Source organism: Haloarcula sp. HT12, assembly GCF_055271655.1.
This window is the reverse complement of record NZ_JBUXKW010000002.1, coordinates 109,359-162,333: the sequence shown is the minus strand read 5'-3', so window position 1 is coordinate 162,333 and position 52,975 is coordinate 109,359. Positions and strand designations below refer to the sequence as shown.

Genomic DNA, 52,975 nt, shown 5'->3' with positions numbered 1-52,975 from the left:
TCACCTAATCTCTGACGGGGCGGCGGCCGTTACCGGAGCCGCTGCTGACCATGTCCGGCAGATGTGTACAATCGGACGCTGTGGGCCCGTTACTCCTCGCTCTCGTCGCTGTCTTCAGCTTCCGCTTCCTCGTCGGTCTCGGCGTCCGCTTCGTCCATCTCTTCCTCGGCAGCCTCGTCTTCGTCGTCGTGCTCGGCGAACTCGACCTCCGCTTCTAGTTCGATTTCGATACCCTTCCCTTCCAGTTCCGCTTCGAACTCCGCCATATCCTCGACTTCGGCTTCCAGTTCCGCTGTGTCTACCTCGACCTCGACCTCCACTTCGACGGAAACGTCTTCTCGGTCCATACCGACGTTCCGCAGGGCTGACATAACTCCGTTTTGCAACCGGCATGTCGCGGACGACTTCGACATCGCTATGTGTGTCAACCGACGACCAGTTGCTATGAGTGATCCCGTGGACGTGACCGTCGACACCGACGACGAGTCGGAATCGGTTCGCATCCACGACGACGACGGCGAAGTCGAAGCCGGCGACACGACCGTCCGGTTCAGTTTTTCCGGCACTGGCGACGACCGGGCGGCTGACGACGAAGCGCCGACTGACGGCAACGACGGACAGCCGACCGGCGACGATCCGCGCCACATCGTCGAACTCGATTCGGTGCCCACCGACAGCACGCTCGTGTTCGAGGCTCGTGACGGCCGACGCGGTGTCAACTGTATCTTGCACCGCGCGGGCGACGCCGTCGTCGCCTGGCGCAACTCCTGTCCCCACCAGCCCGAAGTCCCCCTCGATCCGGGCCGGGGCGCGATTGTGCGGGGCGACCGGCTGGTGTGTCACAAGCACGGCGCGCAGTTCGAACGCGAGGACGGCGTCTGCACGCACGGCCCCTGTGCCGGCGACGTGCTGGACGGTATCGAGGTCGAAACCAGGGACGGCGACGTGTATCTCACCGACGAGCGCTTCGAGCGGGCCGAACGGCGCTGACACGCGCCATCAGAGCGTTTTGCGGTTCTTTCTCAGCAACCAGCGCCGTCAGTCGTCCGCGACAGCCGGATCGCTACCGGTCCGCGGATCGGCCTCGCGCCACGTTCCCCGGAGGAACCAGGCCGCTGCGAGGCCGGCCGCGAGAACGTTCGAGACGGCGAAGGCCAGCCAGATGCCTTGTTCGGCCAGCGAGTACGCGAAGAGGTCGACGACCTGCGGACCGAGCCAGGCCGGGACCGCAACCGGGCGGGAGGCGACCCAGGCGACCGGCAGGCGGATGATTCCCAGCATGGTGACCGCCAGCGCCGCCGAGGTGAGCGTCTTGCCGGCCCCGCGGAACCCGCCGGAGTAGGCCCGCACGATGCCGATGAACCCGAAGGTCGGGGCGACCCACTGGAGGAACTCCGCCCCGATACGGACGACCTCGGGGTCGTCGCTGAACACGCTGACGACCGTTGGTGCGGCGAAGATAGTAATCGCACCGAGGACGGTGAGGATGGCGAACGAGACTTTCGCGGCGAAGTGGTTGGCCGTCGCCGCGCGGTCCGGCCGCTCCGCGCCGAGGTTCTGGCCGGTCATCGTCTCGACGCCCCGATCCATCGCGATGGCCGGCATGAACACCAGCGAGAACACGCGGATGCCGACGCCGAAGGCCGCCACGACAGTAACGGAAAACGTCCCGACGATGAACAGCATGGCGTTGACCGACAGCGCCCGCCCGGTCCCCTCGACGGAGGCCGGGACGCCCAGCCTGAGCAGTTTCCGGAGGTACTCCAGGTCCGGTGCCATGTCACCGAGGTGAATCCGCACGCCCCGCCGGCCCGACAGCAGGATACCGATACCGACGACTAACGCCACACCCCGGGAGAAGATGGTCGCGACGGCCGCGCCGACGACGCCCATCTCGGGGAACACCCACCAGCCGAAGATGAGGAACGGATCGATGACGATGTTCAGCACGACGGTCCCGAACATCACCAGCATCGGCGTGATGGTGTCCCCGGCCCCGCGCATCAGCGAGATGAACACGAAGAAGCCGAACATCGCCGTCAGCCCGAGCGAGACGACCTGCAGGTACCCCGTCGCGCCCGGCAGCACCTCGCTGGAGGCACCCAACAGTGACAGGAAGTCCTCGACGAAGAAGTAGCCGGTCACGCCGAGCAGCACGGAGGCCAGCAGCGCGAACGTCACGGTCTGGGAGGCAGCGTACTCGGCCTCGCGGAGCTCTTCGGCACCCGTGTGCTGGGCGACCAGCACGCTTCCCGCCACGGACAGCCCCATCCCGAGCGAGATGAGCAGGAAGATCATCGGGAAGGCAAAGGAGATGGCCGCAAGCGCCGTCGTGGAGTACTGGCCCAGCCAGAACGTATCGGCCAGGTTGTACGCCACCTGTAGCAGGTTCGTGATGACGATGGGGAAGGAGAGAAAGAGAAGCGGCTTGCCGATGTCGCCGCTGGTCAGGTCCAGCTCCTCCTGGCCCTTGAATAGCCCGCCGAGCCGCGCACCGAGACGGCCCAGTTTCTGCCGGACGCTCACGCTGTGACCTCCTCCTGTCCGTCCAGGAGATGTGTTTCAACGTACTCGGCGAGCATTTTCCGGGTGCATTCGACCGGGCGGCCGGTCGTGACGCGCTCGGTCGCGGCCCCGGTCAGCACGGTGACGATGAACCGGGCGGTCTCCTCGGCGTCGAGGTCGGATTTGAACGTCCCGTCGGCGATGCCGTCTTCGAGGATCACTTCGAGCTCGTCGACGAGATAGTCGTCGAACTTCGTGAGCCGCTCGCGAAAGCCGGGTTCGTAGGGCGCGTGGGCGCGGATTTCGAGAATCGCGGTCCCGAACTCCTCGCTCCCGTCGTCCGGTTTGTCCAGCACCGAGTCGATGAGCGCCAGCAGCCGCTCGTGTGGGGTCTCGCCGTCGGGGTCTTCGGTCCGGTCGACGAACCCGTCATAGAGGTATTCGAGGAACGCACAGAGAAGGTCGTGCTTGCTGTCGTAGTGGTAGTGGAGGGAGGCTTTGCTCTTGTCCGACTCGTCAGCGATATCCTGCATCGTCAGGTCCGCGTAGCCGTGCGTACACAGCGCACGGTAGGTCGCATCCATAATATCGTCGGCCGTGTCGCCGTCGTTCATTACGTGTAACTAACTGACTGGTCAGTCAAGTATGCGTCGGTACTGGCTTCCGCCACCCCGAGACCTGCCGGTCCGGGAGCGGTCGGAACGACTGCAGAAGGGCGGCCGCTACTCCTTCAGGTCGAGGTCGAACTGCTCGTGTTCGCTGGCTGCGTTGAGCACGACGGAGGTGTTCGACTCCCTGATGTCAGGATCCGTGAGCAGCTCCTTGATCTGGGCGTTCATGCCGTCGGTGTCGGTGAACTTCCCGACCGCGATGATGTCGTAGTCGCCGGTGACCTCGTACACCGAGATCATCTGCTTGTGCTCTCTGAGGTCCTCCGTGACCGCCGGCAGCGACGACCCCTCCACCTTGAGCTGGATAATGGCCGTCACGTCGTAGCCGAGCTTGTCGTAGTCGACTTTGGGCGTGTACCCGTTGATGATCCCCTCGTCCTCCAGATCGGAGAGGTGGTTCGAGACGGTCGTTACCGACACGTCGAGGTCTTCTCCGAGGCTTCGGAGGCTGGCGCGGCCATCCCCCAGCAGGGCATTCACTAACTCACGGTCGAGATTTTCGTACGTCATTACATTGGGGGACGCCCCCCAGGGATTAGAATTTTACGAATGTCCAAATGTAAGCGAAAGCGTCGAAACCTTTGCGCAAATCAGCAGGGTTTTAGTAGTAGCACCGTTCCTATCTGGTGTCCAAAGATGACAAGCGAACTTTCAGAGGCGGCAGAGGAGGTACTTGAGGAGATCGAAGAGAAGAACGTCGACTTCCTGCGACTCCAGTTTACCGACATCCTCGGCACAATCAAAAACGTCTCGATCACAGCCGATCAGGCGGAGAAAGCGTTCACAGAGGGCATCTACTTCGACGGGTCCTCGATCAACGGCTTCGTCCGGATTCAGGAGTCCGACATGCGCCTGGACCCGGACCCCTCGACGTTCTCCGTGCTTCCGTGGAGAGAGAACGTAGAAGGCGGCTCCAGCGCCCGCCTCATCTGTGACGTCATCGACACCTCGACCGGCGAACCGTTCGCTGGCGACCCACGCGGCGTTCTGAAGCGTGCGATCAAGCGCGCAAACGACATGGGCTATACGGTCAACGCCGCACCCGAGCCCGAGTTCTTCCTGTTCGAGGAAGACGAAGAGGGCCGTGCGACGACCAAGACCAACGACGCCGGCGGCTACTTCGACCTCGCGCCGAAGGACCTCGCCTCCGACGTGCGCCGTGACATCATCTACGGCCTCGAAGACATGGGCTTCGACATCGAAGCCTCCCACCACGAGGTCGCCCAGGGCCAGCACGAGATCAACTTCACCTACGACGACGCGCTCTCGACGGCTGACAACGTCGCCACCTTCCGCTCTGTCGTCCGCGCCATCGCGGCCGAACACGACCTGCACGCGACGTTCATGCCGAAGCCGATCCCGAAGATCAACGGCTCCGGGATGCACACGCACCTCTCGCTGTTCACCGAGGACGGCGAGAACGCGTTCCACGACGAGGACGACGAGTTCAACCTCTCCGAGACGGCAAAGAGCTTCACCGCTGGGATCCTCGAACACGCACCGGCCATTGCGGCCGTGGCGAACCCGACCGTCAATTCCTACAAGCGTCTGGTCCCGGGCTACGAGGCCCCCGTCTACGTCGCCTGGTCCGACCGCAACCGCTCGGCACTCATCCGCAAGCCGGCCGCCCGCACGCCGGCCGCAAGCCGGATCGAGGCTCGCTTCCCCGACCCGTCGTGTAACCCGTACCTCGCCTTCGCCGCGCTCATCCACGCCGGTCTCGACGGTGTCGAGCGCGACCTCGAATGCGACGACCCGGTCCGCGAGAACATCTACGAGTTCGACGAGGCCAAACGCGAGGAGTACGGCATCACCACGCTGCCGGAGAACCTCGGCGAAGCCGTCGACGAACTCGAACAGGACGAGGTCATCAGCGACGCCCTCGGCGAGCACGTCTACGAGAACTTCGTCGAGGCCAAGCGCCAGGAACACAAGGAGTACCTGGTCGACGTCTCCCAGTGGGAACTCGACCGCTACCTCGAGAAGTTCTAAGCGGCGTCCGTCTCAGTATTTTTCTGCGAGGCGCTCACCGGCCAGCGGCAGCACCAGCAACAGTCCCGTCCCGAGTGCCGCAAGCAGCGTGACCACGGCCGGCGTCGGGTGCAGGCCGAACGTCACCCCGAGAAGGAGGCCAACCGAGCCCACGCCAAGCAGTGCCGTGACCGTGACGCCGGTCCGGGTCGGCTCCGGAACCGACCCACCCAGCAGCGACCAGACAACACCGCCCGCGACTGCGATTCCCAGCGCGCCGGCCGTATCCCGGGAAACGTCGGCGACGAGCAGCCCCGCCAGGGCGATGCCGGCGGCCAGTCCGAACACCCGCTCGGGCGTCCTGAGCACGCCAAGCGCCAGCGCGAGCGCTGCGCCGGCGATGGCGAAGCCCGCAAGAATGTCGACGAGGTAGTGGACGCCAAGCACCAGTCTGGAGAGGCCGACGAGGGCGATGACGGTGCCGGCGACGGCAGCCCGTTGCCGACGCGTGCCGACCCGGAGCGCCCAGGCGATACCGCCCCAGACAAGCAGGGAGAGCGTGGCGTGGCCGCTGGGGAAGCCAAAGCCCTCGCCGGTGGCCATCGACTCGTAGATGCCCCGGACTGGCGACGGCAGCAGTCCGGCGTGGGTGGCCGTCCCAGCACCCGGCGGCCGGGGCAGGACGAACACCCCTTTCAGTGAGACGACGAGGGCAACGCCGACGGCGAGCAGCGCCACCAGCATCGCCGTCCGGTCCCGAGTGAGGCCACGGCCGAGCGTCGGCGTCCAGGGACCCAGCCAGTACAGCAGGCCACAGGCCAGAAAGGTAAACCAGAAATCGCCCAGTTGGGTGATGAGGGCGAACAGTACGACGATTGCGCCGGGCAGCGCTGACAGGACCTCAGTGACCCCGATAGTCCGTATCACTGTCGCCAGTCGCGCACGCGGTCGATGAGCCGTCCGGGCATGCCGGTCGCAGTCAGGGTCACACCGACCGCAATCATGATCGTGTAAAGGCCCAGCACCGACAGCCAGATGACCAGCATCGCCAGGACGGCGTAGATCCCCTTCAGATAGTAGAACGCACCGAGGGTCATGATCGTGCCGTACAGCAAGACGATGTAGGGGCCCCACTGTCGGGCGTGGCCGCGGCGCATCCGGCGGCGGACGTACTGCTTGAGGTCCGATTTCACTTCGTCGCGGTGCAGCGTCCGGCCCTCGATCTCCTCGCGGAACGACTCGAACTCCTCGCGGAGCTCCCTGAGTTCCTCGTCTGTCAGGTCGTCGGGTGTCCGTGACGTGTCAGCGCCGGCTGGTGGCGGCGTGTCGGTTTCGTCAGCGTCCTCACTCATCGCTTTGCCGGACCGTCGGCGCGGTACCTGTTGTAGTTGCCGGTCCGCGAGCGCCGCGTTGACCGCTGCGCCCACGAGCAGCACCTGTCCGGCGAAGTAGAACCACGTCACGAGCAGGAGGACCCCGCCGATGACGCCGTACACCTGGTAACTGTCGGCCTGCGAGGCGTACACGTTGAACCCTGTCCCGAGCAGCGTCCACCCGAGGCCGGCGAACACCGCGCCGGGGACGGCTTCCCGTATCGTCATCTCCTGGTCGGGGAACAGATAGTACAGCGGGAGGAAGGCGACCGCCAGCACGGGAACGAGCGCGAGGCCACCGAGCGCGACCTGCACGCCGAGCACCGTTCCGAGCGCCCCGATGACGCCGAGCCCGACCAGTGCGATACTGATCCCGCCCAGCGCGGCCAGCCCATCGACGAGTTCCCCGAGTATCGAATCGGGGCCATCGGTTCCGTAGACGCGACTGAAGGCCGTATCCAGCCCGCGGAACACCTTGAGCGCGCTCCACAGCGTGACGCCGACACCGAGGACGGTCGCGCCGCCGCGGCCGGCCCCGCTGGTCAGCGCGTCTTCGAGCAGTGTCGATGCGGTCGGCGAGAGCACGTCCCCCGCAGCCGCCACGATTCGCTCGGCAAAGGCCTCCCCGCCCGCCAGTGTCCCGACGACCAGCGTCAGCAACAACAGCGGCAGGAGCGAGACGAACATGTAGTAGGCGATGCCGGCCGCGAGAAAGGAGACCTCCTCCTCTCGGACAGTGCGGACGACATCCCGACCGACGGAGACAGCGCGTGTGCGATCCACGCGAGCACATCAGAGTGGCGTCACAAATATACTGTCGACTGGCTGATGTCACCCCCCGTCGACGCCACGCGTCAATCGTCCAGCGCCGCGTCGGGCCGGTAGGACCGACTGACGACTCGCCACGTCCCCGAGCGGAAGCGATAGTAGGTCACCGCCGCGGGAACCGCGGTCTCGACCACTAGCGAGGCATATAGCGCGAGTTCGCCCAGCGGCGTGACGTAGCCGAGATACGCAAGCGGGAGGGCGAACAGGTACATCCCGGCCAGTTGGGAGTAAAACGGCCAGCGCGTGTCGCCGCTGGCACGGAGCGGCCCCGTCGAGCCGCCGTCGACGCCACGGAACACGACGCTTGCACACGCGACGGCGACGAACACCGTCACCAGCGGGAGCACTGTGGGATCCGAGACGAACAGGCGGGCGATGCCCCGCGAGAACGGAAGCAGCGTCGCCGCGACGACGAGGTACACGCCGATGCTCAGTCGGAGCACCGTCTGCGCCCAGACGGTCGCCTCGGCCTCGTCGTCGTCGCCCAGCGCCTGCCCGACGAGGCTGCTCGACGCCAGGCTCAGCCCCCAGTTCGGCGTGTCAAGCAGCGCCCGGACCCGAAGCGCCACGACGTAGGCCGACACGACGCCCGGCCCGAACAGCCCGACGATGAACAACCGGGGAAACTGCGCCCCGGTCCGCGCGAGGTTGGCCCCCACTAGCGGTGCCCCGGTCTCTGCGAGGTCCCGCCCCAGCCCCCGGTCGAGGAACGGCCGCGACACCGGCACCCGGACCGGGAACGTACCGATGATCGGCAAGCCACCGCGAGCTAGCCCGACGGCGAATCCGGCCGTGACCAGGACGTTCGCAATGACCGTCCCCAGGGCCGCACCGACGACGCCGAGGCCGAACCCGAAGATGAAGACGGCGTTCAACGCGATGTTGACGACCGCACCGCCGGCCCGCAACAGCATCGGCGTCCAGGCGTCGTCGGCTCCCACGAGCGTCCGACTCCCGATGAGGTTCAGTGCGGCGAAGGGGACGCCGAGCGCGGCGACGCGCAGGTATCGCGTCCCGTAGTCGACGGCCTCCGACCCCGTTCCGACGAGATCGACGAGCAGCCCGGGGACGATCCAGTACGCCGCCATCAGCGGGAGCGTCAGCCCCAGCACGACGGCGGCGCTGGTCGTGACGGTGACCGCCAGTTCCTCGTCGGCGTCGGCCCCGTAGCGCTGGGACACCATGCCGATTGTCCCCCCGGCGACCCCGCCGCCCAGCGCGAACACGAGTTCCCAGAACGGGGCGGCGAAGCCGACGCCGGCGATGGCGGTCGGCCCGAGCGCCAGTCCGACCATCGCCACGTCGACCGTCGACTTCGACATCCGAGCGACCCCGGTGACGATGCGGGGCCAGGAGAGATCCGTCGCTCGGCGGACCCGCTCGCGCTCGACGAGGCCGAACCGCGCGAGCAGGCTGCCGATGAACAGCAGGACGCCACGGACCGGATTGTACGTGGAGGGCACGTGTTCGCCACCGCTTTGCGGCCGAGGCAAAAAGGGGTTAAGAAAGCGGCGCCGCCCTCACAGGCTTTATACAGCATCGCCGCAACGACCGGATATGGATACGGAAGCGGCCATCCGGCACGGGACGATGCGGGTGACGGTCCTGTTGCTCGTCGCGGCCGCACTGGCTATCGGCCTCGGCGTCGCCGGCCTCGGCGCGTCCCTGCCGATTGTCGTGGGCCTGCTGGTACTGACGGCTGTTCTGTACGCCGGCCGTCCGGACGACGGTCGGTTCGGTTCCGTCGCCGGTGTCGACGCGGACGGCATCGTCCAGTCGCTGTGGGTCGCGCCGCTCGTTACGGCCCTGCCGCTGCTCGTCCGCCTGTCGGCCACGCCCGGCGAGATGCAGGCCATCGGCGGGCTGCTCGGCCTCGCGGGGATGGCGAACTACTTCCTGCGGCCGGTGTATCTGCTGGGCTACGACCTCGCCGCTGCTGTTCGGGAGAGCATCGGTCGGGCGAACGGCCGGTGACACGGCGGCCACCGCCGGGCGCTGACAAACGAACTCCGGCGCGGGATTTACCCGTTCGCGATATGTGATATCACTCGTCGCACTATGCTGTGGCCACAGCCCCCACGCCGTCGGAGGCGGTCGGTGTGATCGCTGCCCGGCTCCGGATTCGCCTTCCCGACGACATCTGGATCGCCGATGTCTCACAGGCGAACCCACAGGCCACGTTCAGGCTGCTCTCCGGGATTCGGGCAGGCGCGACGGCGGTCGAACTCGGCGAGGTAACGACGGACGACCCCGCGACCGCCGGGGACGCTATCGCGACCCACCCGTCAGTCACCGCATACGAGGAGTTGGAACGCACTGCCGACCGCGTGCTCGCGAAGTACGAGACGACAGATACGGCACTATACGAGTTCGTCGCCGAGTCGGGGCTCCCGATCGAGTACCCGGTCACCGCCGAGAACGGCTGGTACGAGTTCGACCTCACCGGGTCGCGCGCGGAGTTCGACCGCTTCCAGGCGGCCATTGAGGACGCGGGCAGGCAGTACGAACTGCTGTCGCTCGTCCACAGTACCGACCCGGCCGGGCTCCTGACAGACCGTCAGCGGGACGTCCTCACGGCTGCGCTCCGAGCGGGCTACTTCGAACTGCCGCGTGAGTGTACGCTCGCTGACCTGGCAGCCGCGCTCGATATCGACAAATCGACCGCGAGCCGCGTCCTCAGACGCGGCCAGACGCGAATTGTCAAGTGGTTTCTCACGACGGCGATCTCGCAGTCGCCGGAGCGCCGCTGACCGTGCGCCGCGACTACTGGTCCCCCAGTCTAGGCGGCGCTCCACTGCCGTTCTCATCGGCCGGGCGTCCCGTCTCACGCGTATCTGCCGATGACACGGACCCTGTTTCGAGGAGCCGTTCGAGCCGCCGCTCGAACTCGACGTCAGAGAGCTCTCCCTGCGCGTACCGCTGGTGGAGCGTGGCCAGTGCGGCTTCGGTCTCGCCGTCCCGGTCGGTGGTCGCCGGGCGACTGTCGCTGCGCCGGTCGTACTCTACCAGCCCCACTGCCGCCGGGAGCACCACGCCGAAGCCGACGACGAACGCCAGCCAGAACCAGTCCACGTCCAGCGCCAGCAGCCCGAACGCGACGCCCAGCGTGACCGCCGTTACGACTGCTGAGACGACCGCACTCAGGGGATCGGGACGGATCGAGTGGGATAGGGTCGCGCTCATTGTCCACCTCGGATGGAGAGCACCGCGGTGTACGCTGCCCCGATGGCGACGGCGGCGATGAGCGCGAGCAGGACGCCGAAGGCCCCGTATCCGAGCATCGGGTCGCTGTACGGCGCGATGATGTCCGACGGCGGTTCGATAGCCCAGGGACCGAGGTGGACGGCCGCGAGCAGCACGCTGTTTGCCGTCAGAAACCCGAGCCAGTACCGCAGGCCCACCCGACCGGTTACCGTGAGGACGAGACCGAACGCCAGCAGTGGGTAGACGGCGAGACTGAGCGTGAACGCGTTCACCTCTGGCGTCAGCGGCCAGCCCACGTGGTTGCCCCGGACGATGTGGTCGACGTGATGTACCATTCCGAACAGCGTCGGCACGAGCACGACGAGGTATACCTGTCTCGGAACGCTACGCATACGTGCTACGCTACTGTTCGAACGGTGGTCGGTCCGTTCCATGTGTAGACAGAACGGATGCAGTACACTGACGCTTACAGCAACATGTTGCATTCCCAGCGGCGCGGGTACGTCGGCAGCCGCGAGTAGTCGCGAACATTCGGCGTTGTCAGTGTGCCGTCGCCTCGCGGATCTCCACCACGTCGGCGTTCGTCTTGAACGTCGTCCCGCCGTAGTGCGTACGAGAGGCCTCGTAACCAGCGTCGCGGAGCTTTCCGATGAACTCGTCCATGGCTTCCGCGCCGCGCCCCCAGCGCTTGCAGAGCCGGTGCTGGTCGTAGTGGGTCGGCGTGTCGATCTCTTCTCTGAGCGTCGCCAGCAGTTCTGTCGCTTCCTCGGCGGTGCCCATCTCCTCGGTCACGTGCTCGGAAACGGCGTCGACGAATTCGGGGTCGCAAGTCCGGCCCAGCCAGATGGGACCGGCCGTCTGGAGGTGCTCGTCACAGACCGGACACTCCTCCGGCGGGTCGGCGATGAGGCCGTAGTCGTGGTCGCGCCAGAGGCAGTGCTGGCAGTGGTGGACGTAGCCCAGTTCGTCGATACAGTCGTTGGCGACTTTCGCGCCGTGGTCGAACTCCAGGTAGGTCCGGGCGTAGTGTTTCGTCGCGTGGCTGAGGATCGGCCGGGCGGCGATGTCGTAGCGGGCCGCGGTGCGGACCATCGCCGACAGGAGGACGCGCATCCCCATCTCGGCGTGGAACTCGGTGTTGCGCGGGACCGCGCCGTAGGACCTGACCCCGCTCTCGAAGTGCGCCCCGCATAGGGGTGCCGTGTCGGTGGCTGTCACACAGAGGAGGTGTTTGGTCCCCTGGATAGCCGCGTCGGCGAAGGGAATCGGGGTGCCAAACGGGTCCACGTCCACCACGTCGAAGGCCTCGGAGTGCATGAGTACGTTCGCGTCCGACCGCCGGACCGAAGCGGCGAGGTCGTTGCGTTCGAGGTTCTGCTCACACAGCGCCGTCGCGTCGTCGTCGATGTCACACAGCGTCGTCTCCCAGTCGTTGGCCGCGGCGCGGACGCCCCGGATGCCACTGGCGGCGGTGGCGTCCAGATACGTCGACACGCGGGGGGTTCGCTCTCGGTAGGCCCGCAGCGCCGCCACGGTGATGTCGCGGTTCAGCTCCTGGACGGGGTTGAAGAACACGTCCGCGCCCTTCCCCGCCTCCGGCTGTTCCGGCACCGTGACCGTCACTCGGCCCTCACTGACGCGCATACTCCCCGGTCCGTGTCTGCGCCGTTAAGTCGTTCGAACCTGCCTGTCGATGTTTCTGTACTCAGTGTTGGCGTGACCTGCCCGAAAGCCCCCGACCGCTCGACTACTACGACTCGTTGCGCCCTTCACTCGCTACGCTCGTTCCAGTGCTTACGCCGTCTCGCACATCGAGCGGCTGGCCCCTTTCAGTCCCACCCGATGTTGATCGTGTCATCGCACTGGGACTGCCGGCTGTGCAATCGCACTTAGCACGGTCAGCGGACCATCTCCGCGAGTACCACTCACACCGCTTCGGCGGCCGTCCGCTCTCGGGGCAGTCGAACAGTCACCGTCGTCCCGTCGCTCGTGTCGAACGCGAGGTCCCCCTCCAGCGTCGTCGTGGTCCAGCGGACGAGCCAGAGACCGATACCGCTGCCGTGGTTCAGGTCCGTCTCGCGGCCCCGCTCCAGCACGCCGAGTTCGTGCTCCGGGATGCCCGGGCCGTTGTCGGTGACCGTCAGCACAACGTCGTCGCCATCGACTGTTGCGCCGACGGTAACGACGGCGTCCGGGACGTGCTGGAGCGCGTTCTCGACGAGGTTCGTCAGCAGAATCTCAAGCAAGGCGGGTTGGGTCGTCAGCCGGAGGCCATCGGGTATCTCGGCTGTCACGATCCCGCCGTACTCGTCGCGGGCGGCTCCCACGATCTCGCCGGCGAGGTCGGACAGTACGACGGATTCGAGGGTCGTGTCACCCCCGCCCGCTTCGGCGAGGGTCCGGGCCTTCTGGCCGGAGTCGACCAGGCGACTGACCGACCGCTCGATGGTCGCCGCGTGGTCGGCCTGCTCGCCGCCGAGCTCCCCCGCCAGCAGTTCCGCCCGGGCCTGAATGACGACGCTCTCGTTGCGGACGTTGTGCCTGAGGAAGCGATTGAGAACTTCGAGGCGGCGCTCCCGACGGATCTCGTCGGTGATGTCCTGAAAGACGACCGTGTACCCCAGTTGTGTGCCCGCCTCGTCACGGAGCGCCGTCTGTCGGACTTTGAACTCGCGGTGTCGGCCCCTGGTCTCGATGGACACCCGCGAACTCTCGCCATCGGTTTCGATGGAATCGCCCGTCAGAAAGTCGTTCAGTGGCCTTGTCAGCGCTTCGTGTTTGCCGACGGCGAGCATCCGTTCGGCGGCGGGGTTGAGGTTCACGACCCGCCCTTGCTCGTCGACGATGGCGACCGGGGTGGCGATGTCGTGGATTGCCGCCCGCTCGCCGGCCCGTCGGGTCGCCGGGTGGAACTCGAACATGTCGCTCCGGACGAACGCGTACAGGTCAAGCGCGACGTGGGGCAGGAACAGGAGCGGTGTCAGATTGACTGTCGGAACCGGCCCGATGCCGCCGGCCCACACCAACACCGCGGCACCGGGCGGTATCGGGCTCAGTCCGACCGCCAGCGCCTCACGCCGGTACAGCGGGCCGTAGCTGACGACCGTATCGAACACCAGCAACGTCCCGAAACTGACGAACAACATCGCGACGATGATCGTGAGCAGCCCCGTCGGCAAGACGGCGTAGTCGGCTCCCGCGCTGCCGACGGTCGGCACGACCCGGAACCCCTCCCAGACGACTGTGTGGAGCGGGTTCGTGACGACGAGGGCCGTTCCAGCGAGCGGGAGCACCGCCACACCCCGGTACCAGCCACTTTCGAGGACGTTCGTCCGGCCGGTGTATCCAAGCGCAAAGGAGAGGAAACAGAACCCGATCCAGATGATTCCCAGCCAGGACACCATCTCCAGGGCGAGGCGCAGTGTCCGGTCGAACATCAGCAGCGCCACGCCGTAGCTGAAACACCAGATCGTCTGCGTGACGATGGTCGCGACGAACCACCGCGCGCCGGGCTTGTCCCAGTGCGCCCGGAGCTGGGCCAGCAGATACAGCGAGCCGAGTCCCGAAGCGAACGAGCCCAGCGCCAGCCACGGGAGGTCCATGCCGGAAGAAATCCCTATTCCGTGTTTATCCTTCTGGGCACAGTACAAGCATTGATAACTCCCCTGCCTCCGACGGAATTCGGCTGCTGAAGCCGACGCCGTTTTGTCACCCCTTTCCGTAGCATGGATGTGACCGCAGTCGAGGAGTGGGTGGCCGACCTCGAAGCCGCCGGGGAGTTGACCCCCGACGCAGTGTCGGCTATCGTCGATATCCACGGTGACCGCGGCCACCAGGCCATCGAGGCTGTCGGCGAGAGCCGCGTCAAGCAGTACCGCGATTTCACCGTCGTCGTCGGCCACGACGACGAGTACATCGTCGAGGACGGCGGCTGTACCTGCGCCGACAGCGAGTACAACCTCGACGCCGACGACCCCGACCAGCTCTGTTGGCACGCCATCGCCGTCCGCGTCGCCGAGGCTATCGACGCCGTCGACGAGCACGATATGTGGTACTCTGAGGTCCGGGAGTTCCTCTAGTACCTTTTTACTGCGTCGGGTGTCCTCGCGCGCTCTTCGAGCGCGCTGCGGGCACCACTCCTTGCAAAAATCTACGCTAAAAACGACCTCCGAGTCGCGGCCTGCGGCCGCGCTCGGAGTGAAACCGCGCCGCAGGCGCGGTATGCTGGGACGGGTTCCGTACTTCTTAGCCCCGCTACAGCGATTGCACTGCTTCGCTACAACGACTGCACCGCTCTGCCCCGCTACCGCTCCACCGGCCGCCCAGCGCCGTACGCAATTCGCCCCTCCAGCGAGAGCCGAAGGACGGAGCGGGAGCCGAGTTCGAGCGAACGGAGCGTATCGGCTCGCTCGTGGTCGCCCGGGTCCACGTCGACGCGACCGCTCAGCGGTGCGGCCCCCAGTTTCCCCCGGAACTCGATAGGGGTCCGTTCGAGTCGGCCCGCCCGAACTGCGTAGCTCTCGGTTCGGTCTCGACGCTCCCAGGTCCGGGGCCAGTCGATACTGACGGTCGCCACGCGGTCGCCGTCCTCGACAACTGTCGTCTCGCGGCGGGTCGCGTCGTCGCGGTGGGTGATGTCGGCGACCGTCTTCGGATAGCCCCAGATTTCCTCGCCGAGGGCGCGAGCAGGCTCGGTCGTCACCGGGAGCGACCAGACGTAGCTCCCAGCCGTGCGGGTCAGCAGCGGAACCAGCGGCGGCTGCCATCCCTCCGGCGTCGCTACGATCATCACCGCGAACTCGTCGTAGGGTGCCATCGCGTCGTCGCCGATACGATGGTACTCGACACAGAGGAGCACGACCGCGGCTCGCCGGGCCGTCGTTCGGACCGGTGTGAGTCCAGCGGGCAGCAGCGACTCGGCAACGTCGTAGCGCGCTGGGAGCACTGCTCCGGCGACCGTCGCCTCAGTGACCAACGGCAGCGTCACCTCGTGGCCGGTCGACAGCCGAACCCGGTCGCCATCGGTCAGTTGCGTCATCCCAGCCACCGCCCCAGAAACGCGCTCGCTCGACCGAACCCGCGGTGAATCGGGTCCTGGAGTCGCGCCGGCAGCCAGTGGGTCCACCGGACGAACGTGGCGAAGGCGCCGACGGGGTAGCGGGCCTTCGGCGGGTCGTCGGTCGCCGCCAAGAGGACCGTCGCGGCGATGGCTTCTGGTGTCGTCGCCAGCGGGCCGCCGGTGAGAACCCAGCCGGTTTCGAGCGCGTCGTACGTCCGCTCGTAGGTCGGTGTTCGGTCCTCGTCGGTCAGGCCTTCCAGCGCGCTGTCGGCGAACCCGGTGTCGACCCACGCCGGTTCGACGAGCGAGACGTGGATATCGTCCGCTCCGGTGACTTCGATCCGCAGCGCGTCAGTCAGGGACTCGACGGCGGCCTTGCCGGCCGAATACGCGCCGAGTCCGGGCGACGCGGTGTGGCCCAGCACGCTGGAGACGGTGATGATGCGCCCGCCGTGCTCGCGCATCTGGGGTAAAACTGCCTGGACGAGCCGGTGTGGCCCGTGGACCAGCACGTCGAACTGCTCGCGAACGTCGTCGCTGGATACGTCCTCGATTGGACCGGCAACCCCGTAGCCCGCGTTGTTCACCAGGCAGTCAAGCCGGCCGGTCTCGGCGATGATTCGGTCGACGACGGCCTCGATCTGTGCGTCGTCGGTCACGTCGAGTTCGAGACAGCGACAGCGCTCGCGGATGTCGTCCGGAAACTCGCTCTCGATGTCCGTCGCGTAGACGGTCCAGCCCTCGTCGGCGAATGCCCGCGCCGTCGCCGCACCGATGCCCGACGCTGCGCCGGTGAGCAGGACCACAGAATCTCCTGTCGACATGAAATACCCCCGTGCCGGAACTCAGTGGTCGAGGCAGTAGTCGACGTAGTTCCGGAGGATACGCAGCCCCGTCTCGCCCGATTTCTCCGGGTGGAACTGCGTGCCGAAGACGTTGCCGGCGTCGTTGGCGACAATCGAGGCGAAGTCCGTCCCGTAGTCCGTCGTCGCCACCGTCGCGCGCTCGTCGTCGGGGACGGCGTAGTAGGAGTGGACGAAGTAGGCGTATTCGCCGTCCACGCCCTCGACGAGCGGGTGGTCCCGCGTCACGTCGAGTTCGTTCCAGCCCATGTGTGGCACGGTCTGGTCGCGGCTGAACCGGACGTTCTTCCCGGGAATGAGGTCCAGCCCTTCGGCATCGCCTTGGCCGGCGTGGTCGGCCTCCTCGCTCGTCGTCAGGAGCATCTGCATCCCGAGGCAGATACCGAACAGCGGCGTGCCGGCCTCGGCCTGTTCGACCAGCGCCTCGCGGAACGGGCCGGCGTTGTCCATCCCCTCGGAGAAGGCCCCGACGCCGGGCAGGACGATGCCGTCGGCCGCGTCGAACTCCGCGGGGTCCTCCGAGAGGGTGACGTCCGCGCCGGCGCGTTCGAGCCCGCGCGTGACGCTCCGGAGGTTCCCCAGTCCGTAATCGACGACGACCACGTCGGCGGTCGTCTGTCTCACACTCATACGCTCCTGTAGACGCACAGGGGCTAAGTGACTTCCTGTTCGAACAAGCCTTCGGCACAACCACTGCCCGGCGGGAGATACCGACTACGACCATCTATTCGGCCCCGATGAGGATATCAACTATGAAAATAAGCTAGCCCAGTTTTATTCACCTACCGCATACGGCCGTTGATGGTTGATATTACAGAGATCTTGTATGTCGACGGTAACGTTCTCATCGCTGAATTCCCTGAAGAGATGGAGATGACGGACGAGACGTTCGCGAAAGTCAACGAGCGGTTCGAGGAACTCGCCTCACAGTCGGCGGTCGACACACATATCTCGAATCTCCAGATGGAGGGGTCGCTGAACAACGACGTGTTCTCACGGGCCCAGGAGGCCGCCGAAGCGGGCAAGGAGTTCGGTATCACGGACTGGATCATCGTCTCCGAGGGGATCAAGAAGATGGCGCTCAAGAGCCAGGTCGGCGAGATCCCGGACGTTGATATTTCGCTCGTCGACACGAAGGCAGCGGCGATGGATATCGCAGCGAAGTAGCGGTTCCGCGCCGCACTCCCCGACGTTTTAAAATTCGCCGAGTCGCGACTGTCCGCTCTGGGCGTCGGTAAACTCCGCGGCACTCGTCAGCGCCGACTCGAACGTCTCTTTCTGGCTCGGGTCGTACAGCGTCGCCGCCGGGTGGACCGAAACGAGCACGCGGCGCGGCTGGCCGGCGATAGCCACGTCGAACACGTCGCCCGCTTCGCCGGTGACCGCCACGTCGCGCTCCAGCAAGTGTTCGGCCGGGACTTTTCCGAGCGTCACCACGACTTCGGGGTCGACGCGGTCGATCTCCGTCTCCAGATAGTCCCGACAGTTCGCGAGTTCGCCTTGTCGCGGGTCACGGTTGTCCGGCGGACGACAGCGCACGCAGTTGGTGATGCGCACGTCGCCCCGGTCGAGGCCGGCCTCGCGCAGCGCCTCGTCGAGCACGTCGCCGCTCCGGCCGACGAACGGCTCGCCCTGTTCGTCCTCGTTCGCGCCGGGGGCCTCCCCGACGAACAGCAGGTCCGCGTCCGCGGGGCCGACGCCGTTGACGATTCGCGAGCGCGAGCGACAGAGCTCATCACAGCGCTCACAGCCGACGACGTCGAGGCCGTCCATCTGCTCCATGCCCCGCCGTTCGTACCGGGGGCTCTCAAACGCAGCGGTCCGCCGCCGGAGTTTTGCGCGGCACACGGTTCCGTCCGTCTCAGCGAGAACGGCCGTCCGGAGTCGACAGCGATTACCGCTTTACACCCGTCGCTTCGATCTGTACGGCCGCGTCGTTCGGCAGGCTTGTCACGCCGACGACGGTCCGTGACGGTCGCTGCCCGTCGAAAAACGCCGCGTATGCTTGCTTGACCGCTGTCAGCTGATCCATCTCTGTGAGATACACCGTCGTCCGCATCAGATCACGCGATTCGAGACCGGATTCGGCAGCCATCGCACGGATCTGGTCAAGCGCGGCCAGCGTCTGCTCCCGGACGCCGCCGCTCCGGACCGTTTCCACGTCGGGGACCTGCCCGTCGAAGAACACGAGCTGGCTGTCCTGCTGGCGCGTACCGTACACGCTGTGTTCTGTCGGCTGATCGCCCTCGTACCGGGTGACGCTACTGTTGATGTTCGTCTGCTCGTTCGTTTCTGCGGGCTCTACAGCATTCCTCGTCTGTGTTCTGCTTTCTGCCATTGTATCTCTACAAACACAGTGTCGGGCAATCAGACTATCTTTAGCTATTGCTAACCACTGGCGGGAAAATGCTATTGATGCCTTTCAGTCGGTCTAGGAATTCTAATCATATTTTGGCTATAGACCACCTGTCGAAGCGGAAGCTAAAATACGTGAATCCGAGCTGAATCGTTGCTCTGCGGTCACTGTCACACCATATCCGGCTGACCCTACCGTTCGAGTCACTCCATCTCGACCAGCCCTCGCGCCGCCAGTCTGGCGACACGGAGTGGTTCCGGACGGCCGCCCTCCGGCGTGAACGCACGAACGACGTCCGCGGCGGCGCTGTCGTCGAGGCCGACGCTCCGGACGTACACCGACTCCTCGTTCACCGTCACTGGTCGCCGCTCCGGTTGGGCGCGGTAGGTCGCCAGCCGGTCCTGCACGACATCGGGGTCGTCGAACGCCTCGCGGATGGCCCCCGCAAGCCCCGGCGAGGAATCGAAGGTGACCGAGATGACCGGCAGGTCGGTGTGTTCGTGAATCCGCCGGAGGTCGAGGACGTTGAACCACGCCGGCGCGATACCCGCCACCAGCAGGTAGCGGATGTCCTCGCGGTCCAGTCGGTCGACCATCCCACACACCGTCTCGGTCGCGTCGCTCCCGCCGACCGTGGCAGTAGTAAAAACAAAGCCGTCGGCCACTCTACTGGCGCGAACGACAGCGCCGGCGAACTGACTGGTTGCTCCCCGATACGACTCCGCGACGCCAAGGGCCCGTGCCCCGGATTTCACGTGTTCTGGTTGTCTTTGATGTCTTCCAGTCTGTCGAGTAGTTCGTCGTTCGACGCGGTGAACTCGTATTCGATGTCGCCCTCGTGGGCGTTTTCTTCAGCATCGAGGCCGTCCTCGTCCTCGAAGTCTGTGTCGTACTCCTGATTGTCTTGTTCCGATTCGTCGTAGCTCCCGAACCCCATGGTACGTGTACAACTATGACGTTCCGATTGAAAAATCACTCGGCACCCCTCCTGTGTTTATTAGACGACAGAACGCCCTGTTTCCCGGTTGTCTGCCCGTTCCGATAGCCGGACAGTACACTCAAGCGGGCCGCGCCACAGAGGTCGTGTATGGACGTTCACAACGTCACTGCCGAGGCCGAGACGTTCACCTGCAACGCCTACCTCGCGACCGGCGAACAGACGACGCTGGTCGACGCTGGCGCGATGCGCGGCGTCGTCGACGTGATCCGCGAGCACGCCGACGCGCTCGATGCCGTCGTGTTGACCCACCAGCACGGCGACCACGTCCAGCAACTCGACGCCGTTCTCGACGCCTTCGACGCGCCGCTGTACGCCTACGGGACCCATCCACGCCGGGATCACGAACTCGCCGATGGCGACACCCTTCTGGTCGGCGACGAGGAATGCGAGGTCGTCTACACGCCCGGCCACGCCGACGACCACGTCTCGCTGGTCTCCGAGGCGTCGCTGTTCTCCGGCGACGTAGTCGTCCACGACGACGGCGCGTTCGACGACGGCTCCTTCGGCCGCACCGACCGCCCCGGCCAGTCCCGTGAGCGCCTCATCGAGAGCATCGAAGATATCCTCGCCCGCATGCCCGATGGCGTCGAACACATGTACTCGGGTCACGGCGGCGTCTTCCACGGCGACGTTCGCGAGGTCGTCGAACGCGCCCTCGAACGGGCCGAGCGCCGCGAGCCGAAGTACCCAGACGAGTGAGCGCCCAGCGCGGCGTAACGCTCTACTTCTCGGGGCAATATTCGAGCGCATGAACCAACGACTCGTGACCGGGGCGGCGCTGGCGCTGTCCGGCGTCGTGCTGGCCGGTATTCAGGTTCTGCACGCGGTCCAGCAGACCCGGATTCCGGTGGCGGTCGCGGTCGATGCGCTCCCCTTCGTGGCGATGGCGCTCGCGATAGCGTACGCGGGCGTCTGGCTCGCTCGGGACACGACGGAGGAGGAAGCCGCGTCCCGCGTGGCCGCGTGGGCCGCCGGCGGGACGGTGGCCTTCGCCGCCGTGGCGGCGCTGCTGTTGTTCAGTCAGCGTGTGACGACCGGCTCCCTCGCCCGGGCATCGTTTCTGACCGTGGACCTCGTCACCGTCGGCGCGCTGGCGGGCGTTCTCGTCGGGCTGTACGACGCCCGGAGCCGGAGCCGGCTCCGCGAACTGGAAGCCGAGCGCGACCGCATCGAAGCCTTCGCCGGGAAGGCCGCGGACGTGAACAACTACGGGCGAGCCATCGCCAGCGCGCCCAGCGCCGACGGCGTCGCCGCCTACGTCGTCGAGGCCGTTAGCACGATGACCGGCATGGAGGAGACGGCTGTCGTCCGGCTCAGCGACGGCGACCCGGTGGTGCTCGCCAACACAATTCGAACCGTGCCGGTCGATGTCGTCGGCTCGTTCGCACAAACAGTCCGAACACGGCAAGCCGGCGAGGTTACTGTTCACGACCGGCCGTTCCCCGTTGCTCTCTCCGAGGCCGTCACCGACTGCGTGTCGGCAGTGGTTCTGGACGACGACGGCGCGACGACGGTCGTTGTCTCGGTGACGACGGCGGACACGACTGTCGGCAAAGAAGATCAAAAGCTGCTGGAACTCATCGTCTCGCACGCGTCGGTCCGCCTGGCGACGCTCGACCGCCGTTCGGTCGACGAGGACTACACCAACCGGTAGCGGAGTGGCGACGAACTGCCACCGGTAACCGGTGGTCGATCCGCGAAACGGCCCCGAAAATCAGGCGCTGCGGGTCTCTTTCGCCTTCGGGCGCAGGTTGCCGTAGCCGCATTTCCGGCACTGCTGGGCGCGCTGTGGGTTCCGAGCGTTACACCGCATGCAGATCTGCTTGTTGAGGAGTCGGTCGGACGCAGTCTCGAAGCTAGCCATGCGCGGTTGTTCCCGGTGCGCGCGTTTAAGCTTTGAGTTTCGAATCCAGCACCAACCGTCGCTGGCTTTAGACGTTCGAAGCGCGAGGATAGCGTATGTACGAGCAAGTCGCAGACCTGTCGGTCACCGTCCAGCGGTGCGAGTTCGAACGCCGAGAACGGGCCACCTCCAGCGGGTTCGACCGGGTAACGACCGTTATCCACCTCTCGGGGGCGGACGAAACCGGACGCGGCGAGGACGTGACGTACACGACCGAAGCCCACGACGCGCTGCAGGACGCCGACTCGTTGCAGGGTGAGAACCCGCCGCTGGCCGGTGAATACACGCTCGACTCGTTTTCGACGGCGCTGGAGGCGGCCGACCTGTGGCCGGACCCTCCAGAGGAGGACCGGTTCCGTCACTACCGCCGCTGGGGGTTCGAAAGCGCGGCGCTAGACCTGGCGCTGAAACAGGCCGACACGGACCTCGGGACGGCGCTCGGCCGACAGTACGACCCGGTGAACTTCGTCGTCTCGACGCGGCTGTCGAACCCGGACGACGACGCGCCGCCGACAGCGGACCGGCTGGCGAGACTGTGTGAGCGCTACGGCGACCTGGCGTTCAAGCTCGATCCCACGCCGTCCTGGAACGATGCGCTCGTCGACGACCTGACCGACTATGACGTTCGCGTGCTGGACCTGAAGGGACTATACGAGGGGACCGATGTCGATGTGGAGGCTGACCCAGAGTTCTACCGCCGCGTCGTCGACGGACTCCCGGACGCGCTGGTCGAGGACCCCGACCTGACCGACGCGACGCGGTCGGTGTTCGACGGGCAGGAGGAACGCGTCACGTGGGACGTGCCCATTACCGGCGTGGAGAGCATCGAGGCGCTACCGTTCGAACCGGCCTGGCTCAACATGAAACCCTCGCGGTGTGGGACTGTCGAGTCGGTCCTGGCAACTATTGACTATTGCGAGGAACACGACATCGACCTCTACGGTGGCGGCCAGTTCGAACTCGGCGTCGGCCGCGACCACATTCAAGCACTGGCGTCGCTGTGCTACCCCGACGGTCCGAACGACGTTGCGCCCGGCGGCTACAACGACCCCGAGCCGGACATGGACCTGCCGACGAGTCCGTTGACCCCGCCAGCGGCCCCGAGCGGCATCGGAACGGGCTTTTCGTAGGCACCCTTAGAAGTGAAGGCAAACCTACAATATTGTTCGAATACTAACTAGTAGTATGCGGTGCCAAGCCTGCGGAGAACGCATCGACGACGTGTTAGAGGCACACGCGCGGCGGGCCTGTCCACACTGTGATGCGCCGCTCCACGAGAAGCCAGCAGCGCCCCGGTGACTACTCCTCGGCGAGGTAGTCGTCCTGTACGTCGATGACGTCGCTCGAATCCTCGCAGTTCGCGTACCGTTCCAGCGGTTCCTCGTTCAGTTCCAGAAAGGTGTGGCCCCAGGAGAACGTCGAGAGGATTCGCTCGGCGTGGTCGCGCTCGCCCAGAATGACGAGCGCGCCGGCGAAGGCTTCGACGGTGTTGAGCTGGAACGCCGTTCCGTAGTTGACCGGATTGCCGGCGACGAGAAAGGGGAGCGACCGGTGAATCCCTTCGAGGTCGAACGCCTCTCGCTCGGCGGTTTCCCAGGAGCAATCGAGCGCGACCAGGCGGCTGTGGCGAGCGCCGTCGCCGACGGTCGGTCGATCCGCCGGAGACAGCGCCTGCTCGGCGAAGGGGTTGAGCACGATGCCGGGCGGCGTCGACCGCGTCGCGCGGTGGAGTTCGGCCTCGTCCATGCGGGCCAGTTTCCGCGCGCTACATTTGTCGGGGTCGTCGTCGCCCTCGTACCGGACGTGCAGTTCCACACGAGAGCTATCACCGTGGCGGATAAAAGCGACTCGCTCCGTGATAGCGTGCAAACACTGTTATAGCCGGCCTCGGTTGTACAACGTGTGCTTTCAGAGGGGACGGCGGCACCGCGGTTCGAACTGCCGGCGCTAGTCGACGGCGAGCGAAAGCGGGTCGGACTGTCAGAGTATCTCGGCGAGGACGTGGTCATCCTCGCGTTCTACCCGGCGGATTTCAACCCGGCCTGTGACGAAACGTCCTGTGACTTAGACGAACTCGATCTCTTTACGATGCAGAAGGACGTGACCATTCTCGGCATCAGCCCGGATTCCGTGTACAGCCACCGGGCCTTCGCCGACCGCTACGACCTGAAAATCCCGCTTTTGTCCGACACCGACCACGATGTCGCCCGCGAGTACGGCATCGACTTCGTGGACGACATCGGCCAGCAACTCATCGAACGCGCCGTCGTCGTCATCGACCACGACGGCGACGTGCAGTACGCCTGGAGTACCGACGACCTCCAACAGCTCCCCCACGTGGGCGAAATAAAGGACGCCATCGCGGACACTGGCGGCGACGACACCGCCTTCGCTCGCTACCGCGTCGGCCACGCCCACTACACGGAGGGTCGGCGGGCCTTTACTGCGGCGATGGACGGGTTCCGCGACTCGGAGTGGATGGTCGCCCAGGGCGACTTCCAGCAGGCCCGCGAAGAGTTCGACGCCGCCGAGGACCACTTCGACACCGCGGTTCGGTTCGTCGACGACGAGTCCCTGAAACCGATCTACGAGGACGCAAAGACCAAGGCGAACACGCTGTGGCAGGCCAGCGACTGGCTCGCCCAGGCCGCCCGCGCCTACTCCAGCGGGGACGGAGCGGAGGGTCAACAACTCCGGGACGATGCCGAGCGACCGCTAGAAACGGCCCGTGGTTACGAGGAGCCGCCCGACCCCGACGGTCCGTGGCCGCCGGACGTGGCGACGCTCGAAACGGACGGGGACGACGACCGGCCGGCTTTCCTCACACAGGACGAGTCGGCTGTGGATACGTCACTCGACGTGGATCTCGACGAGGCGGTCGAACGGACAGACAGCGAACTGTCGGAGACGGCGTCGTCGGCGCTGGATTCGACGCCGTCGCCCGAAGCCGCCGACGCGGCCGACGGGACGACGACAGAACCGGCCGACGAGACGGCGCCAGCGACGGCCGAACAGCCGGCGAACCCGGCGGCTTCGACCGCCTCCGCGGATCACGCGACAGCGGAAGAAACCGATGGAGCGGGCGAGATATCGGCGGTCGACGACACGGATATCGAGGAGATACAGGCCGAAATCGCCGCTAGCGAGGCCGAAAACGAGTCGGCGGACTCGCTGGAGACCCCGACCGCGATGGTCGAGGCGCCGCCCGACACGGTCGGCGGTGCGGACGACGACTCGTCGGCGCAAGACCCACCGGACGGCGAACAACCGACTGCCGACCGGCCGTCGGATGCTGACCCCGCGTCTGGCTCGGAAACTGACGAGTCGGTCGAACTGGATCTGGCTGATCCGAGGGCTGCTGACGGCGATACAGGGGATTCCACGGCCGATTCCGGGTCGAACGATGGCGTGGGTTCGGACACGGCTGACGAGACAGCCGATGTGGAGAGCGACAGAGACACGTCCGGCGGCCCCGAATCGGACACGTGACGCGACCCGCTCTCGTTCAGCGCGCACGGGCCTACTACGACGCCATCGACGGCGACGACTACGACCAGTTGGCCTCGCTGCTCGCCCCGTCGTTCGTCCACGACCGCCCCGACCGGACCATCGAGGGCCGGGAACGGTTCGTGCGGTTCATGCGCGAGGAGCGCCCGCAGACGAACACCACCCATCCGCTGGACGGCCTCTACTGCCGCCAGACAGACAGTGAGCCGGAACCGACCGACGGTGAAGCCACGGCGACGGCGGAGGTCGTCGCCCGCGGCCGCCTGCTGGATGCCGACGGCCAGCGCATCGTCGGCTTCGTGGACGTGTTCACTTTCGACGGGGATGTCATCGAGCACATCGAGACGTACACGCGCTGAGGTGCGGCCCGAGTACCCGCTGTTTCACTGTCCGGGCAGCGACAGCCGAACGCCGTACATCGACTCCTCGTTGTCCGTCCCCACGAGCGCGTCCACGGTCCAGGGCGTCTCGCTGACCGCATCGCGGAACCGTGACGGTGTGACCAGTAGCAAGTCGGTCCATGGCCCGGTCAAGCCGTCGTACTCGACGCGGAAGGTCCGGTAGGCGACGCCGGGCCGGACGGCGTGGGCGGCCTCGGTTTCGGGGTCTGCCCGGTCGAGCGTGTCCATGTCGGCGACGAGACGGCCGCCGGGCCGCGTCACCGTCGCCAACTCGGTGAGTGTTGTCCGGAGATCTGCCAGCGAGGTCCCGAGGCCGAGCTGCTTTCCCAGGGCCACGACGGTATCGAACCCGTCGCCCGGCGGCCGCCGGAGGTCACCGACTACAGGATGGACCACACCGCGCTCGCGGGCGACCGCGACGGCCCCTGGACTCCGGTCGCCCGCAAGCACGTCGTGGTCCCGCTCCTGCAGGACGAGCGCGTGCCGGCCGACGCCACAGCCGGCGTCGAGGACCCGTCCCGTCACCGTCGAGAGCAACCGCCGCTCGATAGGATGCCACGCGGCTGGCGGCTCGAAGTAGCCCGACAGGTGTGCTTCGCTCAGGTCGTCGTCATCGCGACGGTAGCGGGGCTGCTCCGCGAGGGCGTCGCGGTGGAAATCAAGCACCATCCGGCCGAAGGCGTCGTCGGGCATACCTCGACGGTGCTGACGGACTGATATAATAGTGTACTGAAGTGTGGTTTCGTGTACCGTACCGCATACAGACAATCGGAGCGCTGGCTGAGCGCAGTGGCCGCGGTGGCTCGGACCGTGGTGGCCTACTCTTTCTCGCCGGCACCGACGGCGCTCTCGCCGATCTTCTCGGAGCCCTCGATGACTTCTTGCCCGCCCATGTACGGGCGGAGCGGTTCGGGCACGGTGATCGTGCCGTCGTCGTTCTGGTAGTACTCCATGATCGCGACCAGCACGCGCGGGACGGCCAGTCCGGAGCCGTTCAGCGTGTGGAGGTAGTCGGCCGATTCGTGCCGTTCGGGGCGGTAGCGCAGGCCGGCCCGGCGGGCCTGGAAGTCCTCGAAGTTCGACACCGAGGAGACTTCGAGCCAGCGGCCGCCGCGGTCGGGGCCCGCGTCCATGTCGTCGCCGGGGGCCCACACCTCGATGTCGTACTTCTTGGCCTGGGTAAAGCCCATGTCGCCGGTACACATGTCGAGCACGCGGTAGGGGAGTTCGAGGCGGTCGAGTACTTCGGCGGCCTCGTCGAGCAGCCCTTCAAGCCGGTCGTAGCTGTTCTCCGGCCGGACGAAATTGACGAGTTCGACCTTGTGGAACTGATGGACGCGGACGTACCCCCGCGTCTCGGTCCCGTGTTCGCCGGCCTCGCGGCGGAAGTTCGGCGAGAACGCCTGGTGTTTGACCGGCAGGTCGTCGTCAAGCAGGATCTCGTCGCGGTACATGTTGGTGACCGGCACCTCCGCCGTCGGGAGCAGCCACAGGTCGTCGCTGTCGTAGTCGTCGTCCTGTCTGGCCCCGACGCGGTAGGCGTCTTCGGCGAATTTGGGGAGCTGGCCGGTCCCCTCCATCGAGTCGGAGTTGACCGGGATCGGCGGGAGCACGTCGACGTACTCCTGCTCGCGGTGGATGTCGAGCATGAACTGGATGAGGGCGTGTTCCAAGCGTGCGCCCTCGCCCTTGATGAACTGGTAGCCGCCGCCGGCCACCTTCGCACCGCGCTCGAAGTCGAGCAGGTCCAGGTCCTCGCCGAGGTCGTAGTGAGGCACCACTTCCTCGGGCAGGTCCCGCAGGTCCTCGAACCCCTCGCGGTAGCGCTCGACGTTGTCGGCCTCGTCCTCGCCGGTCGGGACAGACTCGTGGGGGATGTTCGGCAGTTCAAGCAGGGCGTCTTCCAGTTGGGACTCCAGTTCGTCGGCGCGCTCCTCGACCTCTTGCAGTTCGTCTTTGAGTTCCTGCGAGCGGTCGATGGCTTCCTGTGCTTCTTCCTCTTTGCCCTCCTGTTTCAGCTGGCCGATCTTGCTCGACACCTCGTTGCGTTCCTGTCGGAGGCCGTCGCCTTCGGCCTTCAGTTCCCGCCACTCCTCGTCGATTTCGAGGATTTCGTCGAGGTCTACGCCCGTGACGCCCTTCCGCTCGATGGCGTCACGCACCGTCTCGGGGTTCTCCCGGACGAACTGTCTCGATAACATGGGCGACGGTTCTCGACGGCAGAAATTAGGCGTGTCGGTCCCGCGGTGGGGCTGCCCCCGACCGTCGATCCCTCGCTACGATTCGCCGCCGACCTTGACCGCCAGCACCGGAACCGGTGAGGCCCGAACGACCGATTCGGTGACGCTGCCGATGAGTTCCCGGGACGGCCCGGTCCGCCCCTCCGTCGCCATCACCACGACGTCGATGTCGTGGCGCTCGATGTAATCGACGACCTCCTCGTGTGGGACGCCTTGCTCGACTGCCGTGGTCACGGTGTCGATATCAGCGCTTTCCGCCTGTGCGCGTATCTCGTCGACGGCCTGCTGGCCGGCGTCCGCGAGGCGGTCGAAGATGCTGCTGTCCTCGAAATCGGGAATCTGCTCGACGACCTGCTCGGTTTCGAGGACGTGCAGCGCGTGCAGACTCGCGTCGTGGCGCTGTGCGAGGTCGATGGCGTGTTCGGCTGCGGTGGCGGACCCCTCGGAGCCGTCGGTCGGAACGAGTACAGCGTCGTACATACAGTGGTGTTTCCCAGTCCGGGTAAATGGCTTTGCCCTTCGAGACATCTGACTGTCACGACAGTCGCAGCACAACGGTTTTGCCCCCGCCGGTTCGGAGAGAGTGTATGGGAATCGGTGACGTTTACGAGGTGACGGTCGGGGACTGCACAGACGTCCACTACGTCGACACCGGGATGTACGACGTAGCCGAGTACGGGTCCGTCTACATCATCGACGCCGAGCGACCGGCGCTGGTCGACACCGGCACCGGCGCGCGACACGAGACCATCCTCTCGGCGATGGAGTCGGTCGGTATCGCGCCCGAGGATCTGGAAGTCATCGCAGCGACCCACGTCCACCTGGACCACGCTGGCGGGGCCGGCTACCTCATCGAGGACTGTCCGAACGCGACGGTGCACGTCCACGAAGCCGGCAAGCGCCACCTCGTCGACCCCCAGCGGCTCTGGGAGGGGACCAAACACGCCGTCGGCGACCAGATCGAGTACTACGGCAAGCCGATACCGGTCGCCGATGACCGCATCGAGACGCTGACCGACGGCGACGAAATCGACCTGGGGGACCACTCGCTCGATGTCCTCTATGCGCCGGGTCACGCTCCGCACCAGGTCGTCTTCTACGACCCCGCCATCGACGGCGTGTTCACCGCCGACGCCGCCGGCATCTACAATCCGACGACCGACGAGATGCACGTCACGACGCCGCCGGTCAACTTCACGCTCGACCAGGCGCTCGACGACGTGGCGATGATACAGGACCTCGACCCGGACATCCTCATGTTCGGCCACTTCGGTCCCGCAGCGACCGGCGACAAACTGGAGACGTACACCGAGATACTCCCTGAATGGGTCGCGGAGGTCGAGCGAAAGCGTGAAGAACTCGCCGACGACGAGGCGGTCATCGACTACTTCCTCGAACGGGCCGACCTGGAAACCTGGGGCGAGCGCAAGGGCCGCGCCGAGATGCGCCTGAACGTCCGCGGCGTCCTCATTTCGCTGGATAACCGCGAGAAATGAGCGTTCAGTCCCTCCCCCTCAGATAATTCTCACTATCGTGTTTGGAAACACAATACCGCCGGACACAGCCGCTATTTGTAGCGAAACCCATACACCACATCATTAAACCGTTCCGGTGACTGTACCGGACGAGGCACTACTGTATGGGATTCCTTGATTCGTTTGGCGCACTTGTGAGTAGTATCATCGCGGCGATTGTGATGCTGGTGTTCGCGATTCTCAGTTTCTTCGTGACGGTGTTCATCGTCCAGATGGGGGCCGGCCTGGCTGGGTTTTCACCGACGGGGGACTTCGTGGTACTTTCGGCCGCTATCCTGGCCACTGGAGCTATCGTTGCCGGCGCATCGCCGATGACCAGTCTCAGCGGCGTCTCGGAGTAACGGCTCGGTGCGGCGGTCGATCCGTTTTTGTGACACTCACCCGACAGCGGCCCGTATCTCCGTTCCCATCACGAATACCCGCCTTTCTCAAGGCCGGGCCACAGTGTCGTGGTATGCGCCGAACTGGCTACCTCTCGTTGCTCTGTGCGCTTGTCCTGTACGCGGGCTCGCGGTTCGTGAGCCGGTTCGGCATCGACGAGCAGATTCCCGGCGTGGAACTCGAACCGCTGACGCTGCTGGCGCTCACTCTGGCGTCGATTCTGCTTGCCATGTACGGCGGGTATATCGTCACCCGGACGTACCTCATGGACCACACCCAGAACAAGCGCCGCCAGCACGACGTGCGGAACGTCCTCCGACTGACCTTCGGCATCCTCGGGATGATCGCGGTGTTCGGCGTCATCACCCGGGAGTGGGTGAGCGTCCTGTTCTCGCTCGGCGTGCTCGGGTTCGCGGTCACGTTCGCGCTCCAGCAGCCGTTGTTCTCGCTCATCGGCTGGCTGTACATCATGACGAAGCGGCCCTATCAGGTGGGCGACCGCATCGCTATCGAGGAGATGCGCGGCGACGTGGTCGCGGTCGATTTCTTCGTCACGGAGGTGTGGGAGATCGACGGCGACCTCGTCTCCTCGAACCAGCCGTCGGGCCGCATCGTGACCGTCCCGAACAGCACGGTGCTGTCTTCTCGGGTCGTCAACTTCTACGGCGAGGGCGTCCAGTACGTCTGGAACGAACTCTCGATACAGGTCGCCTACGAGACCGACCTGGCGTTCGCGTCCGAGGTGATGGTCGACGTGGCGACCGACCATCTCGGTGACGAGATGGCCGAACAGGTCCGCGAGTACCGCGACCGCCTCGCCGAGACACCGGTCGAACTCGACGTGAACGAACAGCCGACGGTCAACATCACACAGGGGGAGTCGTGGGTCGAGCTCCGACTCCGGTATCTCGTCCATCCCCGGCGCGGCACTCGGATGCGGAACGCGCTGTACGCGGACATCCTCGAACGGTTCAACGAACACCCGGATCGGGTGAAGTTCCCGGTGAGCCGGAACCGGTGAGGGCAATCCGCTGTCGAAACAGCGGACAAGCGGCCTTAGAGGACGCTCTGGGCCAGCCCGAGGAAGATGAAAAAGCCCAGCACGTCCGTCGCGGTCGTGATGAAGATGGTCGCGGACGTGGCCGGGTCCTTTCCGACTTTGTCCAGCACCAGCGGAATGATGGTCCCGAAAAAGCCCGCGATGACGAGGTTCAGCACCATCGACACGCCGAGCACCAGTCCAAGCAGCGGGCTCTGATTGAATACGGATGCGATTATCGCGACGAGGACGCCGGTAATCGCGCCGTTGATAGCGCCGGCGATGACCTCGTTGATGATCGCTCTGCTACCAGTCGACAGCGAAATCTGGCCGAACGCGAGGCCCCGAACCGTAACGGCCATCGACTGCGTGCCGGCGTTGCCGCCCATCCCGGCGACGACCGGCATGTACACCGCAAGCAGGGTGAACGCCGCGATGGTGTCCTCGAAGAAACCGACCGCGCCGGCCGCCAGAAACGCCGTTCCGAGGTTGATGATGAGCCACTTGTACCGGTAGCGGACCTTCGACAGCGGCCCGTCGAGGACGCTCTCCTCCTCGCGGACGCCCGTGAACTCGTACAGCGTCTCGCCGGCTTCCTCCTCGATGACCCGCAGGAGATCCTCCGCGTAAATGACCCCGAGGATGCTCCCGTCGTCGTTCAGTACGGCGACGGAACTCTCCGGGTTCGCCCGGAACACGTCGACCACGTCGGTGTCCGGACTGTCGAAGTCGACTGCCGGCGTCTCGCGGACGTGCTCCCTGAGATCGACCGATTCCTCGTCCGTCATCGCCAGCGTCTGTCCGGGGAGTTCGCCGAGCAAGTCGTCGCCGTCGGTGACGAAGATGGTCGGGAACCGACCGGTTCTTTCCTCGTGTCGCTCGACACGGCGGGCGACGTCGGCCAGACTGCGGTCGACGTCGACGGTGACGTAATCGAGGTGCATCAGCCCGGCCGCGCTCTCGGGGCTGAACTCCAGCAGGAACTCGGCCTTTTCCCTGCGGTCCTCGTCGAGTCGCTGCAGCACGCGCTCGCGGGTCTCCTCGTCGGCCAACCCGAGCACGTCCGCTACCTCGTCGGGGTCTAGCCGCCGGACGAACCCCTGTAGCTGCTCGCGGTCCAGCTCCGCGACCAGCGACGCCTGGGTTGTCTCCGGGAGCTGGAAGAACACCCTGCGCTGCTGGCTCCGCGACAGCGATTCGAACTCCGCGGCCGGCGTCGACGAGGTGGCAACCGCCTCTGTCGCATCCGGCATCAGTTCGTCCATACCTATCTCGCCAGTGCAATCCCCTAATTAGTTCGGTCCCCGCTATCGGTACTGAGGCGGTTCGCAACCGAGCAGCTGTATCGCCGACGGCCGGGTAGCGACCGACCGTGGACGAGCGATTGCAGGCGACAGTGAGTGCGTTTTTACGAAGGCGATGCGTTAGGCTGGACAGATGGAGGCCAACTGTGGCTGGTAGTTCGGGAATACTGATTCCGCTCGTCGCTGGCATCATCGGACTTGGCGTCCTTGCACAGGTCCTCGCAGCGCGCCTGCGCGTGCCCAGTATCATCTTCTACTTGCTGGTCGGTGTCATCATCGGCCAGCCCGGACTGGGCATCATCGGTGACGGGACCTTCGGCGGGGCGCTGTCGGCAATTGTCGGCCTGGCGGTCGCAATCATCGTCTTCGAGGGGGCCTACCACCTCCGGTTCGACCGTTTGCGGGAGGCCCCGGCCGCGACGTTCCGGCTCGTGACCGTCGGTGCGGCTATCGCGCTCGTGGGCACTGCCATCGCCGTCAAGTTCGCGTTCAACTCCGCGGCCGTCTCCTGGAACCTCGCGTTCCTGATCGGGGCACTGCTGGTCGCAACCGGACCGACGGTCATCACGCCGATTCTCAACGTCGTTCCGGTTCGGGACCGCGTCGCCGCCGCACTGGAGACGGAGGGTATCGTCAACGACGTGACCGCGGCCATCATCGCCGTCGTCATCTTCGAGACGGTCAACCCTGCGGCGTCGAGCGAGGGGTTGTTGCGGTCGTTCGCGCTTCGACTGGGGACGGGGCTACTCGTTGGTCTCCTCGTCGCTGGCGTAGTGTACTACCTCCTCCAGTACGTCGACCTCTCGCCCGGCGACGCACCGCGGAACTCCCGACTACTCGTGCTCGCCGGAGCGCTCATCGCCTACGCTGGCGCGAACACGATAGCGACCGAAGCCGGCGTCGCCGCCGCCGCGACGGCGGGGATGGCGCTGGGTAACGTCGACCATCCCTACGAGGAGGACATCGAGGAGTTCAAAGGCGACATCACGCTGCTGGTGCTGTCGTTCGTGTTCATCGCGCTGGCGGCCCAGCTGGAGCTCGCGTCGCTCATCGATGTCGGACTGTCGGGCATCATCGTCGTCCTCGCGGTCGCGCTGCTCATCCGACCGCTGCTGGTGTTCGTTTCGGCCGTCGGTGATCGGTTCACTACCAACGAGAAACTGTTCGTCAGCTTCGTCGGACCGCGCGGGATTATTCCGGCGTCCGTCGCCACGCTGTTTGCCGTCGAACTGAACGCCGCAGCCGAGGAGGTCGGCGGGGCACAGGCCGAACTGCTGGGAACGCAGGCTGATATTCTGCTGGGAACCGTCTTTCTGGTTATCTTTGCGACCGCCCTGTTCGAGGGCGGACTGGCGCGATACATCGCGGAAAAACTGGATGTGATACCAATGCGAGTCATTATCGTCGGCGGCGGACAGGTGGGCCGAGCGCTCGCCGCACGCCTCGAAGACCGGGGCGAGAACGTCGTCATCATCGAACAGGACGAAGAGAGCATCGAACGAGCCCGCAACGAGGGGTACGCCGTCGAAATCGGTGACGGCACCGACACCGACATGTTGCGGTCGGCCGGTGCGGACAACGCCAAGACCGTCGTCGCGGCGACCGGCGACGACGACGCGAATCTGCTGGTGTCACAGCTAGCGAGTTCGAAGTTCGGCGTCGAACGGGTCATCGCCCGCGCGAACAACCCGGACAACGTCGAGGCGTTCGAGGACCTTGGCGTCCGGACCATCTCCTCGGCCATGGCGACGGCCTGGGCCATCGACAACCAGATCGAGCGCCCGGCTATCGCCCACTGGATGACCGATATCGGTCGCAGTGGCGACGTCCAGGAGGTCGAAGTCCAGAACCCGGAACTCATCGGCAAGCCGATCAGCGAGGTCGGGCCGATGCTCCCCGAGGCGTGTCTGGTCGCGCTCGTCAGCGGCGAGGGCCACGAGAACGCGGAGGTGCCGATGGCCGACTACGTTCTTCAGGACGGGGATATGCTGACGCTCCTGGGTCGTCGGGAGTCCGTACGCGACGGGATGAAGATGGTCGGCGGCGACTAGTCGTCGCCGGTAAGCTGTTCGACGTCCGATTCGTCGACGCCTTTCGACCACGGCGACTCGCCGCGCTCGCCGTCGGTTTTGTACGTTCCACGAGCGCTTGCGATGTGATGGCCGTCGGTGTCGTACACTTCGGCATCGACGACCGAAACGCTCCCGCCGTTCCGGACCACCTCCGCCTCGGCCCGTAAATCGGTGGTTGCCGGCGCGAGGTAATCGATCCGCATGTCGACCGTCGGCGAGACGGTGCCCGATTGCGAGACGACGGCCGCCCCGCCGACGGTGTCGACGAGCGAGTACGTGACGCCGCCGTGTACGATCATCGATTCGGGGTTCGAGGAGTGGCTGTCCTCCAAGGGAAGTTCGCCCGCCGCATAGCCGTCCTCGACGGCCGTGATCTCCATCCCTAACTGCTCGACGAACGGGATGGCGTTGAACATCGATTGGAGACTCATGGCTATCCCCAGGGAACCGAGTCCCATAAGCCCCCGACAACGGCCGGAAACGGGCGCGGTGTGGTCGCTCGTCGCGGTGGCTCGATGGCGGGCCTACATGTCCGCTCGACAAAACACAAGCTGGTCGGCGGCGTCCTCGATCGCGTCCGGGACCGCGTCCAGCGACCGGACGAGTTCACGAACGACGAGGGCGTCGGCCGTCGACCGCTCCTCGAACGCCCGCGCGACGATTTCGTCCCGGTACTGGTCACACTGTGACTCTAGTTCCGTGATTCGGTCGACGGCATCGGCAATCGCCGGCGGGGAATCGTCAGTCACGAGCGCCCGGACGTACGCTTCGATAGCCTCCGTCAGGAGCGCGTTGGCCTCACACGCCAGCGCGGCGATGTTCTCTAACCGCTCCACTGTCGGCTCGGTCAGCGTCGGCGACATCGCATCGAGGTCGCGAACGAACGTCTCCGCGGCGTCCGGGACCGCGTCCACCATCGTGAACAGTTCCGTGAGCTCTGCCCCGCGGAGGTACAGCGCGGTGAACTCCGGCCGTGCTCGGCCGACGGCTCCGCAGAGCCGCCGCCGGTAGTCATCACAGATCGATTCCTGCCGCCCGAGTTCAGCGGTCGCGTCCGCGAAGGCCTGTGTGTCGCCGTACACCCCGAGCGCCTGTGGCAGCACCACGAGGCAGTCCTCGACCGCGGTGAGATACGTCCCCGTCCTGTCTGCGACGTCACCAGCGTGCTCCGCTATTTTAGTTCCCATCAGTGTACTCAAGCGAAAACCCGCTGGAAAACGCTGCTATGTGAGCTATATACTGGTTTAGTAGAGATAATTGACCGTTCTTGCTGACACGTCCCGGCCGGTCGAGTGCCGCGCCCGACCGGCAGCGTCCCACCCCCGATGACCTAATATGATTTTAGGCAGATATGTGGGTACTACTATATGTCTGTCGTAGGTACCGGATGGCATGCAACCACAGCGGGCGACGTACGTCAAGAAAGCCTGCGCCTACATCACCAGGAACGGGTCGGAACTCCTGGTGTTCGACGGGCCGGGCCACGACGGGCTACAGATACCGAAGGGAACCGTTGAACCGGGCGAGAAACCGCGGGTCGCCGTCCAGCGGGAGGCCGTCGAGGAGAGCGGGCTGGCCTCCTTCGAGCGCCTGCAACACATCGCCACCGACGTCTGGACGCGCCGCCAGTCGCCCCCGAAGCGGTACGTGCGGTCGTTCTACCACCTCCCCGTTCACGAGTCCCGGGATCACTGGGTCCACACCGTCACTGGAACGGGCGAGGAACGCGGCGCGGAGTTCGAGTTCTCGTGGGTCGACCTCCCGACCGACGCCACCTTCGCACTCGACCTCGACGACTATATCCACTCGTTGACGAGTCCCGCCGAGACGATGACGGCCGGCGATGTAGCTGCCGATTAGCTCTTTTTCTTGTTGTCGCACTGCCCGCACGCTGCTCGCAGTGTGATAGTTCCGCAGAAACGCGATATCGCGGTCAGGGCAGTCGGAACTCGATGGCCGCGCCCTGCCCGAAGCCGACACACTCGGTCGCCAGTCCCAACTCCGCGTCGCGGCGGTTCATCTCGTGGACGAGCGTCACCGGGAGGCGCGCCCCGGAGGCCCCGAGCGGGTGGCCGATGGCGATCGCGCCGCCGTTGACGTTGTAGATGTCGTCGTCGAAGCCCAGCTCGCGCTGGCAGTACAGACACTGGGAGGCGAAGGCCTCGTTGAGTTCCACGAGGTCGTAGTCGTCCGTCTCACGGTCGGTGCGCTCGGTGAGTTTGCGGACGGCGGGGACCGGGCCGATCCCCATCACAGTCGGATCGACGCCGGCGACTTCGTGGGAGCCGATCTCCGCCAGCACGTCGAGCCCGCGGTTCTCGGCGAACTCGCGGGAGGTGACCATCAGCCCCGCTGCACCATCGGAGACCTGCGAGGCGTTACCGGGCGTGACCGTGCCGTCGGATTTGAACACTGTCGGTAGCTCGGACAGTTTTTCGAGCGTGGTGTCCGGGCGGATCCCCTCGTCTTCCGCAAGCTGTCCGTCCTCGGTACTGATGGGGACGATCTCGTCGTCGAAGCGACCCGATTCCGTTGCGTCGGCGGCGCGCTGGTGGCTCCGGAGCGCGTACTCGTCCTGTTCCTGCCGGGCAACGTCCATCTCGTCGGCGACCTTTTCGGCGGTCATCCCCATCTGGAGCTCGCCGATGTTGTACTGTTCGGCCAGCCCCGGGTGGACGTTGTGGGTGTTTTCGTCCATCTGCACGCGGGACATCGACTCCACGCCGCCGGCGATGAGCACGTCACGCTGGCCGGCCGCGATGGCGTCCGCCGCGCGCATCAGTGCTTCTGCGGAGGACGCACACCAGCGGTTGATCGTCGACGCGGGGACGCTCTCGCCGAGATCCGACAACAGCGCGATGACGCGAGCCATGTTGTTGCCCTGCTCCCCGCGCTGTTGGGCACAGCCCCACAGCAGGTCGTCGACGTCGTCGGCCTCGATGCCGGTCGACGCGAGCAACTGATTGACCAGCGGCACGGAGAGGTCTTCGCTTCGGACGCCGGCGAGCGCGCCGTCCTCCTTTCCCTGGGGCGTTCTGACCGCATCTACAATGACAGGTGTGGGCATGGGAAACGGAACGTCTCGACCTGTGTTAAAACCTCACAAACTCTACACAGCGGGGGAACCGTTGTCGGCCGCCCGACCGCTTCCCGCTGTCGTCGAGCGGCGGACTCACTCCGGTTCGAACCCCGGCGGCAGGCCGGCATGTCTGAGCCCTTCCTTCTCGTCGATGTGGAACCGGTAGACTTCGATGTCGCCGTCCTCGATGGCGTCCGCGAACATCTCCGGCCGCCACGCCGTATCGAGCACGTCCGCGAGGTCGTCCCATTCGGTCTCGGGGACGGCCTCGATACCGCCCTGCAGCAGGACACTCTCCCAGTGGAACATCGATTCGACTTTGTACACGAGGACGGCCACGCTCGCTGCCGCCTCGGTCAACTGTTGCTTGCGACTCGCCGACCCACCGATGAAGGTGAAATACAGCGAGCGGTCACCATCGTACCCGAACGACAGGGGGATCATGTACGGTCCGTTCTCGGTCGGCAGTCCCAGCACGCCGACCCGCTGGTTCGACAGAAACGCCGCGATGTCGCTGTCGTCCATGCGCGTGAGTCCGGCCGCTTCGAGCGCGTCTATTGTCATATGTGTATAACTTCAGCCGAAACCTGTTTAATTAATTCGGCTATTCTTCGCGACGGAGAATTGCTCGGTTGGGGCTCTCATACGGATTGTTGTAGCGATTTACCGGCACCCGCTGACCCGGGGTCGGAAATAATCTACAATAATCCGTATCAGTCGGGGCTACTCTTCGTCCGGCGCGCCGGGCGCGTGGCGCTTGATCCGCTCGATGGCGGCGATGGCCTTGTTGCGCTCGGCATACCCCTCGCCGGAGTCAGCGATGATCTCACCGTTGCGGTGGCGGAGTCGCCAGCGCCACTCCTCGCCCGCGTCCTCGTACACTTCGAACGCCGCGCTCCCGATAGCCAGCAAGTCAGCGTCGGCGGCGTAGGACTGGACCCGCTCGACGGCGTCCATCGCTTTCGACCGGTTCGCGTACCCCTCGCCGCTGTCGGCGACGAGTTCGCCGTTGGCCGCGCGCAGCCGCCAGCGCCACTCCTCGCCCGCGTCCTCGTACACCTCGAAGCCGTCGTCGACCTCGGAATCGGGCGCGAGTTCGCTGACTCGACGGGCCGCGCGCCGGGCGTTGGACCGGGAACTGTACCCCTCGCCGGAGTCGGCGAGGATGTTGCCGTTGCGGTGGAGCAAGCGCCAGCGGAACTGGCCGGCAGCGTCGGCGTACACCTCGTACGCCACGGGGTCGATCTTGAGGTAGGCCGCGCCGGGGACGTACGCACGGACGCTCTCCAGCGCCCGGCGGACGTTCGACTTCGAGGCGTACCCCTCGCCGGAGTCGGCGAGGATGTTGCCGTTGTCGTGGCGCAAACGCCAGCGGAACTCCCCGGCCGAATCCTCGAACAGTTCGAACGCGGCGTCGCTTTCCGGGGCCGGCACGACTGGCACGTCCTCGGCGGTGTCGTTCTCGGTGGCGTCCTCGAAGAAGACGACGGCCCCGCCGGCGGCGTTGGACTGGACGCTGCGAAGTCCCTGCATCGCCTTCTGGCGCGAGGAGTACCCCTGTGCGCTGTCGGCGATGACGTTCGAGTTTCGGTGGCGGAGCCGCCAGCGGTACTTGCCCCCAGCGTCTTCGTACAGTTCAAACGTCGCCTTGCTGTCCATCGCAGCCGCGATGGTGGCCTGCGCCGCAGCGAGTTCCGCCTCGGTGGCCGCCGTGACCGTTTCCATCTCCTCGCGGACGGCCTCGCTGGTCGCAAGTTCTTCGGCCAGCGTATCCCGCTCGCGAGTCGCCTGCTCGGCAGCCTGGGACTGCTGCTGTGCTTCTCGTGACGCCCGGTCGGCGTCCTGTGTGGATTGCTCGGCCAGTTCGGTGGCCTCCTGTGCCGTCCGCACGGCCTCGTCGTAGGCTTCCTTTCGGCCGGTCAACAGCGGCGAGACGACCGCTCCGACCGCCATCAGGCCGAGACCAGCGATGTACAGCGTCACCGCCGGGTTCCCCTCGGGGCCGGTCCAGTTCGAGGGGTAGAACATCGTGAACCACACCATCGCCACCAGCCCCACCACGGCACCGAGGTAGGTAAGTATCAGGCCTCGGCGCGTCAGGGGCAACCGAATCGTCGGGCCAGCAAACAGCAGTATGAGCCCGATGGCTCCCAGCAGGTAGCCGAACTGTCGGGGCGTGCTGCGGGACGCTGTCAGGTAAAACAGCAGGAGCCCGACGATACCGAGGATGATACCGACGACGAACAGCCAGTAGCCGTAGGCTTCGTCGTCGGTGGTCGGCTCCCCGATTCGACTTCGGTACACCGATAGTAATGCGTTATCAGTTGCCACAAATCTGCTTCACAGAGTAGGTATATTACCTTGGTGTCGGTCATCGGGGCTTCGAGTGACTTATACCGATTGCGTGGTAACATCAGTGGGAATGAGCAATCCGGAACTGGATGTCGTTGAGTTTCTGCTGACGGCCACTATCTACAGCGAGCGGCGGGACCTGGAGCCGGACGACCTGCCGGCCTCCTATCGCTCCGTGTTCTGGAGCGACGGCGAGATCGAGCGGCCCCTGTCGGTCACCAACACGACTGCGAGCGAGGCCACCGGCGTCGAGCGCCCCTGGGCGGCCATCTCCGGCCTGATGTTCACCGACCGCGACGACTTCTCGGGGAGCATCTCCCTGACCGACCGCGACCTCGCCGAGGAGTGGTTCCTCGAACGGGTCGACGCCGCGGCCCTCGAAGACAACCCGGTCCTGGCGAAAGCCTACGAGGAGCAGGTCGAGGGCGCTGATTACGAGCGCGCCCGCGAGCAGAATCGCCCCTCGCGGGCCGACCGCGCGTTCATCGACGCCAAACTGGAGGAGGCGTTCGACACCGACGACGAGGACGACGAGGAGATGCTGGACCTGGTCGATGTGCGCGCCCCCGAAGAGGTGGAGATGACGCTGGCCGACCTGGTGTTGACCACCGACCAGGAAGACGAGATCCAGAAAATCGTCAAGGCCATCGAACACCGCGACTACCTCGCCCGCATCGGCCTGCGAGAGATCGGGAAACTGCTCTTTGTCGGCCCGCCGGGGACCGGCAAGACGAGCGTCGCCCGCGCGCTGGCCCACGACCTCGACCTGCCCTTCGTCGAGGTGAAGCTGTCGATGATCACCAGCCAGTACCTCGGCGAGACGGCCAAGAACGTCGAGAAGGTGTTCGAGGTCGCAAAGCGGCTCTCGCCGTGTATCCTCTTCATGGACGAGTTCGACTTCGTCGCCAAGACCCGCTCCTCCGACGAGCATGCCGCCATCAAGCGCGCCGTCAACACCCTGCTCAAGAGCATCGACGAGATTTCGCTCATCCAAGACGAGGTGTTGCTCATCGGCGCGACGAACCACCCCGACCAGCTCGACGCCGCCGCCTGGCGGCGCTTCGACGAGATCGTCAACTTCCCGAAGCCGGACCACGGGATGCGCGCGGACATCCTCCGCATCGTCACCCAGCAGATGGAGATCGACGACTTCGATCCGGAGACGCTGGCGGAGCTAACCGAGGGGCTGACCGGGAGCGACCTCCGGCTCGTGCTTCGTGAGGCCGTCCTCAACGCGCTCACCGAGGAGCGGACCACGCTGACCCAGCAGGACCTCGAAGACGCCATCATCGACTTCGAGGAGCGAGACAACCTCAAGAACATGGACATGATGGACGGCGACGCTGACGCGCTGGTCGCCGGGAGCGGCGGCTTCTCCGGTGACGGCGGCAGCGACCACGACCACGATCACGACCACTGAGCGGCGGATCATCCATTCGAGCGCCGGTTCTGGTGTGGGTATGAGCGGTTTACTTATCAGTGCAGGAATCATTCCCTGTAGCCATGGCTGACGACGACGTGTTCACCGAGACTGACGACCCCGCCGAGGCGTGGGTCGACGTTCGCATGACTGACCCCGACGAAGGCGAGTGGGACGTCGACGTGGTTATCGCCGAGAAGCAGGTCGAGTACGTCGACCTGCGCATCCGGCCGGCGTTACTCGAAGGCTTCCTCGACTGCCTGTTCGACGACCTGTCCGACGAGCGTGCCCAGTCCCTGCTGGCGGCGACGCTGGAGCGACAGGGCGTCGACCCGTCGGACCTCGCCGACACCCAGTAACGAAAGCGAGGGGCTTAGGCGAGTCGCCCTCCGAGGGGACGGTAATGGAGGTCACGCTGCTCGGAACCGGCGACACGACGGGGACGCCGACGGTCCAGTGCGACTGTGACACCTGCGAGCGGGCGCGCGACCCTGACGAGGAACTCCGGACCCGCGTCCGCGAACGCGGCATCGACCCGGATGGGGGCGTCGAGCGGTCGCGCTTCTCCGTCGCCGTGGCGAACGACGAAACCGGGGCGTCGCTACTCATCGACCTGAGTCCGGATTTCCGCCACCAGTTCCTCCGCGAAGGGGTCCCGCTGCCGGACGCGGCCATCGTCACGCACGTCCACTTCGACCACCTCGACGGCCTCGGCAACGCCTATCGCCTGTTCGACGAACTGCCGGTCCACGCCGCAAACGAGACGGACCCGGTGACCGGCGAGAGCGTCGCCGAGGGCGTCCGGAGCCGCTATGACTATCTCGACACGGTGTCGGTCCACGCACAGACGCCGTTCGAGTCGTTCACCGTCGCTGGTTTCGAGGTGACGCTTGTCCCGGTCACCCACCCGCCGCTTTTGTGCTACGGCCTGCGCATCGAGGAACCACAGACCGGTGCGGTGCTGTCGATCTCCGGGGACACCTGCTACGACGTGCCCGAACGCTCGAAGTCCGTGCTGACCGGGGCCGACCTCGCGCTCGTCGAGGGCATCGTCCATCCGGAGGCCTGCGAATACCACCCGAAAGGCGGCGCACACCACGACGAAGACGGCGTCCCGCGGACCTTCGGCACGAAACACATGACCCTGCCCGGCGCGCGGGACTTCGCCGCCGACATCGACGCCGACGACTACCGCATCGTCCACACCGCGCACTACGTCCCCGCGGACAGGGCCTTCGCCGACGACATCGGACTCGACGGCGAGCGGTTCACGCTCTGAGACCGGATTCAGCTCCGTGAAACAGGCCGTACCTTATAGGCCATGGCGAGTAACGGTTCCGTATGGACAGGCGCGGTATCGCGGAGATCGGGGGGCTGTCGCTGGCCGGCGGCGTCCTTGCAGTCGCCATACAGCAGGTCGTCGCGGGCGGCATCGACTGGGTGCTCGTCGTCGGACTGGTGGCCTGCATCGGGATCGCGGCCGCGGCGAATTATCAGGCCAGAACGAAACACGCGGCCCAGGTCGCCACCGAGGCACCGGCGGTGACCGAAGACAACTACGAACAGCACGGCCGGCCGACGGCCGGCGACGGCGGCGTCCCACCGGATGACGCGCCCTCGGCGGACGACGACCAGTAGCGCGGACGCTTCTCGCGGCTATCCGAACCGATCCAGCCCCGACTGCCGACGCCTGCGGCCGTCGGGATCCGCCCGCCACGGCGTCCGCTCGGCACGGAGCGCCTCGCCGTCGACGGCCGGCGGGTCGGCAGCCTCGTAGCCCCCGCAGTCAGGGTTGCACTCGTCGCTTTCGCGGACGGCGCGGCCCTTCCACTGACAGTACGGGATACCGTCGCTGTCGGGCGAACAGCGGGCACACGCGGGGTAGTCGAAGCTCCGCCACCCCTTCCCGTAGGCCCGCTCGGCCAGCGCCCGGCGGGCCCGGGCCTTCTCCCCGGCGCTGACCGCTCTGACATCGGTCCGCATCGGCTGTGTCTCGATCAGTTCGATGCCCGCGTCGTCGGTCGGTAACGGCGTCGGCTCCCGTCGAACGTCTATCGTTCCGCTGTCGGCGTCGAACCGCCAGACGCCGACTTCGTCGGGGATTCGGTTGAGGTGTGCGCCGGTGACGTAGGAGGCCGTCGCCAGCACGACGCGGTCAGCGAGCGCCAGCGACACGTCGGTCCGCAACTGTGATTCCAGATCGCCGGGCCGGCCGAGGTCGGGCTTGTTCTCGATAGCCAGAATGCCGTCGAACCAGTCGGGGTACCGCGCCGTCTGGCGAACGTACGTCCGACCGCCGCGGCGCTCGCGCTCGAAGAAGCCCCGCTCGACCGCCAGTTCGACGGCTCGCTCGGCGCGGTCCGGGTGGCAGTCGAAGGCCGCTTTCCAGTACCGCGCCCGACCCGGACCGACGTCGCTCTCGATGGCGGCCGTCGGGAGCCGCTCGGCGGTGATGGCCGCCCGCTCCTCGAACTCCGGTCCCGGCTCGACGACGACGGTGTCGAGCACCCGCCGGCCGTGGACGGCCCCGCCGAGCTGGCGGCTCACCAGGCGGCCCTCGCGTTCGAGGTGGGCACACAGTGCCAGTTCGAAGTCGAACTCCCGCACGACCGAAGGCAGGGCCGGGACGGGCAAAAGCCCCGCGCCCGGCTCCCGCGCGCCGACGAGGCGGCGGGCCAGCACCGATAGCGCGAGTGCCGGAGTCAGCGAGAGCTCCACAGGTGGCCGAGGTACGCCGCCAGCAGGGACCAGATCGGCGACTGAACCGGGTTCGGCGGGGCGCAAACAGTAGGTTTATCAGTTGCACGCGGCGAAACTCCACCAAGATTACTCTCGAAATGACATCGAACAAACAACCGGAGGTGAACATCGGACTCGTCGGGCACGTCGACCACGGAAAGACGACGCTCGTACAGGCGCTGTCCGGCGAATGGACCGACCAGCACTCCGAGGAGATGAAGCGCGGTATCTCTATCCGACTCGGCTACGCCGACGCGACCTTCCGTCGCTGCCCGGAGGCCGAGGAGCCGGAGGCCTTTACCGTCGACGAGCACTGCGACGACCACGACGTCGACACCGACCACCTCCGGACGGTGTCGTTCGTGGACGCGCCCGGCCACGAGACGCTGATGGCGACGATGCTGTCCGGCGCGGCTATCATGGACGGGGCCGTCCTCGTCATCTCGGCCACTGAGCCTGTCCCGCAGGCCCAGACCGAGGAGCACCTGAGCGCGCTCGACATCATCGGCATCGACAACATCGTCATCGCCCAGAACAAGGTCGACCTCGTCGACGAGGACCGGGCGATGCAGAACTACGAGCAGATCCAGGAGTTCGTCGAGGGCACCGTCGCCGAAGGCGCACCAATCGTCCCGATCAGCGCGGGCCAGGAGGCCAACATCGACCTGCTCATCGAGGCGATCCAGTCCGAGATCCCGACGCCGGAACGGGATCCCGACGAGGACGCCCGCATGATGGTCGCACGGTCGTTCGACATCAACCGCCCGGGGACGACCTGGGAGGACCTGATGGGCGGCGTGCTCGGCGGGTCGCTCGTGGGCGGGCAACTGGAAGTCGACGACGAGATCGAACTCCGCCCCGGCCGCGAGGTCGAGGAAGGCGGGCAGACGGAGTGGCAGCCCGTGACGACGACGGTCCGCTCGCTGCAGTCCGGCGGCGACTTCGTGGACACGGTCACGCCGGGTGGCCTGCTCGGCGTCGGTACCGGGCTCGACCCGTCGATAACGAAAGGCGACGCGCTCGCCGGCCAGGTCGCCGGTCCGCCCGGCAGCCTCCCGCCGGTCCACGAGACGTTCACGATGGACGTGGACCTGCTCGAACGCATCGTCGGCGACGACGGCGGCGAGGTCGACGAGATCTCGACCGGCGAACCGCTGATGCTGACTATCGGCACCGCCACCACGGTCGGCTCGGTCACGAGCGCGCGTGACGACGAATGCGAAGTCGCGCTCAAGCGCCCGGTCTGTGCGGCGTCGGGCTCGAAGATCGCCATCAACCGCCGTGTCGGCGCTCGGTGGCGGCTCATCGGCGTCGGCACGCTGCGGTGATGATCGTGCTGGATACGAACGCGCTGATGATGCCGGTCGAATGCAACGTGCGGCTGTTCGAGGAACTCGACAGGCTCCTGCCGGACGCGACGGACTACGTCGCGCCCGCCGCCGTCCGCGACGAACTGGCGAAACTGGCCGACGGGGCCGGCGCGGAAGCGACCGCCGCCTCGGTCGGGCAGGACCTGCTCGACCGCTGTACGGTCCGGGAGACGACGGCGGACTACGCGGACGACGCCGTCCTCGAACTGGCACAGGCAGCCGATGCGACACACGCGGTCACGAACGACACCCCCCTCAAACGACGCCTGCTGGACGCGGGCGTTCCAGTAATTAGTTTAAGGGGCCGGAACAAACTGGGTATCACTCAACCATAACACATGTATAAACGGGTACGCCTACGCGATACGGTCGAAGTCCCGCCACGCTTTCTGGCGGAGGTCAGTCCGGGGCTGGTCAAACGGCTCCTGCAAGAGAAGCTCGAAGGTCGAATGGACGAGGACGTCGGCAGCGTCGTCTCCGTCATCGAGGTCCACGACATCGGCACCGGCGCCGTGCTGCCGAACAAGCCCGGCGTCTACTACGAGGCCGAGTTCGACGCGCTCACGTTCGACCCACAGATGCAGGAAGTGGTCGACGGCGAGGTCGTCGAGGTCGTCAACTTCGGGGCCTTCATCGGCATCGGGCCGGTCGACGGCCTGCTCCACGTCTCCCAGATCTCCGACGAGTATCTGGCCTACGACGAGGAGAACCAGCAGCTCGCCTCCCGGGAGTCCAACCGGACGCTCACCGTCGGCGACGCCGTCCGGGCGCGCATCGTCACCAAGAGCATCGACGAGCGCAACCCGCGGGACTCCAAGATCGGCCTGACGGCGAAACAGGTCGGCCTGGGCAAGCACGGCTGGCTCCAGGAGGAGCGCGAGCGCCGCGAAAGTGCGGCGGAAGCCGGTGATAGCTGATGGCGGACCGACTCGTCTGCCGCGACTGTCACCGCGTCCAGGGCGCGGAGATCGAAAGCCAGTGTGAGGCCTGTGGCGGCACCGCACTGACCGAGGACTGGGCCGGCTACGTCGTCATCGCCCATCCGGAGCGCTCCGACATCGCCAAGGAGATGGAAGTGACAGACCCGGGCAAGTACGCGCTGAAAGTCCGCTAACGTGTCCGACGTCGTTCTCGAACTCCCGAGTGACCTTCGGCACGAGCTGAAAGAGCCGCTCGGAGCGATTTATACCGATACAGCGGCGCTGCTCGCTGACGCCGGCGACCCGATCATCGCCGTCGGCGATATGGTCACGTACCACCTCATTGAGGCCGGTCGCGTGCCGGACCTCGCGCTGGTCGACGAGCGAACCAAGCGTTCAGCCGTCGACGCGGACGTGTCGGCGGCCATCGACGGCTTCGACCGGACGCTCTCTGTCGACAACCCGGCTGCCACGCTCACCGCCGCACTGCTGGACGCGCTCCGAGATAGTCTCGACAGCGACGGGACGACATTGCTTGACGTCGAGGGCGAAGAGGATCTCGCCACACTCCCCGCAGTGCTCGCTGCACCGGCCGGTGCCAGCGTGGTGTATGGCCAGCCAGACGAGGGGATGGTGCTGGTCGACTGCGACGACACGGCCCGCGAACGCGCGCGGTCGCTCCTGGAGCGGATGGACGGCGACGCCGAGCGAGCGCTCAGGCTCGTGTCCGAGTAACCGGAAAACGCGACAGCCGCTACTCCGGCCGCGGCACGCTGAGGTTCTGCATGTCCGTCTCACAGCGGTCACAGCTCACTGTGGAGAGTTCACTACAGAGGCGTTTGCCACATTCGGGACACTCGAACAGCTGTTCGTCGTCGTCACAGGGGGCGGGGTCTGACCACGTTGGCATACTTGACAGTGACTGGCATTCCACATGGCATAAACCTTGCTCATACCACGGTAAATTACAACGATTGTCCAGATAAATTGGACATACGTTCACTCCATCACGTGAACGTGCCTGACAAGGGAACGGTGGACCCGTCGCCGGAAGTGGTCGGTGACCGTCCAGCCCGCGTCGGTCGCGGCCTCGCGCCAGTCGCGGTCGGCGACGAGGACGCACCGTCGTGCGACGCGGTCGGCTTCACCGAGCGCGCCAGCAACGAGCGGAGCCAACTCGCCCTCGATACGGGACTGCCGGCCGTAGGGGGCGTCGAAGACGGCGGCGTCGACGGCGTCGTCGGCCACCGGGAGGGCGGACGCATCGGACCGGAACACTCCCCACTTGCCCGGCTCGGGATAGGCGTCCCTGTCGGGATGGCCGTTGCCGTCGAGTGCGTAGGCCAGGTTCTCGCGCGTGCCGACGACCATCTTTTCCTGTGCGTCGCCGCCGACCACGTCGGCCCCGACCAGGCCCGCCTCCAGCAGGAGGCCGCCGGTGCCACACATCGGGTCCAGTATCGTGGCGTCCGGGCCGGCTCCGGCGATATTGACCAGCGCGCGGGCTTCGAGCGGGTCCATGCTGCCGGGCTGGAAAAACGGCCGGTCCGTCGGTTGTCTCTGGCCGAAGTCCCGCACGCTCTCGGCGGCGAGCCAACCCAGCGCACAGCAGGCCTCACCCGTCCCGCCCTCCTCGTCGCCGGCGGGGTCCGAGAGGTAGACGTAGAGGACGTGGTCGGGGTCGTCAAGGTCGACGGCGAAGCCGCGGTCGGTGAGCACGCCGCCCAGCGTCCGCTCGGCTTGCTGTGTGTCGATGCCGGTGCTCGCTCGCACGTCGACCGCCCGCACGGCGACGCTCCCCTCGCGGTCGATAGTCGCGGCCGACAGCAACGCCGCGGCGCTCTCGATGTCTGGGTCGGTGGTTCCGAGCAGGTCACAGGTCCGATGGGTGAACGCGAGGTGGCGAACGCGGTCGCTGACCCCCCGTGCCGTCGCCAGTCCGGGCGCGAGGGTGTCGACGGCGCTCGCGACGCTTGCCGCTTCCCGCCGCGCGAACGCGTCGTCCTGCCCGCCGAGTTCGAGGACGTACACGCCCGAGCGGTGTGGGCGAGCGGCTATGAGCGTGCCGGTCCCGCCCCGGGAACAAAACGCACAAGCGAGGGGCCGCCGAACCTCGGGTATGCTCCAGTCCGGGTTCTCCAGCCTGACCGGTGGCGGTATCCTCGCCGTTCTCGTGACCGTTCTCGTCACCTGGCTCTTCTATGCCCTCACGCTCCATCTGGCCGCGACGTTTTTCATCGGTGATGTCCCGAGCCAGCTCGCGGCGAAAGCCGCCATCGCGCCGGCGGTCGTCTCGCTGGTGCTCCAGCGCTGGGGAGTCGAGTCCGGCATCGTCTCGGCGGACCTGGGCGTGCTGGTGGTGCTCGTCCTCACGATGCTGGCCGACGGTATCGCGATCAGCTACACGTACCGGCTGTCGACCCGCTCGACGGCCCCGCTCGTGGCGCTGCATCTGGCCTTCGCCGCCGTGCTCGGGTTCGCGCTGAACAACATCTTTGGACTAGTGTAATCGTCCCGCGAAGAAGCTACTTGAGTTGCTGTCCTCCGGTTTACCCGGATAATAAATACCACTGCGAAAGTGAAAATCAAAAACAATTAGATATACTGAATTATAGAGTACGTATGATTACCCGTGAGGTTCGACCCGGTGAATCGGTAAGCGAGGCGGTCGTCCATGCTGTGAGCGCCGTTGAGAACAGTCGGCCGCGAGCGCTCCCGTCACTGTACGGCACTGTCAACCCCGAAGCGCTGAACGACCTGTTCAGGCCGGAGAACGAACGCGATACTCGCCAGCACGATACGGTTTCCTTTCGGTTCAGCGACTCTATTGTCACGGTCGGCGCGGACGACCGTATCAGAGTCGAGCGGCCACAGATGTCTGGAGATACGAGCTAATCCACAGTTCTATCGGTGGGTTTCTCTTTTCAGCGTCCCTACTTTCGCATCTTTGTGACTCGACCGGGTACATAGCCCTACTGCCGGCCCGTTACACCGAGGCGGCCACTGGTCGGAGAACAGCAGCGGTGCGGGAGCGGCGGTACCGCTGCCATGGCTGTACCCCAGCTGCGAGCATACGGTGGCCTGCGAGCGCGTGAACTGAGGGGTGACGTAAAATGGTACTATTCGATCAGGCGTTCGATCTCCGTCACGAGGATGTCGCTCGCGCCCACGTCCTTGAGCGAGCTGATCGTCTCGAAGACGGCGCGCTCCTCGACGACGGCGTGGACGGCGAGCTGATCGGAGCCGGCGATGTCCATCACGGTGGGGCCCCCCATCCCCGGAAGCACGTCTTTCACGTCGTCGAGGGCGTCCTCGGGGGCGTTCATCATGAGGTAGCGTTTGTCCTCGGCGGCGAGGACGGAGCCGAGCGCGGTGTCGACCTGCTGGACCTTCTCGTCATCGGCGGTGTCCGCGCGGGCGAACAGGCGGACGGAGCTTTCCAGTACGTCGTCGACGACGGCGAGGCGGTTCATCCGGAGCGTGGTCCCGGTCGAGGTGATGTCGACGATGCCGTCGGCGATGTCGACGTGGGGAGTCAGTTCCGTCGCGCCGGACACCTCGGTCACGTCGACCTCGACGTCGACCCGGTCGAAGTAGCGGCGGGTGATCGTCGGGAACTCCGTGGCGATGCGGCCCCCTTCGAAGTCGTAGACGGTCTCGATATCGCTGTCCTCGGGCGCGGCGAGGACGAGGCGACACCGGCCGAAATCGAGATCGCGGAGTTCGACGAGGTCGTCGGCGTCGGACTCCCGGACCTGGTCGAGGCCGGTGATGCCCACGTCGGCAGCCCCGTCAGCGACGTACTCGGGGATGTCGGCGGCACGGGCGTACAGGACGGTTACGTCCGGGTCGACGGTATCGGCGTGCAGTTGGCGGTCGGCCCCGTCGACCAGGTGGAGGCCGGCCCGTTCGAGCAGTTCCTCGCTTGGTTCATGCAGGCGGCCCTTGTTGGGGACGGCGATTCGCATACGCCTACTGGTAGGCCGCGGGGCAACTGTCTTTCCCCTCGGATCGGGGGCTTGCGGGCAGAGCCGTCACAGCCGGTCCCGCTGCGGGAGGGTGACGAAGACGCCTGCGGCCAGGAGCGTCAACCCAGCAAGGCCATAAAACGCGAGGGCGAACAGGCCACGGTCGGCGAGCAGGCCCACGGCCGTCGAGCCGAGCGAACTGACCGCGAAGAAGGTGGTCCGGAGCAGGCCCCAGCCGGTGCCCTCGGCGGCGTCCGGCAGCGTGTCGACGATGTAGGCGTTTGCCAGCGGGCCGGCACTCATCCGAATCCCGATAGCGCCGGCGACGACGGCCAGCGGAAGCGGGCCCTCGACGGACGGAACGAGCGCGAGCGGGACGGTGCTGACCAGCGCGACGCCGGTCAGGACAACGGGCGTCCCGTACCGGTCTGCGAGTCGCCCGGTGACAGTCTGTGAGAGCGCGCCGCCGACGAACAGCACCGAGAGGAGCGCCCCGGCGGTCCCCTGCGAGAAGTCTCGGACTGTGACCAGATACGTCGTGAGAAACGCCGTCACGGCCTGGAAGACGAACAGCATGAGCGTCTCGCCGGAGACCGACAGCACGAGCTGGCGGTTGCGGAAGCCGGCGACGACCGTCCGGAGGTCCCGCCGGAGGCTCCGTTCGCTCTCGACGGTCGGGCGGTCCGAGACCGACAGCCAGAGCGCGACGGCTACCAGCAGGAACAGCGGGGCGACGCTGGCGAGCGCCAGCCGCCACCCGTAGCGGGTCGTGACGAACGCGGCGACGGCGGGCAGGGCGGCCGCCCCGAGCGAGCCGGCGGCCATTACGACGCCGAAGGCGGTCCCCTCGCGGGCGTCGAACGTCCGCGAGAGGACGGTCCCGCGGGTCGGGCCGTACAGCCCCGTTCCGAGCCCGAACGCGCCCGTCGCGACGAGAAACAGCGAGAACACCGGCGCGAGAAAGTAGCCGAACAGCCCGACGCCCGACAGCAACGCCGCGGCCACCAGCAGCGTCCGCTCACCGATCCGGTCGATGAGGACGCCGGCGGGGAACTGCATCGCCGCGTACGTGAGCCAGAGGACGGTGACCGCGAGTCCGGCCTGGGCGTTCGAGATGACGAACTCCTCGCGTATCGTCGGGAGAATAGCCGGGACGACGAAGCGCATCCCGAGGACGAGGAACCAGCCGGCGGCGACGGCGAGCAACATTCGGGCCGGGCTTCCGTGTCGCAAGGCGGTGACCCGCTGTCGGATGCGCTCTGCCGTCGCCATGCTCTTGGCCGCCCGGACGCGCCGGAGCGGAAAGACCCCTGCGGAACAGGCACCGTTTCGGTGACCGAACCACCTGAAGGCATGCCAACACGCCCCACAGCGCCGCTCTGGACCCGGCGAACTAAGACCCGCGGTTGCAAAGTCACCGCCATGAGCGAACTTCTCGTCACCGGCGGGCAGGTCCTCCGACCGGACCTGTCCGTCGAGCGGGCGGACGTACTGGTATCCCAGGACAGCGGCGACATCGTGGCCGTCGACGAACCGGGGGCACTGGACGGCGATGACGAACTCGACGCCAGCGACGGGCTCGTCATCCCCGGGCTGGTCAACGCCCACACACACGTCGCCATGACGCTGCTGCGCGGTCTCGCGGACGACAAGCCCCTCGGCGCCTGGCTGCAGGAGGACGTCTGGCCCGTCGAGGCGGAACTGACCGCCGAGGACATTCGGGCCGGGGCGGAACTCGGACTCGTCGAGATGATCCGGTCGGGGACTACGGCGTTGTCGGACATGTACTTCGAGGTCGAGGAGATCGCCGAGGCCGTCGACCAGGCCGGGATGCGGGCGGTGCTTGGCTTCACTGCGGTCACCGTCGGCAAGGACGACGAGGGCGCGCGGGCGGACCTCCAGGCAAGCCTCGACGTGGCTCGGAAACTCGACGGCGCGGCCGACGGCCGCGTTCGGACGACGTTCCAGCCCCACTCTTTGACGACGGTCGGCGAGGAGTACCTCCGTGAGTTCGTCCCAGAGGCTCTTTCGGATGATCTCTCGATCCACCTGCACGCCAACGAGACGCGCGACGAGGTGACGCCCATCGTCGACGAACACGGACAGCGCCCGCTCGCATACGCGGACGATGTCGGCCTGCTGGACGGCGACACCTACGTCGCCCACGGCGTCCACGTCGACGACAGCGAGATCGACCTGCTGGCCGAGACCGGCACCGGCGTCGCCCACTGCCCGGCCTCGAACATGAAACTCGCCAGCGGGATGGCCCCCGTCCAGGACCTGCTCGACGCTGGCGTCACCGTCGGTATTGGGACGGACGGCGCGGCCTCGAACAACGACCTCGACATGTTCGACGAGATGCGCGACGCGGCGATGCTCGGCAAGCTGGCGGCCGACGACGCCAGCGCGGTCGACGCCGGCACCGTCGTGGAGATGGCGACCGCAAACGGCGCGGCCCTGCTTGGCTTCGACAGCGGCCGCATCGAGGCCGGTGCGAACGCCGACCTGGCGGTCATCGACCTCGACGCTCCCCACCTGACGCCGGCCCACGACCTCGTCTCGCACCTGGCCTACGCCGTCCACGGGAGCGACGTGTGCCACACGGTCTGTGACGGCGAGGTGCTCATGCGGGATCGCACGGTCGAAGTGTTCGACGAGCAGCCCGTCCGCGAGCGGGCGAACGAGCACGCGGCCGCGCTGATCGAGCGGGCCGGAAACTGACGGCTGGAATAAACGCTGAGAACAAGTCTTAAACGATATAACCTTTTCTCAGGTGGCGTTGTCGAATTCGCAAACGACGTGAACGAGTTGAACGGGAGGGGGTGTTTATCGCTCTCTCGGCGAACGTATCGGGTACGATGCGCACCAAACTCTTTGCACTGTACGCCGCTGTCGGACTGACGCTGCTGGCCGTC

At 66.1% G+C, this 52,975-nt stretch carries 63 protein-coding genes (1 of these 63 running past the window's edge); 29 read left to right on the top strand and 34 right to left on the bottom strand.

Annotated features, from left to right (window positions below; all coding sequences use genetic code 11):
• Positions 1–89: 89 nt before the first annotated feature.
• Positions 90–347: a hypothetical protein gene (locus ACY9XZ_RS05975; protein WP_463456146.1), complete on the bottom strand. Its 258-nt coding sequence runs from the start codon at positions 345–347 to the stop codon at positions 90–92.
• Between the two features lie 97 nt (positions 348–444).
• On the opposite strand from ACY9XZ_RS05975, the gene ACY9XZ_RS05970 reads away from it, so the two are divergent.
• Positions 445–990 (top strand): Rieske (2Fe-2S) protein, encoded by a 546-nt coding sequence (locus tag ACY9XZ_RS05970; protein WP_463456145.1) that lies wholly within the window; start codon positions 445–447, stop codon positions 988–990.
• Positions 991–1,038: 48 nt separating this feature from the next.
• Here ACY9XZ_RS05970 and ACY9XZ_RS05965 read toward each other — a convergent pair whose 3' ends face one another.
• From ACY9XZ_RS05965 to lrp, 3 genes are all read right to left on the bottom strand, one after another.
• Positions 1,039–2,526 (bottom strand): MATE family efflux transporter, encoded by a 1,488-nt coding sequence (locus ACY9XZ_RS05965; RefSeq protein WP_463456144.1) that lies wholly within the window; start codon positions 2,524–2,526, stop codon positions 1,039–1,041.
• Positions 2,523–3,119: a TetR/AcrR family transcriptional regulator gene (locus tag ACY9XZ_RS05960; protein WP_463456143.1), complete on the bottom strand. Its 597-nt coding sequence runs from the start codon at positions 3,117–3,119 to the stop codon at positions 2,523–2,525. Before ACY9XZ_RS05960 ends, ACY9XZ_RS05965 begins: the two co-directional genes overlap by 4 nt.
• A 108-nt stretch (positions 3,120–3,227) precedes the next feature.
• Positions 3,228–3,686, bottom strand: coding sequence for an HTH-type transcriptional regulator Lrp (gene lrp, locus ACY9XZ_RS05955; protein ID WP_463456142.1), 459 nt, complete (start codon positions 3,684–3,686; stop codon positions 3,228–3,230).
• A gap of 126 nt (positions 3,687–3,812) precedes the next feature.
• Here lrp and glnA point away from each other — a divergent pair, with 126 nt between their 5' ends.
• Complete coding sequence (glnA, locus tag ACY9XZ_RS05950) at positions 3,813–5,168, top strand: type I glutamate--ammonia ligase (RefSeq protein WP_463456141.1); 1,356 nt, start codon at positions 3,813–3,815, stop codon at positions 5,166–5,168.
• Positions 5,169–5,180: 12 nt separating this feature from the next.
• Here glnA and ACY9XZ_RS05945 read toward each other — a convergent pair whose 3' ends face one another.
• The 3 genes from ACY9XZ_RS05945 to ACY9XZ_RS05935 form a co-directional block, all read right to left on the bottom strand.
• Entirely contained in the window at positions 5,181–6,074 is an 894-nt protein-coding gene (locus tag ACY9XZ_RS05945) for a phosphatase PAP2 family protein (RefSeq protein WP_463456140.1), read from the bottom strand.
• Positions 6,071–7,303, bottom strand: a complete 1,233-nt coding sequence (locus tag ACY9XZ_RS05940; RefSeq protein ID WP_463456139.1) for a YihY/virulence factor BrkB family protein — start codon at positions 7,301–7,303, stop codon at positions 6,071–6,073. The genes ACY9XZ_RS05945 and ACY9XZ_RS05940 overlap by 4 nt, the downstream gene beginning before the upstream one ends.
• A 71-nt stretch (positions 7,304–7,374) precedes the next feature.
• On the bottom strand, positions 7,375–8,811 hold the full coding sequence (locus tag ACY9XZ_RS05935; protein WP_463456138.1) for an MATE family efflux transporter: 1,437 nt from the start codon (positions 8,809–8,811) through the stop codon (positions 7,375–7,377).
• Between the two features lie 94 nt (positions 8,812–8,905).
• Between ACY9XZ_RS05935 and ACY9XZ_RS05930 the strand changes: the two genes are divergently transcribed.
• Together ACY9XZ_RS05930 and ACY9XZ_RS05925 are read left to right on the top strand one after the other, a co-directional pair.
• A complete protein-coding gene (locus ACY9XZ_RS05930) occupies positions 8,906–9,322 on the top strand; it encodes a hypothetical protein (RefSeq protein ID WP_463456137.1) in 417 nt (138 codons plus the stop codon).
• 89 nt (positions 9,323–9,411) lie between these two features.
• Positions 9,412–10,098 carry a helix-turn-helix domain-containing protein gene (locus ACY9XZ_RS05925; RefSeq protein WP_463456136.1) on the top strand — a complete coding sequence of 229 codons (687 nt, stop codon included), beginning with the start codon at positions 9,412–9,414 and terminating at the stop codon, positions 10,096–10,098.
• A 13-nt stretch (positions 10,099–10,111) separates the two neighbouring features.
• Here ACY9XZ_RS05925 and ACY9XZ_RS05920 read toward each other — a convergent pair whose 3' ends face one another.
• The 4 genes from ACY9XZ_RS05920 to ACY9XZ_RS05905 form a co-directional block, all read right to left on the bottom strand.
• Positions 10,112–10,531 carry an SHOCT domain-containing protein gene (locus ACY9XZ_RS05920; RefSeq protein WP_463456135.1) on the bottom strand — a complete coding sequence of 140 codons (420 nt, stop codon included), beginning with the start codon at positions 10,529–10,531 and terminating at the stop codon, positions 10,112–10,114.
• The gene (locus ACY9XZ_RS05915; protein WP_463456134.1) at positions 10,528–10,944 is read right to left on the bottom strand and encodes a hypothetical protein; all 417 of its coding nucleotides are present in this window, start codon (positions 10,942–10,944) and stop codon (positions 10,528–10,530) included. The genes ACY9XZ_RS05920 and ACY9XZ_RS05915 overlap by 4 nt, the downstream gene beginning before the upstream one ends.
• 148 nt (positions 10,945–11,092) lie before the next feature.
• Positions 11,093–12,196, bottom strand: coding sequence for a tRNA (guanine(26)-N(2))-dimethyltransferase (locus tag ACY9XZ_RS05910; RefSeq protein WP_463456133.1), 1,104 nt, complete (start codon positions 12,194–12,196; stop codon positions 11,093–11,095).
• A 281-nt stretch (positions 12,197–12,477) separates the two neighbouring features.
• Positions 12,478–14,154, bottom strand: a complete 1,677-nt coding sequence (locus tag ACY9XZ_RS05905) for a histidine kinase N-terminal 7TM domain-containing protein (protein ID WP_463456132.1) — start codon at positions 14,152–14,154, stop codon at positions 12,478–12,480.
• A gap of 123 nt (positions 14,155–14,277) precedes the next feature.
• Between ACY9XZ_RS05905 and ACY9XZ_RS05900 the strand changes: the two genes are divergently transcribed.
• A complete protein-coding gene (locus ACY9XZ_RS05900; protein ID WP_463456131.1) occupies positions 14,278–14,631 on the top strand; it encodes a hypothetical protein in 354 nt (117 codons plus the stop codon).
• A 224-nt stretch (positions 14,632–14,855) separates the two neighbouring features.
• Here the strand turns inward: ACY9XZ_RS05900 and ACY9XZ_RS05895 are convergent, their stop codons facing one another.
• The 3 genes from ACY9XZ_RS05895 to hisH are packed head-to-tail and all read right to left on the bottom strand — an operon-like array spanning position 14,856 to position 17,104.
• On the bottom strand, positions 14,856–15,590 hold the full coding sequence (locus tag ACY9XZ_RS05895) for an acetoacetate decarboxylase family protein (protein ID WP_463456130.1): 735 nt from the start codon (positions 15,588–15,590) through the stop codon (positions 14,856–14,858).
• On the bottom strand, positions 15,587–16,435 hold the full coding sequence (locus ACY9XZ_RS05890; RefSeq protein ID WP_463456129.1) for an SDR family oxidoreductase: 849 nt from the start codon (positions 16,433–16,435) through the stop codon (positions 15,587–15,589). Before ACY9XZ_RS05890 ends, ACY9XZ_RS05895 begins: the two co-directional genes overlap by 4 nt.
• A 21-nt stretch (positions 16,436–16,456) precedes the next feature.
• Entirely contained in the window at positions 16,457–17,104 is a 648-nt protein-coding gene (hisH, locus tag ACY9XZ_RS05885) for an imidazole glycerol phosphate synthase subunit HisH (protein WP_463456128.1), read from the bottom strand.
• A 171-nt stretch (positions 17,105–17,275) separates the two neighbouring features.
• On the opposite strand from hisH, the gene ACY9XZ_RS05880 reads away from it, so the two are divergent.
• Positions 17,276–17,641: a hypothetical protein gene (locus tag ACY9XZ_RS05880; RefSeq protein WP_463456127.1), complete on the top strand. Its 366-nt coding sequence runs from the start codon at positions 17,276–17,278 to the stop codon at positions 17,639–17,641.
• Positions 17,642–17,668: 27 nt separating this feature from the next.
• Here the strand turns inward: ACY9XZ_RS05880 and ACY9XZ_RS05875 are convergent, their stop codons facing one another.
• From ACY9XZ_RS05875 to ACY9XZ_RS05860, 4 genes are all read right to left on the bottom strand, one after another.
• Complete coding sequence (locus tag ACY9XZ_RS05875; RefSeq protein ID WP_463456126.1) at positions 17,669–18,256, bottom strand: uracil-DNA glycosylase; 588 nt, start codon at positions 18,254–18,256, stop codon at positions 17,669–17,671.
• Positions 18,257–18,368: 112 nt separating this feature from the next.
• Positions 18,369–18,812 carry a RidA family protein gene (locus ACY9XZ_RS05870; RefSeq protein ID WP_463456125.1) on the bottom strand — a complete coding sequence of 148 codons (444 nt, stop codon included), beginning with the start codon at positions 18,810–18,812 and terminating at the stop codon, positions 18,369–18,371.
• A 221-nt stretch (positions 18,813–19,033) separates the two neighbouring features.
• Positions 19,034–19,585: an endonuclease dU gene (locus ACY9XZ_RS05865; RefSeq protein ID WP_463456124.1), complete on the bottom strand. Its 552-nt coding sequence runs from the start codon at positions 19,583–19,585 to the stop codon at positions 19,034–19,036.
• Entirely contained in the window at positions 19,582–19,767 is a 186-nt protein-coding gene (locus ACY9XZ_RS05860; RefSeq protein WP_004515979.1) for a DUF5786 family protein, read from the bottom strand. The genes ACY9XZ_RS05865 and ACY9XZ_RS05860 overlap by 4 nt, the downstream gene beginning before the upstream one ends.
• Before the next feature lie 150 nt (positions 19,768–19,917).
• On the opposite strand from ACY9XZ_RS05860, the gene ACY9XZ_RS05855 reads away from it, so the two are divergent.
• The gene (locus ACY9XZ_RS05855; RefSeq protein WP_463456123.1) at positions 19,918–20,529 is read left to right on the top strand and encodes an MBL fold metallo-hydrolase; all 612 of its coding nucleotides are present in this window, start codon (positions 19,918–19,920) and stop codon (positions 20,527–20,529) included.
• A 49-nt stretch (positions 20,530–20,578) separates the two neighbouring features.
• Positions 20,579–21,484 carry a hypothetical protein gene (locus ACY9XZ_RS05850; RefSeq protein ID WP_463456122.1) on the top strand — a complete coding sequence of 302 codons (906 nt, stop codon included), beginning with the start codon at positions 20,579–20,581 and terminating at the stop codon, positions 21,482–21,484.
• Positions 21,485–21,544: 60 nt separating this feature from the next.
• On the opposite strand, the gene ACY9XZ_RS05845 is transcribed toward ACY9XZ_RS05850, so the two are convergent.
• A complete protein-coding gene (locus ACY9XZ_RS05845; RefSeq protein WP_004960523.1) occupies positions 21,545–21,694 on the bottom strand; it encodes a 50S ribosomal protein L40e in 150 nt (49 codons plus the stop codon).
• 95 nt (positions 21,695–21,789) lie between these two features.
• Between ACY9XZ_RS05845 and ACY9XZ_RS05840 the strand changes: the two genes are divergently transcribed.
• A complete protein-coding gene (locus tag ACY9XZ_RS05840; RefSeq protein ID WP_463456121.1) occupies positions 21,790–22,863 on the top strand; it encodes an enolase-like domain-containing protein in 1,074 nt (357 codons plus the stop codon).
• Positions 22,864–23,032: 169 nt separating this feature from the next.
• Here the strand turns inward: ACY9XZ_RS05840 and ACY9XZ_RS05835 are convergent, their stop codons facing one another.
• On the bottom strand, positions 23,033–23,548 hold the full coding sequence (locus ACY9XZ_RS05835; RefSeq protein ID WP_463456120.1) for a DUF367 family protein: 516 nt from the start codon (positions 23,546–23,548) through the stop codon (positions 23,033–23,035).
• Between the two features lie 87 nt (positions 23,549–23,635).
• On the opposite strand from ACY9XZ_RS05835, the gene ACY9XZ_RS05830 reads away from it, so the two are divergent.
• Together ACY9XZ_RS05830 and ACY9XZ_RS05825 are read left to right on the top strand one after the other, a co-directional pair.
• On the top strand, positions 23,636–25,222 hold the full coding sequence (locus tag ACY9XZ_RS05830; protein ID WP_463456119.1) for a redoxin domain-containing protein: 1,587 nt from the start codon (positions 23,636–23,638) through the stop codon (positions 25,220–25,222).
• Positions 25,219–25,599 (top strand): nuclear transport factor 2 family protein, encoded by a 381-nt coding sequence (locus ACY9XZ_RS05825; RefSeq protein WP_463456118.1) that lies wholly within the window; start codon positions 25,219–25,221, stop codon positions 25,597–25,599. Before ACY9XZ_RS05830 ends, ACY9XZ_RS05825 begins: the two co-directional genes overlap by 4 nt.
• Positions 25,600–25,623: 24 nt before the next feature.
• Here ACY9XZ_RS05825 and ACY9XZ_RS05820 read toward each other — a convergent pair whose 3' ends face one another.
• From ACY9XZ_RS05820 to ACY9XZ_RS05810, 3 genes are all read right to left on the bottom strand, one after another.
• Positions 25,624–26,334 carry a class I SAM-dependent DNA methyltransferase gene (locus ACY9XZ_RS05820; RefSeq protein ID WP_463456117.1) on the bottom strand — a complete coding sequence of 237 codons (711 nt, stop codon included), beginning with the start codon at positions 26,332–26,334 and terminating at the stop codon, positions 25,624–25,626.
• 125 nt (positions 26,335–26,459) lie between these two features.
• Entirely contained in the window at positions 26,460–27,842 is a 1,383-nt protein-coding gene (serS, locus tag ACY9XZ_RS05815; RefSeq protein ID WP_463456116.1) for a serine--tRNA ligase, read from the bottom strand.
• Between the two features lie 75 nt (positions 27,843–27,917).
• Positions 27,918–28,361 carry a universal stress protein gene (locus ACY9XZ_RS05810; protein WP_463456115.1) on the bottom strand — a complete coding sequence of 148 codons (444 nt, stop codon included), beginning with the start codon at positions 28,359–28,361 and terminating at the stop codon, positions 27,918–27,920.
• 107 nt (positions 28,362–28,468) lie between these two features.
• Between ACY9XZ_RS05810 and ACY9XZ_RS05805 the strand changes: the two genes are divergently transcribed.
• The 3 genes from ACY9XZ_RS05805 to ACY9XZ_RS05795 all read left to right on the top strand — a co-directional run bounded on the left by ACY9XZ_RS05805 (position 28,469) and on the right by ACY9XZ_RS05795 (position 30,818).
• Positions 28,469–29,377: an MBL fold metallo-hydrolase gene (locus ACY9XZ_RS05805; protein WP_463456114.1), complete on the top strand. Its 909-nt coding sequence runs from the start codon at positions 28,469–28,471 to the stop codon at positions 29,375–29,377.
• Between the two features lie 143 nt (positions 29,378–29,520).
• Positions 29,521–29,757, top strand: a complete 237-nt coding sequence (locus tag ACY9XZ_RS05800) for a hypothetical protein (RefSeq protein WP_424327631.1) — start codon at positions 29,521–29,523, stop codon at positions 29,755–29,757.
• A gap of 113 nt (positions 29,758–29,870) precedes the next feature.
• Positions 29,871–30,818 carry a mechanosensitive ion channel family protein gene (locus tag ACY9XZ_RS05795; protein WP_463456113.1) on the top strand — a complete coding sequence of 316 codons (948 nt, stop codon included), beginning with the start codon at positions 29,871–29,873 and terminating at the stop codon, positions 30,816–30,818.
• A gap of 35 nt (positions 30,819–30,853) precedes the next feature.
• Here the strand turns inward: ACY9XZ_RS05795 and ACY9XZ_RS05790 are convergent, their stop codons facing one another.
• Positions 30,854–32,101 carry a magnesium transporter gene (locus ACY9XZ_RS05790; protein ID WP_463456112.1) on the bottom strand — a complete coding sequence of 416 codons (1,248 nt, stop codon included), beginning with the start codon at positions 32,099–32,101 and terminating at the stop codon, positions 30,854–30,856.
• Between the two features lie 185 nt (positions 32,102–32,286).
• Here ACY9XZ_RS05790 and ACY9XZ_RS05785 point away from each other — a divergent pair, with 185 nt between their 5' ends.
• On the top strand, positions 32,287–34,191 hold the full coding sequence (locus ACY9XZ_RS05785; RefSeq protein ID WP_463456111.1) for a cation:proton antiporter domain-containing protein: 1,905 nt from the start codon (positions 32,287–32,289) through the stop codon (positions 34,189–34,191).
• On the opposite strand, the gene ACY9XZ_RS05780 is transcribed toward ACY9XZ_RS05785, so the two are convergent.
• Complete coding sequence (locus ACY9XZ_RS05780; protein ID WP_463456110.1) at positions 34,188–34,643, bottom strand: PaaI family thioesterase; 456 nt, start codon at positions 34,641–34,643, stop codon at positions 34,188–34,190. The two genes, ACY9XZ_RS05785 and ACY9XZ_RS05780, sit on opposite strands and share 4 nt — an antisense overlap.
• 93 nt (positions 34,644–34,736) lie before the next feature.
• Positions 34,737–35,399, bottom strand: a complete 663-nt coding sequence (locus ACY9XZ_RS05775) for a DUF47 family protein (protein WP_463456109.1) — start codon at positions 35,397–35,399, stop codon at positions 34,737–34,739.
• 205 nt (positions 35,400–35,604) lie between these two features.
• Between ACY9XZ_RS05775 and ACY9XZ_RS05770 the strand changes: the two genes are divergently transcribed.
• On the top strand, positions 35,605–36,072 hold the full coding sequence (locus ACY9XZ_RS05770) for an NUDIX hydrolase (protein WP_463456108.1): 468 nt from the start codon (positions 35,605–35,607) through the stop codon (positions 36,070–36,072).
• Positions 36,073–36,145: 73 nt separating this feature from the next.
• Here the strand turns inward: ACY9XZ_RS05770 and ACY9XZ_RS05765 are convergent, their stop codons facing one another.
• The 3 genes from ACY9XZ_RS05765 to ACY9XZ_RS05755 form a co-directional block, all read right to left on the bottom strand.
• The gene (locus ACY9XZ_RS05765) at positions 36,146–37,279 is read right to left on the bottom strand and encodes a thiolase family protein (RefSeq protein ID WP_463456107.1); all 1,134 of its coding nucleotides are present in this window, start codon (positions 37,277–37,279) and stop codon (positions 36,146–36,148) included.
• A 105-nt stretch (positions 37,280–37,384) separates the two neighbouring features.
• Positions 37,385–37,855 (bottom strand): pyridoxamine 5'-phosphate oxidase family protein, encoded by a 471-nt coding sequence (locus tag ACY9XZ_RS05760; protein WP_463456106.1) that lies wholly within the window; start codon positions 37,853–37,855, stop codon positions 37,385–37,387.
• A gap of 159 nt (positions 37,856–38,014) precedes the next feature.
• Positions 38,015–39,595, bottom strand: a complete 1,581-nt coding sequence (locus ACY9XZ_RS05755; RefSeq protein ID WP_463456105.1) for a YegP family protein — start codon at positions 39,593–39,595, stop codon at positions 38,015–38,017.
• 118 nt (positions 39,596–39,713) lie between these two features.
• Between ACY9XZ_RS05755 and ACY9XZ_RS05750 the strand changes: the two genes are divergently transcribed.
• From ACY9XZ_RS05750 to ACY9XZ_RS05735, 4 genes are all read left to right on the top strand, one after another.
• Positions 39,714–41,063: an ATP-binding protein gene (locus ACY9XZ_RS05750; protein ID WP_463456104.1), complete on the top strand. Its 1,350-nt coding sequence runs from the start codon at positions 39,714–39,716 to the stop codon at positions 41,061–41,063.
• An 83-nt stretch (positions 41,064–41,146) separates the two neighbouring features.
• Complete coding sequence (locus ACY9XZ_RS05745) at positions 41,147–41,422, top strand: hypothetical protein (RefSeq protein WP_463456103.1); 276 nt, start codon at positions 41,147–41,149, stop codon at positions 41,420–41,422.
• A 44-nt stretch (positions 41,423–41,466) separates the two neighbouring features.
• Positions 41,467–42,342 carry an MBL fold metallo-hydrolase gene (locus ACY9XZ_RS05740; protein ID WP_463456102.1) on the top strand — a complete coding sequence of 292 codons (876 nt, stop codon included), beginning with the start codon at positions 41,467–41,469 and terminating at the stop codon, positions 42,340–42,342.
• 62 nt (positions 42,343–42,404) lie between these two features.
• The gene (locus tag ACY9XZ_RS05735; RefSeq protein ID WP_463456101.1) at positions 42,405–42,701 is read left to right on the top strand and encodes a hypothetical protein; all 297 of its coding nucleotides are present in this window, start codon (positions 42,405–42,407) and stop codon (positions 42,699–42,701) included.
• Between the two features lie 18 nt (positions 42,702–42,719).
• Here the strand turns inward: ACY9XZ_RS05735 and ACY9XZ_RS05730 are convergent, their stop codons facing one another.
• Complete coding sequence (locus tag ACY9XZ_RS05730; RefSeq protein WP_463456828.1) at positions 42,720–43,670, bottom strand: DUF5787 family protein; 951 nt, start codon at positions 43,668–43,670, stop codon at positions 42,720–42,722.
• Positions 43,671–43,900: 230 nt separating this feature from the next.
• Here ACY9XZ_RS05730 and ACY9XZ_RS05725 point away from each other — a divergent pair, with 230 nt between their 5' ends.
• From ACY9XZ_RS05725 to ACY9XZ_RS05705, 5 genes are read left to right on the top strand one after another with little or no spacing between them, the layout of a single operon-like run.
• On the top strand, positions 43,901–45,130 hold the full coding sequence (locus tag ACY9XZ_RS05725) for a translation initiation factor IF-2 subunit gamma (RefSeq protein ID WP_463456100.1): 1,230 nt from the start codon (positions 43,901–43,903) through the stop codon (positions 45,128–45,130).
• Complete coding sequence (locus ACY9XZ_RS05720; RefSeq protein WP_463456099.1) at positions 45,130–45,507, top strand: twitching motility protein PilT; 378 nt, start codon at positions 45,130–45,132, stop codon at positions 45,505–45,507. The genes ACY9XZ_RS05725 and ACY9XZ_RS05720 overlap by 1 nt, the downstream gene beginning before the upstream one ends.
• A gap of 3 nt (positions 45,508–45,510) precedes the next feature.
• The gene (locus ACY9XZ_RS05715; RefSeq protein ID WP_463456098.1) at positions 45,511–46,089 is read left to right on the top strand and encodes a DNA-directed RNA polymerase; all 579 of its coding nucleotides are present in this window, start codon (positions 45,511–45,513) and stop codon (positions 46,087–46,089) included.
• On the top strand, positions 46,089–46,286 hold the full coding sequence (gene spt4, locus ACY9XZ_RS05710; RefSeq protein WP_463456097.1) for a transcription elongation factor subunit Spt4: 198 nt from the start codon (positions 46,089–46,091) through the stop codon (positions 46,284–46,286). Before ACY9XZ_RS05715 ends, spt4 begins: the two co-directional genes overlap by 1 nt.
• Position 46,287: 1 nt before the next feature.
• The gene (locus ACY9XZ_RS05705; RefSeq protein WP_463456096.1) at positions 46,288–46,827 is read left to right on the top strand and encodes a GTP-dependent dephospho-CoA kinase family protein; all 540 of its coding nucleotides are present in this window, start codon (positions 46,288–46,290) and stop codon (positions 46,825–46,827) included.
• A 19-nt stretch (positions 46,828–46,846) separates the two neighbouring features.
• Here the strand turns inward: ACY9XZ_RS05705 and ACY9XZ_RS05700 are convergent, their stop codons facing one another.
• Positions 46,847–47,002: a rubrerythrin-like domain-containing protein gene (locus ACY9XZ_RS05700; RefSeq protein WP_463456095.1), complete on the bottom strand. Its 156-nt coding sequence runs from the start codon at positions 47,000–47,002 to the stop codon at positions 46,847–46,849.
• An 89-nt stretch (positions 47,003–47,091) separates the two neighbouring features.
• A complete protein-coding gene (locus tag ACY9XZ_RS05695; RefSeq protein ID WP_463456094.1) occupies positions 47,092–48,123 on the bottom strand; it encodes a TIGR01177 family methyltransferase in 1,032 nt (343 codons plus the stop codon).
• Positions 48,124–48,211: 88 nt separating this feature from the next.
• On the opposite strand from ACY9XZ_RS05695, the gene ACY9XZ_RS05690 reads away from it, so the two are divergent.
• Positions 48,212–48,601, top strand: coding sequence for a DUF7473 family protein (locus ACY9XZ_RS05690; protein WP_463456093.1), 390 nt, complete (start codon positions 48,212–48,214; stop codon positions 48,599–48,601).
• 113 nt (positions 48,602–48,714) lie between these two features.
• Complete coding sequence (locus ACY9XZ_RS05685) at positions 48,715–48,987, top strand: HalOD1 output domain-containing protein (protein ID WP_463456092.1); 273 nt, start codon at positions 48,715–48,717, stop codon at positions 48,985–48,987.
• Between the two features lie 224 nt (positions 48,988–49,211).
• Here the strand turns inward: ACY9XZ_RS05685 and hisG are convergent, their stop codons facing one another.
• A complete protein-coding gene (gene hisG / locus ACY9XZ_RS05680) occupies positions 49,212–50,060 on the bottom strand; it encodes an ATP phosphoribosyltransferase (RefSeq protein WP_463456091.1) in 849 nt (282 codons plus the stop codon).
• A gap of 66 nt (positions 50,061–50,126) precedes the next feature.
• On the bottom strand, positions 50,127–51,269 hold the full coding sequence (locus ACY9XZ_RS05675; protein ID WP_463456827.1) for an MFS transporter: 1,143 nt from the start codon (positions 51,267–51,269) through the stop codon (positions 50,127–50,129).
• A gap of 213 nt (positions 51,270–51,482) precedes the next feature.
• Here ACY9XZ_RS05675 and ACY9XZ_RS05670 point away from each other — a divergent pair, with 213 nt between their 5' ends.
• Together ACY9XZ_RS05670 and ACY9XZ_RS05665 are read left to right on the top strand one after the other, a co-directional pair.
• The gene (locus tag ACY9XZ_RS05670; protein WP_463456090.1) at positions 51,483–52,781 is read left to right on the top strand and encodes an amidohydrolase; all 1,299 of its coding nucleotides are present in this window, start codon (positions 51,483–51,485) and stop codon (positions 52,779–52,781) included.
• A 137-nt stretch (positions 52,782–52,918) separates the two neighbouring features.
• Positions 52,919–52,975, top strand: the start of a protein-coding gene (locus ACY9XZ_RS05665; protein WP_463456089.1) for a hypothetical protein. The gene runs 867 nt beyond the window's last position; 57 of the gene's 924 nt are visible here — the first part of the coding sequence; the start codon lies at positions 52,919–52,921; its stop codon lies off the right edge, out of view.

Bases quoted from the DNA above. Each gene is read 5' to 3' on its own strand.
- ACY9XZ_RS05860 (WP_004515979.1), bottom strand. From the start codon at position 19,767: ATGGGGTTCGGGAGCTACGACGAATCGGAACAAGACAATCAGGAGTAC.
- ACY9XZ_RS05725 (WP_463456100.1), top strand. From the start codon at position 43,901: ATGACATCGAACAAACAACCGGAGGTGAACATCGGACTCGTCGGGCAC.
- ACY9XZ_RS05790 (WP_463456112.1), bottom strand. From the start codon at position 32,101: ATGGACGAACTGATGCCGGATGCGACAGAGGCGGTTGCCACCTCGTCG.
- ACY9XZ_RS05905 (WP_463456132.1), bottom strand. From the start codon at position 14,154: ATGGACCTCCCGTGGCTGGCGCTGGGCTCGTTCGCTTCGGGACTCGGC.
- ACY9XZ_RS05840 (WP_463456121.1), top strand. From the start codon at position 21,790: ATGTACGAGCAAGTCGCAGACCTGTCGGTCACCGTCCAGCGGTGCGAG.
- hisG (WP_463456091.1), bottom strand. From the start codon at position 50,060: ATGCGAATCGCCGTCCCCAACAAGGGCCGCCTGCATGAACCAAGCGAG.
- ACY9XZ_RS05805 (WP_463456114.1), top strand. From the start codon at position 28,469: ATGGGAATCGGTGACGTTTACGAGGTGACGGTCGGGGACTGCACAGAC.
- ACY9XZ_RS05820 (WP_463456117.1), bottom strand. From the start codon at position 26,334: ATGCCCGACGACGCCTTCGGCCGGATGGTGCTTGATTTCCACCGCGAC.
- serS (WP_463456116.1), bottom strand. From the start codon at position 27,842: ATGTTATCGAGACAGTTCGTCCGGGAGAACCCCGAGACGGTGCGTGAC.
- hisH (WP_463456128.1), bottom strand. From the start codon at position 17,104: ATGAGTGTGAGACAGACGACCGCCGACGTGGTCGTCGTCGATTACGGA.
- ACY9XZ_RS05915 (WP_463456134.1), bottom strand. From the start codon at position 10,944: ATGCGTAGCGTTCCGAGACAGGTATACCTCGTCGTGCTCGTGCCGACG.
- ACY9XZ_RS05960 (WP_463456143.1), bottom strand. From the start codon at position 3,119: ATGAACGACGGCGACACGGCCGACGATATTATGGATGCGACCTACCGT.
- ACY9XZ_RS05870 (WP_463456125.1), bottom strand. From the start codon at position 18,812: ATGGCAGAAAGCAGAACACAGACGAGGAATGCTGTAGAGCCCGCAGAA.
- ACY9XZ_RS05735 (WP_463456101.1), top strand. From the start codon at position 42,405: ATGGACAGGCGCGGTATCGCGGAGATCGGGGGGCTGTCGCTGGCCGGC.
- ACY9XZ_RS05670 (WP_463456090.1), top strand. From the start codon at position 51,483: ATGAGCGAACTTCTCGTCACCGGCGGGCAGGTCCTCCGACCGGACCTG.
- ACY9XZ_RS05750 (WP_463456104.1), top strand. From the start codon at position 39,714: ATGAGCAATCCGGAACTGGATGTCGTTGAGTTTCTGCTGACGGCCACT.
- glnA (WP_463456141.1), top strand. From the start codon at position 3,813: ATGACAAGCGAACTTTCAGAGGCGGCAGAGGAGGTACTTGAGGAGATC.
- ACY9XZ_RS05910 (WP_463456133.1), bottom strand. From the start codon at position 12,196: ATGCGCGTCAGTGAGGGCCGAGTGACGGTCACGGTGCCGGAACAGCCG.
- ACY9XZ_RS05715 (WP_463456098.1), top strand. From the start codon at position 45,511: ATGTATAAACGGGTACGCCTACGCGATACGGTCGAAGTCCCGCCACGC.
- ACY9XZ_RS05770 (WP_463456108.1), top strand. From the start codon at position 35,605: ATGCAACCACAGCGGGCGACGTACGTCAAGAAAGCCTGCGCCTACATC.
- ACY9XZ_RS05900 (WP_463456131.1), top strand. From the start codon at position 14,278: ATGGATGTGACCGCAGTCGAGGAGTGGGTGGCCGACCTCGAAGCCGCC.
- ACY9XZ_RS05845 (WP_004960523.1), bottom strand. From the start codon at position 21,694: ATGGCTAGCTTCGAGACTGCGTCCGACCGACTCCTCAACAAGCAGATC.
- ACY9XZ_RS05760 (WP_463456106.1), bottom strand. From the start codon at position 37,855: ATGACAATAGACGCGCTCGAAGCGGCCGGACTCACGCGCATGGACGAC.
- ACY9XZ_RS05895 (WP_463456130.1), bottom strand. From the start codon at position 15,590: ATGACGCAACTGACCGATGGCGACCGGGTTCGGCTGTCGACCGGCCAC.
- ACY9XZ_RS05740 (WP_463456102.1), top strand. From the start codon at position 41,467: ATGGAGGTCACGCTGCTCGGAACCGGCGACACGACGGGGACGCCGACG.
- ACY9XZ_RS05875 (WP_463456126.1), bottom strand. From the start codon at position 18,256: ATGGAGCAGATGGACGGCCTCGACGTCGTCGGCTGTGAGCGCTGTGAT.
- ACY9XZ_RS05795 (WP_463456113.1), top strand. From the start codon at position 29,871: ATGCGCCGAACTGGCTACCTCTCGTTGCTCTGTGCGCTTGTCCTGTAC.
- ACY9XZ_RS05700 (WP_463456095.1), bottom strand. From the start codon at position 47,002: ATGCCAACGTGGTCAGACCCCGCCCCCTGTGACGACGACGAACAGCTG.
- ACY9XZ_RS05685 (WP_463456092.1), top strand. From the start codon at position 48,715: ATGATTACCCGTGAGGTTCGACCCGGTGAATCGGTAAGCGAGGCGGTC.
- spt4 (WP_463456097.1), top strand. From the start codon at position 46,089: ATGGCGGACCGACTCGTCTGCCGCGACTGTCACCGCGTCCAGGGCGCG.
- ACY9XZ_RS05775 (WP_463456109.1), bottom strand. From the start codon at position 35,399: ATGGGAACTAAAATAGCGGAGCACGCTGGTGACGTCGCAGACAGGACG.
- ACY9XZ_RS05975 (WP_463456146.1), bottom strand. From the start codon at position 347: ATGGACCGAGAAGACGTTTCCGTCGAAGTGGAGGTCGAGGTCGAGGTA.
- ACY9XZ_RS05810 (WP_463456115.1), bottom strand. From the start codon at position 28,361: ATGTACGACGCTGTACTCGTTCCGACCGACGGCTCCGAGGGGTCCGCC.
- ACY9XZ_RS05720 (WP_463456099.1), top strand. From the start codon at position 45,130: ATGATCGTGCTGGATACGAACGCGCTGATGATGCCGGTCGAATGCAAC.
- ACY9XZ_RS05675 (WP_463456827.1), bottom strand. From the start codon at position 51,269: ATGTTGCTCGCCGTCGCCGCCGGCTGGTTCCTCGTCCTCGGGATGCGC.
- ACY9XZ_RS05930 (WP_463456137.1), top strand. From the start codon at position 8,906: ATGGATACGGAAGCGGCCATCCGGCACGGGACGATGCGGGTGACGGTC.
- ACY9XZ_RS05745 (WP_463456103.1), top strand. From the start codon at position 41,147: ATGGCTGACGACGACGTGTTCACCGAGACTGACGACCCCGCCGAGGCG.
- ACY9XZ_RS05765 (WP_463456107.1), bottom strand. From the start codon at position 37,279: ATGCCCACACCTGTCATTGTAGATGCGGTCAGAACGCCCCAGGGAAAG.
- ACY9XZ_RS05855 (WP_463456123.1), top strand. From the start codon at position 19,918: ATGGACGTTCACAACGTCACTGCCGAGGCCGAGACGTTCACCTGCAAC.
- ACY9XZ_RS05780 (WP_463456110.1), bottom strand. From the start codon at position 34,643: ATGAGTCTCCAATCGATGTTCAACGCCATCCCGTTCGTCGAGCAGTTA.
- lrp (WP_463456142.1), bottom strand. From the start codon at position 3,686: ATGACGTACGAAAATCTCGACCGTGAGTTAGTGAATGCCCTGCTGGGG.
- ACY9XZ_RS05970 (WP_463456145.1), top strand. From the start codon at position 445: ATGAGTGATCCCGTGGACGTGACCGTCGACACCGACGACGAGTCGGAA.
- ACY9XZ_RS05850 (WP_463456122.1), top strand. From the start codon at position 20,579: ATGAACCAACGACTCGTGACCGGGGCGGCGCTGGCGCTGTCCGGCGTC.
- ACY9XZ_RS05690 (WP_463456093.1), top strand. From the start codon at position 48,212: ATGCTCCAGTCCGGGTTCTCCAGCCTGACCGGTGGCGGTATCCTCGCC.
- ACY9XZ_RS05890 (WP_463456129.1), bottom strand. From the start codon at position 16,435: ATGTCGACAGGAGATTCTGTGGTCCTGCTCACCGGCGCAGCGTCGGGC.
- ACY9XZ_RS05880 (WP_463456127.1), top strand. From the start codon at position 17,276: ATGGTTGATATTACAGAGATCTTGTATGTCGACGGTAACGTTCTCATC.
- ACY9XZ_RS05800 (WP_424327631.1), top strand. From the start codon at position 29,521: ATGGGATTCCTTGATTCGTTTGGCGCACTTGTGAGTAGTATCATCGCG.
- ACY9XZ_RS05920 (WP_463456135.1), bottom strand. From the start codon at position 10,531: ATGAGCGCGACCCTATCCCACTCGATCCGTCCCGATCCCCTGAGTGCG.